Genomic DNA, 55631 nt, shown 5'->3' on the forward strand with positions numbered 1-55631 from the left:
CACGGCCGAGTCCTCCCAGCCCTCCCAGGTCTCCCGGCCGTCCGGCGGCCGTGCGGTGACCCCGAGACCGGCCTCGCGCGCCTTGAGCATCTTGCGTTCGCGCGCCGGGTCCTCGGAGAGCGCCACCGTCGGATCGTCCTCGCCGCGTCCGAGCGTCCGGATCAACTCGCGGGCCTGCTTGTCGACTTCGTCCTGGCTCTCCCCCGTGAACTGGACCAGGAGCCAGCTCTCACCCTCCGGAAGCTCCCGCAAGGAGTCGAGGTAGGCGCCCTCCTCGCGCATCAACTGGGCCATCCGCCCGTCGAGAGCCTCCAGTTGGGTCGGACTGCTGTGCTCCAGCAGCCGGGGCACGTCGTCGGCCGCCGTGCAGATGTCGTCGTAGCCGAGGACGACGAGGGCTTCGTACGGCGGGAGCGGCACCAGGTCGAGTTCGGCGCGCAGGACGGTGACGAGGGTGCCCTCGCTGCCGACGAGCGCCCGGGCCACGTCGAAGCCGTTCTCGGGCAGCAGCGAGTCCAGGTTGTATCCGGAGACGCGGCGCGGGATACGGGGGAACCCGCGCCGTACGTCCGCCATGGTGCGGTCGATGATCTGCCGGAGCCCCTGATGGATCTCGGCGCGCCGGCCGCCGGCGGCGACGATCTCGGCGTACTCCTCGTCGGAGGTGGGACCGACCCAGCAGCGGGTGCCGTCGTAGGTCAGGATCTCCAGGCGCCGGACGTTGTCCACGGTCTTGCCGTAGGCCTGGGCGGATCCGCCGCACGAGTTGTTGCCGATCATGCCGCCGAGCGAGCAGTGGCTGTGGGTGGACGGCTTGGGCCCGAACTGGAGTTGGTGATCGGCGAGTTGGCGGTTGAGTTCGTCCAGCACGATGCCCGGCTCCACCACGCATGTGCGCCGGCCGGCGTCGATCGACAGCACCTTGTCGCAGTACTTCGTCCAGTCGATGACCACGGCGGTGTTGGTGCACTGGCCGCCCAGGCTCGTCCCACCGCCTCGGGAGAGCACCGGGGCTCCGAATTCGGCGCACACCGCGACCGCGTCGGCGCCGGCCTCGATCGTGCGCGGTACGACGACCCCGATGGGGACCTGCCGGTAGTTCGAGCCGTCCGTCGCGTAGGCGCCCCGGCTGCCCGCGTCGAACCGCACCTCGCCGTCGACCCGCTCGCGGAGCGCCTTTTCCAGGGCACGCGTGTCCAGCCCGGTCTGCGCCTTTTCCAGGGCACGCGTGTCCGGCCCTGTCTTCGGTCCGCGTGCCTCGACCACCCTCGGCTCCCTTCTGCGAGCGCCCCGACGCGGTGTGCCGCTCGGATGCTTTTGGACGGGTTCCCGGTGATCGAGGGGGCTAACGTGCGGTCGGGCCGGATCGGATCGGCTTCACGATGTCGGTCATCGGGCGGTCTTCCTGGCCTTGGCGAACTCGGTGAGGAAGGCTTCGCAGAACGCCTTCAGGTCGTCGGGCCGGCGGCTGGTGACCAGCGTGTTGGGGCCGTGATCGCAGACCCTTACCTGTTCGTCGACCCAGGTCCCGCCCGCGTTGCGGATGTCCGTGCGCAGACTCGGCCACGAAGTCAGCGTGCGGCCCGACACCACGTCCGCCTCGACCAGCGTCCACGGGGCGTGACAGATCGCGGCGACGGGTCGGCCCAGGTCGAAGAAGTTCCGTACGAACGACACCGCGTCCTCGTCGGTGCGCAGCAGGTCGGGGTTGGCGACCCCGCCCGGGAGGACGAGACCGTCGAACGTCTCGGCCTGAGCCTCGCGCACCTCCAGCTGCACCGGAAACACGTCCGCCTTGTCCAGGTGGTTGAACGCCTGGATCTGTCCCGGTTGCGTCGACACGAGGACGGCTTCGTGGCCCTGGTCCGTGACCGCCTGCCACGGCTCGGTCAGCTCGATCTGCTCGACGCCTTCGGGCGCCATCAGGAATGCGATACGCATGGTCATCGGTCTCCTTGAAGGCTTGCGATGTGGTGTCGTCCTCGGCGCCTTGTCCGCGCTTCCTCGTCTCCGGGCCACCCGGCGGCAGCGCAACAGTTCCTCTGCGTACGGCAGCAGCACGCGCGTCCCGGTCCCGGCGATGCCGGCGAGATATCCGCGCGACAGTGGTCGTCGGCGCGGCCCGAGCCGCCAGGCGCTCGGGGCCGAACGGCCGCCGTTCCTGCGACACTGCGACACTCATGGTCACAGGCCGTAACCGTCAGCAACCGCGCCCACAGCCCGCGACGGGGTGCCCCGATCTTCAGGCCGTCGAGTACCCGGAGACAGGACACCCACACGGAGGTTTGTCCCATCGTTCCGCGGACACCCGCATTTCGCCCAGCGCACCTTTCCGGAGAAAGGGATGCCATGGCAATGCTCGCGGTGCTCATCCCGCCCCTGATGCTCGGCTTGGTGCTCGCACTGGGCAGATACGAGGAACTCCTGCTCGCGGAGCAGGACACCGACCTCCCCGCACCGATCGAGCCCGCCCCTGCCCGGAGCCCCGCCTCCGCGCCGGGAATCCCCGTTCCGTCGATCGCGCACCACTCTCGAGAGCTCCTCGACACCGGCCTGCCGCGGGTCTGACCGGTTTCCGTTCGTGCCCGTCACCGCGTCGAGGAACCGAAGGCTGAGCCGGCGCACGGTCGAGCTTGGCCGTTCACCCGGCAGTACGAGGCACCGGGCGCCGTGGAGCGGGATCGCGGAGACTGTTGGACGTTTCCGCAGCATCCGCCGCCTGAGCCGGGAGCCACTTACCGTGACCGATCTCGATCCGTTCACCGACTTGCTCGACTTTCCGATGTACGTCGTCACCGCGGAAGCTGGCGGTGAGCGGTCCGGCTGTCTGGTCGGATTCGGTTCGCAGTGCTCGATTCGGCCCGCCCGGTTCGTGGTCTGGCTCTCCAGGGTCAACCACACCTACCGGGTGGCCGAGCATGCCGAGCGGCTCACGGTCCATCTGCTCCGCCGCGACCAGGACCGGCTGGCCCGGCTCTTCGGCGGCGAGACCGGTGACCGGACCGACAAGTTCGCCGATATCCCGTGGCATCGGGGTCCGGGCGGGTCCGTGATCCTCGACGAGGCGCCCGCCTGGTTCGTCGGTCGCGTGGAGAGCCGGATCGACGGCGGCGACCACGTCGGTTTCCTCCTCGCTCCGGAGGCGGCGGAGAACCTCGAAGAGGCGGCGGGGAACCTCGAAGGCGAACCGCCCCCTCTGCTGTCACTGAACGACGCACTCGGCATCACCCCGGGCCACCCGGTGAACTGACCGTCAGGGACGCGCGACTCGCGCCGCAAGCCTGCGCCGCCCCTCCCCCCTCCCCCCCTCGCCGCTCCTCAACCGTTGAGAGCCTTGCGCAGCTTGCGCCGCGACGCCTTGGCCCACACCGTCGGCAGTTCCCGTTCGCCCCGGTCGGCCGCGGCCTGCTCCTGTCCGTACAACAGACCCCAGGTGAAACCGGGTTCACCGGCCGCGTGTGCCGCCACGGCCACTTTCCGCAGCGCGTCGCGGGCCACGACGCTGTCCTGGTGGTCGCCGAGCACCTGCTGGACGGCCTTGACGCGCTTGCCCAGACGCCTCACGGGTTTGCCCAGTGAGTCACGTGCCGGCTCCGTGGCGTACCGCGTCTTCTTGGCCGCCTTGCGGGCCTCGTGGAGTGCCTTGTCGCGTTCCGTTCCCGGCGGGAGTTCCAGCGCGTGCGCCATGCGGTCGGCCAGCTGGCCGTACTCCTTGAGGACGGCTTTGCCCATGACCTTCCCCGGCTTCCGAGCGGCCTTGCGGCGCAGCGGCGGCTGCTCCGTCAGCGTTGCCAGCCGGTTCAGAAGAGCCAGGTACCGGGGCGAGTCCAGGGCCTCCAGCGTGCGCATGCGGGCTTCGGAGGTGTTGCCGGCGTCCCACACCTGCAGGCGTGCGGAGACGGGCCCCAGGAGGAGTTCGCCGGGCAGCGCCTGGATCCTCGCGCGCAGTCGTTCCCGAAGGACCTCCTGGTCGCGTTCCGCGCCGAGTTCGTTGCCCAGCCACTTGAGTTCCTCGCGGACAGGGTCGGTGGCCTCGCGGTCCAGGACCGACCGGTAGGACCGCAGGACACTGCGCAGCCGACGGCAGTTGGTGCGTATCTGGTGCACGGCGTCGGGCAGGTCACGGCGGACCGCGGGATCCAGGTTCACCAGGGCCTGAATCCGCTCCTTCACATAGCGCAGGACCTCCTCGCCCGCGGATCCGGGCGCTACGGCGTCGGCGCGTGCGGCCGGCACACGGGACACTCCGACGTCCGTCTCCTCCAGCGCGTGGGCCAGCTTGGAGGGGCTGTGCGCGGGAGCGACGCCGTGCTCGCCCAGTGCCTTGTCCACGGCGTCCAGGAGTGCGAGGTCGGTGTCCGGCGCGAGTTCGACCTCCATCTCGGTCCATGCGGCCCGCCTGCCCGTGGCGAGCAGGGATTCGGCCTGGACCGCGTCGATGCTCAGTTCGGCGAGAGCTGTGCCGTCGGAGCCGACGAGCTCCCGTACACCGCGGGTGGAACGGATCCGGACGACCGGCCGCAGATCGGCGCCGCGGGTACGGGAGAGAGCCAGCTCCCGCAAGGTGTCCGGAACGGCTTCGGACAGCGGGGCCTGTACCTCTTCCCGGCTGTCCTTCGACAGCGGCAGCTTGAGGTGCCAGCCCTCGTCGGTCCCGCCCGTCCTTCGCCGGAGCGTGGCCGATGTGCCGGCCAGCCGCAGGTCGTCGGTGTCGTAGTACACGGCGTCCAGATCGGCGGTACCCCGGTCCACGACGGACTCGATTCCGTCCACGCCGGTGAGGTCGGGCAGCCATGCGGTGTCATCGGCCGACGGGGCTTCGTACTTTCGCTCTGTCTCTCGTTTCGACTCGGTCATGGTTTACGCGTACACGTCTGAGCCCCGAATAAACACCGACGGTCCGTGCTCGCGCCACGCAGGGTGCCCGGAGGGTGTGCGCAGGAGAGGGGGTGGGCCGGAACGGTCGCTCCGGCCCACCCGTACACACAGCCCGGCTCAGGTCTCACGCACGGTGGCTCTGGTAGTAGCCGCCGAGCTGCTCGTGGTAGCCCACGTCACCGGCGTGCTTGTCCTTGTCGAACTCGGGAGCGTTCTTGATCTCCTCCTTCGTCCGGCCGACGTAGATCCTCTCCCCCGCCGTGTCGATGCCGACGACGAGGCCGGCGGGGATCAGGACGTGCTTGCCGAAGATCCACACTCCCGTGTCGACCACGAGATGAGAGGCTCCGACATCGTCGGAGTGCTTGTCGACCTTCCCGATCGTGCCGTCGGTCGCCTCGACCTTGTAGCCGATCAGACTGCTGCCAGCGGTGTAATCGACCGCCGGCTGATAGCCCCACAGGTCCGCACTCATGAACACACCTCCGTGATCAAGGAATTCATGGCAGACAGAAAACCTCACGCCCCGGTCTCCTGCAGTGCTCGCTCGCACTTCGCGTGCGAATACCCCGACCCCCGCCCCGTCACCCCCGGCCGGAGTCCCCCGACCCCGACCGCGACCGCTCTCCGTTCCGGGCGACGCGCCGGCCTACGGCCAGGGGGAGCAGCCCCCACAGCCCGGCGCAGACGAGCAGGGTGGCAGCCGCGGCGACGATCCCCTCAGGCGTGCCGTGGACGACGTCGACCACCAGGAGGACGGCGGAGGTGAGAGCCAGGGCGAGCGTCACCAGCCCGATACCGGCGAGGCGGGAGGAGACGGAAACGATCTCCTTCTTGGCACCCCTGCGGAACAGGGCGCGGTGTACCGCCGCCGGCGCGGTGAAGAACGCCGCGGCGACCACGGCAAGCATCAGCGTCGTCACGTACGTGCCGCGCTGGAACGAGTCGAGCGTCGGGAAGCGGGCCTGGAAGGCGAGAGTCAGCAGAAACGCGAAAAGGATCTGTACGCCGGTCTGGATGACTCGCAGTTCCTGGAGCAGCTCGGCGAAATTACGATCCGCCCGCTCCAGCTCGGTCTCGTCCCGCGAGGAGTGACCATGGCCATCGTCGTCGTCAGACATAGGTGACGATTAACCCGCAAAAAGTGGGGCAAACATGTCGGCTCCGCCGTGGTCTGCCGTCTCGCCGGGTCCCATGAGTTCTGCCGTGCTCGGGTGAATTCTGCCGTGCTTCCGGGACGCCGCTGGTGATCTTCAGGTGTCCAGGGAGCGCTTTTCGAGGGGCCGGGTCGCGGGGCCCTGGACGATCTCCCCGGCGGGGTCGAAGCGGGAGCCGTGGCAGGGGCACTCCCAGGCGCGTTCCGCCCGGTTGAAGGCGACCAGGCACCCCAGATGCGTACAGCGTGCGTCGACGGCGTGCAGTTGGCCGTCCGTGTCGCGGTGAACCGCGCAGTGGCGGCCTCCGAGCCGGACGACCGCGCCGTCTCCGGGGGCGATGCTGTCCACGGAGCCACCCGCCACCGAAGGCAGCCGGTCACCGACGAAGTGGCGGGCGACCTGAGCCTGGTGCTTGAGGAAGGCCGACGCTTCACGTACTGCGGAACGCACCCGTCGGGGGTCGTACAGGTCGCTCCACGGGGGCCGCCGACCGGCGATCAGGTCCGCGAGGAGGCGGCCTGCCATGATGCCGCCGCTCATTCCCCAGCCGCCGAACCCGGTCGCCACGTACGTGTGACGGCTCCCGAGGTGCAGCGGTCCGACGAGCGGGACGGAGTCGGTCGGATCGTTGTCCTGAGTGGCCCAGCGGTTCGTGAAGGCCAGCTCGCCGAAGTGCCGGGTGGCCCAGTCGGCGAGACGTCCGAACCGCTCCTCCACGTCGCTGGTGCCCGGGGTGAAGTGCTCTCCCGTGACAATCAGCAACCGCTGTCCGTCCCGGTACGGAGCGGTACGCACGGAGCGGGTGCCCTGCTCGGGCGTGATGAACATGCCGTGCGGATCGAGTGCGGCCGGGATGGGCGCCGCCAGGACGAGCTCGCGACGCGGCGAGAGCCGGGTGAAGAGCAGCGCACGGTCGAAGACCGGGTAGTGCGTGGCGACCACGACGTCGGTCGCGGTGACGGTGGTTCCCGCCTCGGTCGTCAGCCGGCAGGGCTCGCCCTCCTTGAGGCCGACCACCCTGGTGTGCTCGTAGAGCGTCGCGCCCTGGCGGATCAGGTCGTCGGCCAGCGCCAGCAAGTACTTCCGCGGATGGAACTGGGCCTGCTCCGTCACACGGACCGCGCCCGCGACGGGGAACGGCAGGCCCGCCTCGGTCACGAACTCGGCGGGCAGTCCGGCCGCCCGCGCGGCCTCCGCCTCGGCTTTCAGCTCCCCGACACCCTTGGTGTCCTGGGCATAGGTGAAGGCCGCCGTGTCCTCCCAGTCGCAGTCGATGCCCAGTTCCTCGACGATCTCGGCGGCATGCCGGACGGCTTCCGTCTGGGAGCGCCCGTACAGCTTGGCCGCCTCGATATCCCGGGTCCGCCGGAGCCTGTCGTAGATGAGGGTGTGCAGAGCGGTCAGTTTGGCGGTGGTGTGGCCGGTGACTCCGGCGGCGATCCGACCGGCTTCCAGTACCGCCACGCTACGGCCGCTCCGGGCCACCTCCCAGGCGGTGCTGAGCCCCGCGATCCCCGCGCCGACCACGGCCACATCGACCGTGACGTCGGCGGTCGGAGGCGGGTGGGGGATCCCGGGGGGCGCCGTCTCGATCCAGTACGACCTCTGCTCGCCCGTCTGCTCGTTCATGCGCCCCGAGTTCCCGCGACGTGCCGACTGAAGCATGCCGCGGACCTCATGGCGTCACTCGCTGTGACCCGCCTCCGACCGGCGGGGCAGGCGCGGGCTGCCGCACGCGGATCCTCCGTACACCACCGCTGATCAGGGCAGGGGGGTGCCGCCGGTGGCGTTCATGATCTCCGCCGTGATGAAGCTCGCGTGCTGGGAGGCGAGGAAGACGTAGGCGGGCGCCATCTCGGCCGGCTGCGCGGGGCGCCCCATCGGCGACTGCTTGCCGAACTCGGTGGTGTCCGGCATGGTCGCGGGGATCAGCGGCGTCCAGACCGGGCCGGGGGCCACCGCGTTGACGCGGATCCCGTCGGAGGCGACCATCTGCGCCAGCCCCTGGGTGAAGGTCACGATGGCACCCTTCGTCATGGCGTAGTCGAGAAGGTGCGGACTGGGCTTGAATGCCTGCACGGACGTGGTGTTGATGACCGAGCCGCCCGCCGGGATGTGCGGCAGGGCCAGCTTGCAGAGCCAGAACATGCCGTAGAGGTTCGTGCGCACCACGCGGTCGAACTGCTCGGTGGAGATGGCGCCGATGCCGTCGGGCTGAGACATCTGGTACGCGGCATTGTTGACGAGAACGTCAATGCGCCCGAACTCCGCCACAGCGCGTTCGACGAGGCGGCGGCACTGCTCCTCGTCACGAATGTCGCAGGGCACCGCGACCGCCTTGCGTCCGGCTTCCTCCACGAGCCGGGTGGTCTCACGGGCCTCCTCGGCTTCCTCGGGCAGATAGGTGAACAGGACATCCGCGCCCTCGCGCGCATAGGCGAGTGCGACGGCCCGGCCGATGCCTGAATCGCCGCCGGTCAGCACCGTCTTCCGGTCCGTCAGCTGTCCGCTGCCCCGGTAGGAGTCCTCCCCGTGGTCCGGCGGTGGGTCCATGGGGCCGGTCCATCCCGGATGTGCCTGGTCCTGCTGGGCGAAGTCCGGCCGGGGGTGACGCTCGACGGGATTCTCGGGGCTGGTGTCCGTCATGGGTATCGCCTTTCTCGCTCTGCGGGAGACCGCCGCCCGGTCTGGATCTGGCCGGGCGTGGACGCGCCCTCCTGAAGACCGCCGATCCTGCGGCACTCCCCGACCTGTGCGCGGACGAGTGCGCCTCGACGTCCTTCGCAAGGAATGTGCGGTGATCGAGGCCGCCGCCGGTGCGGCGCCTTTGCAGCCGACGGGTCCACTGGTGCGTTACGGCTGCGGAGGTACGCGGGTTCCCACCGGAACAGAGTCCATGTGTGGCCCGGCGTCCGCGCTTCGGCCGGTGTCTGCCCGGCGTCCGCGCTTCGGTCGGCTTCACCCGGCATCCGCACCGCCGCGGTTTGCGAGCTCACGGCCGAGGTGTGGATCAGTGTCTTCAGGGCACTCGGGGCGCAACAGATCCGAGTGCCGAATGGGATCCGACTCGCACACGGGACGCCTGCGGCGTCAGGGCCTCAACGGGTACGGCGGCGCAGCAACCGCTCTGTCCCAGCGGCCCCTGGCGGCCCCTCCTTCATTGTCTCCGTTGTCTCCGTTGTCTCCGTTGTCTCCGCCTGATCACCCGACACTACGGACCGAGTGGTGAGGGCTCCCCGATGAGTGGGACAGGAGTGAGGCAGGGGGCAGGAGTGGACCGAGTCGTCCCACCGGTGCCCACACACGGAGGTGCGCATGGCCACCGAAACCCGCCTGTCTCCTGCCCCGGCCCGCCTGATCGCGCCGCCCGGGGTGTACCGGCCCCAGCACGACACCCGGCTCCTGGCGCAGGCACTGGAGCGCGAGGGCGTGGCTCCCCGCGCGGAGGTACTGGATCTGGGGACGGGGACCGGGGCGCTCGCCGTGGCGGCGGCGCGGCTGGGAGCGCGGGTGACGGCGGTGGACATCTCCTGGCGCGCGGTGCTGACCGCCCACGTGAACGCGCGGGTCGCCGGGCAGCAAGTCGCCGTACGGCACGGGGATCTGACGTCCGCCGTCCCGGGCCGCTCCTTCGACCTGGTCGTCAGCAATCCCCCGTACGTCCCCTCCCCTGTGGACCGCCTGCCCCGGCGGGGCCCGGCGCGCGCCTGGGACGCGGGACGCGACGGCCGGGCGTTGGTGGACCGGATCTGTGACGCCGCGCCCTCGGCACTGCGGCCCTCAGGGGTCCTGCTCATCGTGCACTCGGGCCTCTGCGACACAGAAGCCACCCTGGCGCGGCTCGAGAAGGCCGGGATGACGGCCTCGGTCACCGATCGCGCCGTGATCCCGTTCGGGCCGGTGCTGCGGTCCCGGCTGCCCTGGCTGCGCCGCCAAGGCTTGCTGGCCGACGAAGGGCTGGAAGAAGTGGTGGTCATCCGTGCCGAACACGCCTGAGCGGCCACGCCGCGTCAGGGTCGACCCCGACGGGCCGCTGCTCGTGGAGGGGCCGGTCGAGGTGGTCGCGGACGACGGCAGCATCACGGTCTCGCGACGGTTCACCGTCGCGCTCTGCACCTGCCGGCGCAGCCGCAGCTATCCCTGGTGCGACACCAGTCACCGACGACGCGAAAAGGCGGGCGGACAGAAGCCGGGCGGCGAGAAGCCCGGGGCTAGCCCGCCCGGGGACGAGACACCCACAGCAGGTGACACGCCTGGGGACGAGAAACCCGCAGGCGGTACGCCCCGGGACGAGACCCCTGCAGGTCGCAAGCCCGGGGACGAGACACCCGCAGGTCGCAAGCCCGGGCGCGGAGAGGGCCCCTCTCCGCGCAGTGCCGAAGACGCAGCGCCCGCACCCGCACCCGCACCGAAAGGAACCGAGTGATGTCCGCCAGGAACCGAGTGATCTCCGCCCACCAGGAGTCCCGGCTCCACCGCCCGCCGCTACCCGCGCCTCGCGGCTCGCTCTCCTCCGCCGTCATCACCGCACTGCACGACGGAGGCGCCCCGCCTCCGCAGGAGACAGCGGACGCCGACCCCTACGGGGACGATGTCCAGCTCGCCCTCTACGTTCTGTACGAGCTGCACTACCAGGGCTTCGACGGCGTGGACGACAGCCGCGAGTGGGACCCGGACCTCCTGGCCCTGCGCCGCACACTCGAACAGCGCTTCCTCAGCGCCCTGCGCGCCGACGTGCCCGGCCCGGTGCGCGTGGCGCAGGCCCTCGACGAGTTGCTGGTCGAGCCGGTCGGTGACGCCGGTACGAGCGTCAGCCACTACTTGCAGCGCGAGGGCGACCTGCGTCAGCTCAGGGAGTACGCGGCGCTGCGCTCGCTCTACCACCTCAAGGAGGCCGATCCGCACGCCTGGGTCATCCCCCGCCTGTACGGGCGGGCCAAGGCGGCGATGGTGGCCGTGGAGTTCGACGAGTTCGGCGCCGGGCGCGCGGACGACATCCATGCCCGGCTCTTCGCCGACCTGATGGCGGACCTCGACCTGGAGACCGCCTACGGTCACTACCTCGACGCCGCCCCCGCCGGGATGCTCGCCACCGTCAACCTGATGTCCCTGCTCGGGCTGCACCGGGCGCTGCGCGGCGCCCTCGTCGGGCACTTCGCCACCGTCGAGGTGACGTCCTCACCGGGCTCCCGCCGACTCGCCAGGGCAATGCGCCGCCTCGGCGCCGGACCCGCCGCCGAACGGTTCTACGACGAGCACGTCGAGGCGGATGCCGTCCACGAGCAGGTCGTACGACACGAAGTGATCGGCGGACTCCTTGAGGACGAGCCCCACTTGGAGCCCGACGTCGTCTTCGGCGTCCAGGCGACCATCCTGCTGGAGGACCGGCTCGGCACGGAACTCCTGCGAGCCTGGCGCGAAGGCCACAGCGCGCTCCGCGCCACCCCCGAGGCGCTTGAGCCGGGCACTCGGCGATGAGCGCGACTGTGAACACTGACTTCGGACTTCGGACTTCGGACTTCGGACTTCGGACTTCGTGTCGATGAGCGCCCACCGGCGGCGGGTTGAGCGCCCGCCGAAGAGCACCGCGTGAGCCCGTGGGCGAAGCAGGCGTCACCTGACGGCCGAGAAGCGTGGGCCCCCGTCCGCGCCCCGCGGCGCAGATGCGCGCGCGGGTCCGCGGCCGGGTCGTCGAGCCGTTTCTTTCGCCCTGCCGGGGCGCGGACGGCTTCCGGGATCACCGCCGGGGGTGCAGTTCGTCTTCGGCCGGCGGCTGTCCCGTGATGCTGGCGATCAGTTCGGCACACAGGTCGCGGAGTTTGACGTTGCGGTGCTGGGAGGCCGTGCGCAGGACCTGGAAGGCTTTTTCGGGAGTGCAGCGCTGCTGGCCCATGATGACGCCCATGGCCTGGTCGATCACCGCACGGGACTTCAGGGCCGTCTGGAGATCGGCGGCGAACTCCTGCGCATCCGCGATCCGATGGGCCAGCTCGATCGCGCCGGTCGCCTGGGCAGCCAACAGCCGCAGCGCCGTCACATCGGCGCCGGCGAAGGCGTGTGGCACAGGCGCGTACAGGTTCAGGGCTCCCGCGGTGTCGCTGTAGGGCGCGATCGGCAGGGACAGCGAGGAGCGGGCGCCGCAGGCCGCGGCGTAGGCGGGGTAGTTGCCCCAGCGACTCTCACTGAGTGTGTCGGGGACGTCGATCGTCAGGCCTGTGCGCATCGCCTCCAGGCATGGGCCGTCGTCCTGGCCGTACTGGGCCTCGTCGAGCTTGGTCGCGCTGGCGCCGGCGCTGGAAACCGTCACCGGACGGCCCTGCCGCTCCAGGGTCACCCCGCAGCCGTCCGCGGTGGGCGCCAGATCGAGGGCACGGTGGGCGAGGGCTTGGAGGAATCCGTTCAGGGTGTCGGTGTTCAGCAGAAGGGCGGTCACGTCCGGCGCAGCGGGAACTGGCCTGTCCGTCATGGTCATCTCGTTCGGGGTGGGGCGGGAACCGGGGCAGCACGGACGGCCTCACCGGGTATGCCGGAGAGGTGCCGTCGTCGGCTGCGCGCGTCAGTTACCCCGCACAGGGCCAAGGAGGAGGAGGTGTGCGTTACCGCAGCGCTCAGCGGCGGAGAAGGCGCCCGATGGTCCGGCGAACGGAGGCCGGCTTACCTGCGCCACCCCGGGGGACGGTCTCCGGGCGGTGCGCGGACGGACAACCACGAGCGAGGGCCGCGGCCGCACTCGGCGGTGGGGTGTGGAGATCCACCACCGCTACCGACGCACCGTCGGTCCGCACCAGCCGCTGCGGGACGCCTTCGACAGCGTCCTCGATGTCCGGATCGATGACCTCGTCCAGTTCGACGACCTGCCGACTGCCGGCGTGATGGCTCAGAAGCGACACGAAAACCCCCACAAAGGTGAAGAGAAATGTTGTGGGCCGCTTCCTGACCTCGTCATCATTATGCCCCGCCGTGCGGCAGGGCGGAAAACGTCCGATGTCCTGGTCGGAGTGCCGCTGAGAGACGGCGTTCGGCGGCACCTCTGACACTCGCGCAGGGCCGGTGTGCCGGGGGACACCCGGAAAGGACCGTGGAGGCGCCTTTCGGCCGTGAAATCCGGGTACTCCGTGAATCCGGGTACTCCGTGAATCGGCGTTCGAGTACGACTCGGAAGGCTCGTGGCGTCAGTACCCGGCGCCGGGGCCATCGCGTATCGGGTGGGAACGGATGGGCGGGTCCTGGCGCAAAATGGGCTGAGTCTTTGTCGCCGGAGGTGGGTGTGTGAAGTCCGGTCGCCCGGATCCGGGCGGAGAGAGGGACAGGGAGCCTGCGGGTGGCTCAGGCGCTTGGGACCATCGTCCCGTCATCAGGGCGCTGGCGAGCGCGCTGGAGGAGTCTGACGCCGCCTCTGCTCCCGCGCGGCTCTGCCAGATCTGCGTCGATCACCTGAGCTTCACGGGAGCATCGGTCTCTCTTGTCGGAAGTACGCCGGGGGAAGCGGCGCTGTGGTGGTCCAGCGACCGGATGGCCGCGCAACTGGCAGAGACTCAGTACAGCCTCGGTGACGGACCCTGTAATACGGCGCGGGCGTTGGTTGTTCCAGTACTGGCTGCGGACCTGACCGGTGGAGCCGACGCGCGGCGGTGGCCGGTGTTCGCCCAGCGGGCGGTGGAACTGGGGGTTCGCGCGGTGTTCTCGGTCCCCCTGGGCAGCGATGCGGTGGCGATCGGTTCGCTGGATCTGTACCGCCGCAGCCCTGGGCCACTGACACCGAGGGACACCGCGGGTGCTTTCACCGCGAGTGACGCCATCACTCTGGCGCTGATGCGTGCCCAGGCGCAGGCGGAGGACATGACCGCACAGAGCAGCGGCGAGCCCACCTCCTGGCTGGACGCCGCGGAGTCGGGTCACGAGGAGGTGCACTACGCCACAGGCATGCTGATGGTGCAGTTGGGTGTGGATCCGCAGCAGGCCCTGGCACGACTGCGTGCCTACGCTTACACACAGGGCGTGACGGCAACCGAGGCGGCCCGTGAAGTACTGGCCCGCAGGGTGGAATTCGATGAGTAGGCCGGGACCTGGCGAGACCGAGGACAGCGACATATCGGCCACCTCCACCCCCCGGACCTGCAACGGGACGACCGAGCGGCGCTGGAACGGCCCTTCTTCCACCTCGGGAACGATCAGCCTGTGAGGAGGTCCAGCCGACGCCGGGCCGGTCCGAGGGCTCGTCCGTGACTCATCACCCCGGCCCAGGGGTCGGCGTGCCCCTGCTCGACGGCGTCGGCGATCGTCCAGCGCCGGGCGTCAAGGCGCGGGTCGTCGAGCCGGCTCCAGGAGATGGGGACGGCGACGGGTGCGCCGGGCTTGGCACGGACGGTGAAGGGGGCGACGACGGTCTGCGCGTAGGCGTTCCGCTGTACGTCGAGGTAGAGCCGGTCACCGCGCTCCTTCTTGCGGGCTTCGGTGGTGAGCCGGTCAGGGTGCGCGTCGGTGAGGACACCGGCGACCTGCTTCGCGAAGTCGCGTACCTCGTCGAAGCTGTGGCGTCCGTCGAGGGGGACCACGACGTGCAGGCCGCGCGAGCCGGTGGTCATCAACCCGGACGGCAGCTTCAGCTTGTCGAGCAACTCGCCCAGGAGCCGGGCTGCTTCGCGTACGGCGGTGAAGTCGTCGCCCTCCGAAGGATCGAGGTCGAAGACCAGGCGGTCGGGCCGGTCGATCCGGCCGACCCGCGACAGCCAGCGGTGCAGGGTGAGACAGGCCTGGTCGGCGAGGTAGACGAGAGTCGCGGCGTCCCGGCACACGGGGTGCAGGACCGTTCCGCCCTCCTTGGGCACCTCGACCCGTTCGATCCAGTCCGGGTAGTGGTCCGGGGTGTTCTTCTGCATGAACTTCGGCCCGTCGATCCCGTCCGGATGCCGTTCCAGCATCAGCGGCCGCCCGCGCAGGTCCGGCAGCATGAAGGGGGCGACAGCCTGGTAGTACGCGACGAGGTCGCCCTTCGTGTACTCCTTGCCCTTCCCACTCGCGGGGAACAGCACCTTGTCCGGCCGATGGATGTCGAGGGTCCGGCGACCGACCCGCGTCGACTGGCTGCTGGACATCACGGGCCCCTTTCGTTCAGCTCACCGTCAATGGCCCGGCAGCGGCCGCGATCGACATGGCGTCCATGCCCGCGGCGTGCGCTGCGGCTTCAGCTGGGCGGATAGGGGTTGTCGGACAGCCGTGCCGCCAAGTGGACGGTGTTGACGGCGAGGGTGCGGGTCGTCGCGGCCACCGCCTCGGGCGTTTCCTTGAGTTCCTTGAAATCCGTGCCCTGCTGCGCCTCACCGACCCAGTAGGTGACCGCCCCGGGCGCAAGGGAGAAGCCCAGGTCGTTCAGGCCCCATCTGCATCCGTTCCCGAGGCATGCCGGGTACCCCGGCTCCAGGGCACAGACACCTGGGCAGGCGGGATGCCTGAGCGCCAGGGGCTCACTCGCCGCCGGTTCGTGGTGTGTTTCAGGCGTGCGTGCCGTTCGGCTTCAACTGCCGAACACGACCGTCGAGTTCGCGCTGATAGAAGTCGATGAAGCCGTCCGGGTCGGGGCCGGCGTTCTGCATGACCAGCCTGTCGAAGCCCGCGTCGACGAACGGCTGGGTCACCTCGACGTACCGGGCGGGGTCCGTGCCGCAGGCGAACTTTCCCAGGATGTCCTCCTCCCGCACCGTTGTGGTCGCGGCGTCGAAGTTGACCGGGTTGGGCAGCTCACTCATGACCTTCCAGCCGGTCAGGGCCCACCGGGACGTCTCCAGAGCGGCCTTCGCCCCGGTGTGCTCGTCCTGTGCCCACGCCATCGGGACCTCCGCGTAGCGCGGCCCGGCGCCGCCGGCGTCCCGGTAGTGCCGCACGATCTCCGGCTTGTCCTCCGTGGCGAACAGGCCGTCGCCCAGTTCGGCGGCGATGCGCGTCGAGACCTGGCCGCTGGCGGCCACCGCGATCAGCGGCAGGGTCTCGGGGAGGTCGAACACACGGGCGTCCTCCAGCCGCAGGTGCTTGCCCTCGTAGGACCGGTATCCCCCGCTCCAGAGCAGCCGGATGATCTCCAGGGCCTCCCTGAGCATCTCGTGCCGGGTGCTGACCGCGTCGGGGAAGCCCCGGCCGACGACGTGCTCGTTGAGCCGCTCTCCCGAGCCGACGCCCAGGACGAAACGGCCGTCCGACAGCAGGGCGAGGGTGGCGGCGGCCTGCGCGATGATCGCCGGGTGGTAGCGCACGGTGGGACACGTCACGCCCGTCGCGAGGCCGATGCGCGAGGTCCTGGCCGCGATGCTCGCCAGCACCGCCCAGGCGAAGGGCGAGTGGCCCTGGTTGTCGAGCCAGGGGTGGTAGTGGTCGCTGATCTCCACGAAGTCGAAGCCCGCCTGCTCCGCGAGAACCGCCTGCCGTACGAGTTCCGCCGGTCCGAACGCCTCGGCGGCCAGCTTGTAACCGATCTCCATCGTGCTCCTCGTTTCCTCGTTCCCGCGGCCGATTCGCCCGCACATGGTCACCCGCCGTCCACAGCGGGTGATTCGCCCACACATGGCCGCCCGTCGTTCACAACGGGCGATTCGTCCGCACATGGGTACCCGTCGGCCTCGGTGCGTAACGTGCGCCTGTCCACCGCTGGGAACAGCAGCGGTCGGCCGGCGCGCTGAGGCGGGGCCCTGGTCGCGGCCTTCCTCGCGCGGGGCGTGTCCGGCCACGTTTCGGGTAGACGGCCGCCCAGTATGAGACAGGGCATGCGCCTGTCGGTAGGAAGAGGGAGCCAACGTGAGCGGACAACGTGGGCCCATCACACGGGTAGTCGTCCCTCTGTGCGCGCTGATGCTGGGCCTCACCGCCTGCGGCGGTGTCAGTGGGCGCGAAGCGAGCGCGTCTGCCGCGGCCACCGACTTCGAGAAGGCCCTGGCGGGCGGCGACCGGCCGGCCCTGTGCGCGGCTCTGGCTCCGGAGACGCGTGGGGAGATCGAGGACTCGGAGGAGAAGGCGTGCGTCGACGCCATCGGCGCGCAGGACCTTCCGGCCGGGGGTCCGGTCCGCGGGGTGGACGTCTACGGGCGTCAGGCGCGGGCCGTGCTGGCGTCGGACACACTGTTCCTGTCCCAGTTCCCGGACGGCTGGAAGATCGTTGCCGCCGGATGCCGGCCCCGCTCCGGTCAGCCGTACCAATGCACGATCAAGGGGGGCTGACGTATGCGCGCCATGTTCACGCTCTGTCTGGCCGTCGTTCTGGGGGGCCTCGCCTACTTCATCGCGGTGGGACTGATGCAGCGATGACCGCCGCCAAGCCACCGGCCCGGCGCAACGAACCGGACCACGCCGAGAGCGCCCCCCGCGGGATGCACCGCGGGCGCCGTTTCCTGCGGGACAACGGGATAAGCCTGGGCTTCGGCATCGCGTTCCTGCTCGCACTCGCAGGGCAGGCGATCGCGGGCTGTGCGGAGTTCAACAACCAGCTCGCCACCGACGGCCTCGCGCAAGTCGGCTTCGCCGACTACCTGGCGTCGTCGGACTTCGCGGTGGACGTGACGGAGAACTGGCAGTCGGAGTACCTGCAGTTCTTCCTCTACATCTTCGCCACCGTCTGGCTCCTGCAACGCGGATCGCCGGAGTCGAAGGAGATGGACAAGGCCGGCCCCGAATCGGACAAGGACCAGCGGGTGGGGAAGCACGCGGGCCCCAACTCCCCGCGCTGGGCACGCGCGGGCGGAATGCGCCAGGCGGTGTTCTCCCGGTCACTCGGTCTGGTGATGGCCGCGCTCTTCCTCCTGTCGTGGCTGGCCCAGTCCATCGCGGGCGTCGCCGCCTTCAACGAGCAGCAACTGCGGCAGCTCCAGGCTCCCGTGGACTGGACGCAGTACATCGTGTCCGCGGACTTCTGGAGCCGCAGCCTGCAGAACTGGCAGTCCGAGCTCCTGGCCGTCGCCTCGATGGCCGTCCTCTCCGTCTACCTGCGCCAACGCGGTTCCCCCGAGTCCAAGCCCGTGGGAGCCCCGCACACCTCCACCGGTATCGAAGGATGAGCAGCACGGGCCGCCGCCTCACCCCTGGGCCTCGCCCGGCTTCTCGACCTACGTCAGTCACTCTCGACGTCACCAAAAAAGCAGGTCGGACGACGTCCGACCTGCCCTCTGGCTGAGCCCCCTGTCGGATTCGAACCGACGACCTACGCATTACAAGTGCGTTGCTCTGGCCAGCTGAGCTAAGGAGGCAGGGCGCGCCTGTGCCCGGCGGACGGGCAGGTGCGCCCGAGCAGTGTACCCACGTCACAGGTGGGGCCTGCCGGAAATTTCCTTGAACTTCATCGGCGCCCGAGTACTGACAGATCCAGTGAACGCGGGGTAGCGTCCTGAACCAGTTCACTCATGTGGACTACACCACTATGGAACGTTCGACGCGCTCGGCACATTCGATGCGTTCGACGCCGTCGGAGCGCGCCGTAGTGGCCCACCACCTTCCACAACGGATCGTCCGGCACGTTCCTGCCGGTAGAAGGGGGCCCTCACCATGGCCACTGTCTCGTTCAACAAAGCCACCCGCATCTACCCGGGTGGCGACAAGCCCGCCGTCGACCAGCTCGAACTCGATGTCGCGGACGGCGAGTTCCTCGTCCTCGTCGGTCCCTCGGGCTGCGGAAAGTCCACCTCCCTGCGCATGCTCGCGGGTCTCGAGGACGTCAACGGGGGATCGATCCACATCGGTGACCGCGATGTCACGCATCTGCCGCCGAAGGACCGGGACATCGCCATGGTGTTCCAGAACTACGCGCTCTACCCGCACATGACGGTCGCCGACAACATGGGCTTCGCGCTCAAGATCGCCGGCGTCAACAAGGCCGAGATCCGCCAGAAGGTCGAGGACGCGGCGAAGATCCTCGACCTCACGGACTACCTCGCGCGCAAGCCGAAGGCCCTCTCCGGCGGTCAGCGCCAGCGTGTCGCCATGGGTCGCGCCATCGTGCGTGAGCCCCAGGTGTTCCTCATGGACGAGCCGCTGTCGAACCTCGACGCCAAGCTCCGCGTCTCCACCCGTACGCAGATCGCGTCGCTGCAGCGCCGCCTCGGCATCACCACGGTGTACGTCACCCACGACCAGGTCGAGGCCATGACCATGGGCGACCGTGTGGCCGTACTGAAGGACGGTCTGCTCCAGCAGGTCGACTCGCCGCGCAACATGTACGACCGCCCGGCGAACCTGTTCGTGGCCGGGTTCATCGGCTCCCCGGCGATGAACCTCGTCGAGGTCCCGATCACCGACGGCGGCGTGAAGTTCGGCAACAGCGTGGTGCCGGTCAGCCGCGAGGCACTGACCACCGCGGCCGACCGCGGCGACCGCACCGTGACGGTCGGTGTCCGCCCCGAGCACTTCGACATCGTCGAGCACAACAGCGATGCCGCGAAGTCGCTGTCGAAGGACACCGAGGACGCCCCGGCCGGCCTGGCCGTCTCCGTGAACGTCGTCGAGGAGCTCGGCGCCGACGGCTACGTCTACGGCAGCGCGAAGGTCGACGACAACCTCACGGACCTGGTCGTCCGCGTCAGCGGCCGCGCGGTCCCGGAGAAGGGCTCCACGCTGCACGTCGTGCCGCGCCCGGGCGAGCTCCACGTGTTCTCGACCTCCACGGGCGAGCGCCTCTCCGACTGAGGCAAGCCGCAGCAGCTCAACCCCCCGTACGGGGTGAATTCACCCAAGTTGACGAAGAGGGCCCCGCAGCAGGCTGCGGGGCCCTCTTCCATGTCGGCAAATACCGCGGCAGACAGGTCATTTCGATACGTGTACGTCAACGCGCTACCGCGAATTCGCCGCTTCCCCGTCCCCCGAACCGGTGACTAAATGTCGCCAAATCATCACCCCGCGCTACCCTCACTCGCGTGAAGCACTCCACCACTAACCAACGGACCCGGCGTGGCCGCGGCCCCGCCCGTCGGGTCGGCCGCACCCTCGCCCTCGTTCTGCCTGTCGTCCTGGTGCTCTCCGGGACCCTCGCGGTCACCCGAGTCAACTGGTCGGGGACCACCTCGAACTCGGTGCTCACCGCGGCCGAGGCATCCTCCGCGGATGTCTCCACCCGCGCCGTGGCCCGCACCCCCCAGGACATCCTGCGCGACAAGCTCCTGCTGGAGCTGCAGGAGAAGAACCCGGGCGTCGCCCTCACCCACCTCCAGGAGGCGGTGAACGATCGTCCGTCGCTCGCGGAGCACTGTGTCTCCATCGCCCGCGCACTGGGCCGCGCCGCGGTTCGCGTGTACGGCCCGACGCGCGCCCAGTCGTTCGCACGGCCGGTCTGCGACACGTCCTTCGCCTCGGGGGTCGCGGCCACGCAATTCTGACCCGCGGAAGGACCCGAGGAAGGACCCGAGGACCCAGAGAACCCAGAGAACCCAGAGGACCCAGAGGAACGACCCCAGAACGACCCGAGAACGACCCGCGGACAACTGTCCAAGTACGGCTGGTTACGGAACGGTTGCTGACCAAAGCCGCGAGCGGGGCGCCACGTACAGTTCGGGCATGACCGATCCGAACGCCGCGTCGCGCCCCGTTCAAGCTGTTGTCCTGGCCGGCGGCCAGGGCTCCCGGCTGCGTCCCTACACCGACGACCGGCCCAAGCCGATGGTCGAGATCCCCGGCACCGGGACTCCGATCATCGGCCATCAGCTGACCTGGCTCGCCGAAGAGGGCGTGACGGACGTGGTCGTGAGCTGTGGCCACCTCGCGGATGTCCTGCAGAAGTGGCTGGACTCGGCCGACCTCCCGGTCAATGTGACGACCGTCGTCGAGTCGGAGCCCCTGGGCCGCGGTGGCGGCCTCAAGTACGCCGCCGCGCGCCTTCCCCACCCCGACCGGCCCTGGTTCGCGACGAACGGTGACATCTGGACCCGTTTCTCGCTGCGTGACATGGCGGACTTCCACACCGAGCGCGACGCGGTCGCGACCCTCGCGCTGGCCCGTCCGCGCATCCCCTGGGGCGCCGTCAAGACGGACGGCTTCGGACGCGTCACGGACTTCATCGAGTCCCCGCCGACCCAGTACGAGATCAACGCGGGCGTGTACGTCTTCTCCGCCGAGTTCGCCGATCTGCTCCCCGAGCGCGGCGACCACGAGCGCACCACGTTCCCGCATCTGGCCCGCGAGCGCCGCCTGGCCGGCTTCTCCCTCCCCCAGGGCGCGTACTGGCGCGCCATCGACACGGCGAAGGACCTCACGGAGGCGGCGAAGGAACTCGCGGCGCTGGGCCGCTGAACCAACCCCCTGGGTGTACGTCGATGGGGCCCCGCACATGACACGTGCGGGGCCCCATCGACGTACCGTCCGGCGGGAGCTACCCCAGGAGGCCGCCCACCAGGCCCGGCTGGCCGGTGGAGCCTCCGCTGTCGGAGCCGCCTCCCGTGGAGCCGGAGCCGCCCGTGGAGCCGCCGCTCGACGTGCCGCCACTGGACGTCGGGCCCGCGCTGGTGGTCGGGGCCTGGTCGGCCGGTGAGGACTGCTGGGGCGGGGCCTGGCCGCCGCCGCTGCCCTGGCTCTGGCTGGGACCGCTACTGACGGTGCCCGTGCCGGTGTCGCGGGCGGCATCCGGTGTGGTGGCCGCTGCCTCAGGCGGGGCCGAGGAGGCGCCCTGGGCGGGTGCCTCGGAGGCCGACGGGCTGGGCTTGTCGCTGCGCTTGCCGGGCGTCTCTGGAAGCGGGGAGCCGGGCAGTTCGTTGCGCGGGGCCTCACCCGGGCCCGGGACGACGATGCGGTCCGCGTCGCGGACGGCGCCGCCGAGGAGCGAGCCTACGAGCAGGGTGAGGCCGACGGCGATGGCCGCGATGAGCGCGCCCCTGCGCAGTACGCGTCGGCGCAACTCCCAGATCTCGGCGCGCGGCCCGAGCGTGCGCCAGGCCTCGCCGGCGAGGCGTCCGTCGACGGAGTAGACGGGAGCGCCCGCGATGATCAGCGGGGACCAGGCGGCGAGGTAGATGATGTCGGGCGCGTCGTAGGCGGGCACCGTCTTCCAGCTGACGGTGAGCAGCAGCGCGGCCGACAGGAGCGCGCCGACGGCGGCGGCGACCCGCTGCCACAGGCCGAGCACCGTGAGGACGCCCACGATGACCTGGAGGAAGGCGATGACGAGCCCGGCGCCGACAGGGTGCTGGAGCGCGAACTGGCGCAGTGGCTCGGCGACTTCCCAGGGGTGCAGGGTGTTGAGCCACTTGACCATGGAGCCGCGCTCGCCGCCGTCGAAGTAGACGGGGTCGCAGAGCTTGCCCATGCCGGCGTAGACGGAGATGAAGCCGAGGAAGACGCGCAGCGGGAGGAGGACGACGCCGAGGTTCATCCGGCGGCCCGGGTAGTACGCGTGCCGCACCGGATCGGCGCCGTGCCGCCTGGTGGGGGCGTCGCCGTCGTCGAAGCGGGCGTCGTCCCGGAGGCGGGAGTCGTCCTCGAACTCGTCGTCCGCATAGCCGGGTTCGTCGTACGCACTGCCGACGGTGCGCATGTTCGGCAGCAGGCGGGTGCCGCCGGTGTCGTGACTGCGCTGGCTGCCGACGATCGGCGTCTCGACGGTCATGTCGGCGTCGAAATCCGGGTGTTCGTCGATGCGCGGGATGACCTGGGTCGCTCCGGCGTCGGCCGACGGGTCGGGGCCGCCGCCGTGGCCCACGCTCGTGCTCCGTACGGCCTGAAGCAGGCGGTGGGCGCCGGTGTCGTCCGGCGCGGACTTCCCGCTCCAGACGACGGGCGCGCGGCGGCGGGCACCGGTGGCCGCGTTGGCGCCACCGGCCGCGCCCGCTCTGCCCGCCGCACCGACGACGGGGATGCGCGCGGTGTCGTCGGTGGAACTCAAGTGCCGCGCGATGCGCGGGGATTGAGTCCGCGGCGGGGCGCCTAGCTGCACGCGGAAGCTCGCATGATTGACGATGACCTGCGCCGGATCGCTCGGCACCTTCACCATGCTCAGCGCGGGAGCGTCGTCGAATCCCGACGAGAGGTCCCCCGTGGGTGTGCGGGGTGTTCTGGTGTCCACACTCATCTAACCGAGTGACGTGTGTTTAGGACACTGCTTTGACCGCGCCGATGTGTCCGGACCCCGTCAAGGCCATCCGGAGCATCGCGATTACCCCACGGGGGTGACTACCCGGACAGGTGTTCAGGCCCGACGCCGCGCCGCCTCATACAGCACAACTCCCGCCGCCACACCCGCGTTCAGCGACTCCGCGCCACCCGGCATCGGAATCCGCACCCGGTAGTCGCAGGTCTCGCCGACGAGCCGGGACAGTCCCTTGCCCTCGCTGCCGACGACGATGACGACGGGACCGCCCAGCGCCTCCAGCTCGCCGACCTCGGACTCACCGTCGGCGGCGAGACCGACGACGGCGATGCCCGCCTTCTTGTACGCCTCCAGGGCGCGCGTCAGGTTCGTGGCGCGGGCGACGGGTGTACGGGCCGCGGTGCCGGCGGACGTCTTCCAGGCGCCGGCGGTCATACCGGCCGCGCGCCGCTCGGGCACGACCACGCCGTGGCCGCCGAAGGCGGTGGCGGAGCGGACGATGGCGCCCAGGTTCCGAGGGTCCGTGACGCCGTCGAGGGCGACGATCAGGGGGTCCTGGCCGGCGTCGTAGGCGGCGGCGGCGAGGTCCTCGGGGTGCGCGTACTCGTACGGCGGGACCTGGAGGACGAGTCCCTGGTGGTTGAGCCCGTTGGTCATCCGGTCCAGCTCGGGACGCGGCGCCTCCATGAGGTGGATGCCGCCGCGTTCCGCGACCAGTTGGAGCGCCTCGCGCACCCGCTCGTCGTTGTCGATGAACTGCTGCACGTACAGCGTCACCGCGGGCACGCCCTCGCGCAGCGCCTCCACGACCGGGTTGCGCCCGACGACCATCTCGGACGTGCCCTTGCCACCGCGTCCCCTGGTGGGAGCGGGGCGGCGCACGCTCTGCCGCGCCTGGGCGTTGGCGACGCGGTTCTTCTTGTGGCCCTTGCGCGCCTCGGCGGGCGGCGTCGGACCCTTGCCTTCCAGACCCCGGCGTCGCTGGCCGCCACTGCCGACCTGCGCGCCCTTCTTGCCGGACATGCGGCGGTTGTTAGCGGCCATGACCTACCTGTCTCTGCTCATAGAAATGCGTGAAGCGTGCGTACGTACGTATATGCAGTGTGCCGCCCGGAGGCCCGGGCGGCACAATCGATCAAGGTCGAAGGGGACCGGCCGGAGCCGCTCAGCGCGGCCCGAGCGTCCAGCGCGGCCCCTGCGGACCGTCCTCGATGACGAGCCCCGTCTGGTTGAGCTGGTCGCGGATCGCGTCGGCGGTGGCCCAGTCCTTGCGGCCACGCGCCGCCTCGCGCTGCTGGAGCACGAGGCGTACGAGGGTGTCGACGACGCCGTGCAGGTCCTCGCCGCGCTCGCCGCCCTCGCCGGCCCAGTGCGGGTCGAGCGGGTCGAGCCCGAGGACGGCGAGCATGGCCCGGACCTCGGCGAGGCGCGCGACGGCGGCTTCCTTGTCGTCGGCGGCCAGCGCGCTGTTGCCCTGCCGGACCGTCGTGTGCACGATGGCGAGCGCCTGCGGCACGCCCAGGTCGTCGTCCATCGCCTCGGCGAAGGCGGGCGGGACCTCGGCGGCGGGCTCGACCGTGCCCCCCGCCTTCTCCATCACCCGCTGCACGAAGCCCTCGATGCGCGCGAACGCCGACTCGGCCTCACGCAGGGCCTCTTCGCTGTACTCGATCATCGACCGGTAGTGCGGGGTGCCGAGGTAGTAGCGCAGCACGATGGGCCGCCAGTGCTTCACCATCTCGCTCACGAGCACCGAGTTCCCGAGGGACTTCGACATCTTCTCGCCGCTCATGGTGACCCAGGCGTTGTGCACCCAGTACTTGGCGAACTCGTCTCCGAACGCCTTGGCCTGCGCGATCTCGTTCTCGTGGTGCGGGAAGATCAGGTCGAGTCCGCCGCCGTGGATGTCGAAGGCGGAGCCCAGGTACTTGTGCGCCATGGCGCTGCACTCCAGGTGCCAGCCTGGCCTGCCACGTCCCCAGGGCGTCTCCCATGTCGGCTCGCCTGGCTTGGCGGTCTTCCACATGGCGAAGTCACGGGGGTCCCGCTTGCCGGTCTCACCCACGCCGGACGGCTGTTGGAGGTTGTCCAGCTCCTGGTTGGACAGCTCCAGATACCGGTCGTACGAGCGCACGTCGAAGTAGACGTTCCCGTCCGCCTCGTACGCGTGACCGCGCTCGATGAGGCCGCGCATCATCTCGACCATCTCGGTGATGTGCCCGGTGGCGCGCGGCTCGTACGTGGGCGGCAGGCAGCCGAGCACGTCGTAGCCGTCGTTGAAGGCGCGCTCGTTCTCGTACCCGATCGACCACCAGGGGCGGCCCTGCTCGGCCGACTTCATAATGATCTTGTCGTCGATGTCCGTGACGTTCCGGATGAACGTCACGTCATAGCCGCGGTACTCGAACCAGCGGCGCATGATGTCGAAGTTGAGGCCCGAGCGGATGTGCCCGATGTGCGGTGCGGCCTGCACGGTGGCACCACAGAGGTAGATCGAGACACAGCCCGCGACGAGCGGATTGAAGTCACGGATCTGCCGGGCGCTGGTGTCGTACAGGCGAATCGTCACCACTCCAGGGTAGTGGGCGGTGGGTAGTGCCCTGCGACCCTTCCCGGCCATGGGGCACGTATTCGTGACATACGAGACCGGCGGCTGACTCGGCGCGGGAGCGCTCTCGCGCCCGCACTGCGAAAGAGCCCGCCCTCAGCTCCCCCGCACCACCAAGGCCGTAGCCACCGCCATCAGCCCCTCGCCCCGTCCCGGAAACCCGAGCCCGTCGGTGGTGGCTCCGGAGACCGACACCGGCGCCCCCACCGCGTCGGACAGGATCTTCTGCGCCTCGTCCCGTCGCTTGCCGATCTTCGGCCGGTCCCCGACCACCTGCACGGCGACGTTGCCGATGACGAACCCGGCCGCACGGACGATCCGGGCGGCCTCCGTAAGAAGCGTCACGCCCGAGGCCCCGGACCACTCCGGCCGCCCGGTGCCGAAGTGGGCACCGAGGTCTCCGAGCCCGGCGGCGGAGAACAGCGCGTTGCACGCGGCGTGCGCGACGACGTCCGCGTCGGAGTGCCCCGCGAGCCCGGGCCCCTCTCCCTCCCAGAGCAACCCGGCGCACCACAGCTCACGCCCGTCCTCGAACGCGTGGATGTCGGTACCGATACCGACCTGGGGCAACACGGGAACCCCGAAGCTCTCGGACCCCTCAGAACCCATCGTTCGCCCTCCGCCTCGCGAGAACCGCCTCCGCCAGCACCAGGTCCAGCGGTCGCGTCACCTTGAACGCCTCCTCGTGCCCGGGCACCACCACCACCCGCAGGCCGAGCTGCTCGACCATGCTCGCGTCGTCGGTCACGTCGTCGGTGACGGTGTCGTGGGCCCGTACGAGGGTGGCGCGGTCGAAGCCCTGCGGAGTCTGTACGGCCCGCAGCCGCGCCCGCTGGGGCGTGGCCACGACAGGCTCGGGCGCCCCCGGAACGGTCGCGGGCTCGACCTCCTTGACGGTGTCGGAGAGCGGCAGCGCCGGCACGACGGCGGGAGCGCCGTCCCGTACGGCTTCGATGACCGTGTCCACCGTGTCGACGGGCACGAGCGGGCGGGCCGCGTCGTGCACGAGAACGATGTCGATGCCGGGGGGCAGCGCGTCGAGGCCGTACTTCACGGACTCCTGGCGGCTCTCCCCGCCGGGAACGACGAGGAAGTCGGTCCGCTCGGGCAGCGCATGCGCGTCGAGCAGGGTCTTCACCTCGGCGGCGCCGTCCGGCGGGGCCACGACGACGACCAGCGAGACGGCGCGGGACGCGGCCATCGCACGGACCGCGTGGACGAGCATCGGTGTGCCGTTCAGCGCGCGGAGCGCCTTGGGGGCGCCCGGACCGAGGCGCACGCCCCGGCCGGCGGCTGGAATCACGGCGGCGGTACGTGCTCCCGGGGGCGAGAGACGCGAATCGTCAGACATCGGTTCCTGTCAGGTTTGTGTGCTCGGCCGAGGTGGGTATGGCCTGGGCGTACCCGCTGCTCGAGCGAAGCCTTGACCGGACCCCTTCCGTGACATCCGGTCGAGTCAGTAGCCCGGACCCGGAGCACGCAAGTAGGCAGGCACCAAGCAGGTGAGCGAGGCCATCGCAATTCTGGCACCGGGAAGTTCCGGTTCCCGAACTGGGTGTGGGTACGGAACACGACCACGAGTGGGTGCGGGCACGAACATGCCGCAGCGCCCGGCGACAGCTAATGCGTCATCGGGCACCGCGGCATTTCATTGCACGCATCTCAATTGCACTGCGCAGGCTTATGCGTACGTCAAGACGACTGCCGTCTCGGCGATTGCGTACGTCGGGGCGATTACCGTCGTCACAACGATTACCGTCTCGGCGACCGGCGTCAGGACGCGAGAACCTCGTCGAGCAGGGCCTCGGCCTTGTCCTCGTTCGTGTTCTCCGCGAGGGCGAGCTCGCTCACCAGGATCTGCCGGGCCTTGGCGAGCATGCGCTTCTCACCGGCGGAGAGTCCACGCTCGCGCTCACGACGCCACAGGTCACGTACGACTTCCGCGACCTTGATGACATCGCCGGAGGCGAGCTTCTCCAGATTTGCCTTGTAACGACGTGACCAGTTCGTGGGCTCCTCGGCGTACGGCGCGCGCAGCACCTCGAAGACCCGGTCCAGTCCGTCCTGACCGACCACATCACGCACGCCGACGAACTCCGCATTGTCCGCTGGCACACGCACCGTCAGGTCGCCCTGGGCGACCTTCAGCACCAAGTAGGTCTTGTCCACGCCTTTGATCTGGCGAGTTTCGATGGCCTCGATCAGCGCGGCCCCGTGATGGGGATAGACCACGGTGTCGCCAACCTTGAACGTCATGTGACAGGTACCCCTTCCGTGGCTATCCAGGGTAACACGGAAACGGCGTCTTCTGAATGGCGTTTTCGCAGGTCAGGGCATATCTCGGGGCTTGACAACCGCAACAGGAACGTGCTGCGAGGGGCGAGCGCAAGAGGGTATTCGCAGGTGGGAGCGGCTGTCCAGGGGGAGTGAAACCCGCACGTTACACACACCCGAAGTACCTGACCAGGGTCTGAACGTCCCGTTTTGTCCGGCCCCAAGAGCTCGACTTCCGCTACTCCGTTCGGTGACCGGAGTCGGGTGCCGGGCGAATCCGGAATTGATCACGGCTGCAGATGAAGCTGTCGACGAACCTGCCGATGAAGCTGCCCATGAAGCTGTCGATGAAGCTGTCCATGAACATCAGATGATCCAGTCCGTGAACCGTCGATGATCTACTGATGATCAATTTTCTGGACCGCCGGACATTCCCCGTGTGAAATCCGCAAGCGCCAGTCGGTGGCAGTTATGTGAATGGCGGACGAGTACGCCCTCAAATGAGCAGGAGCGACAGAGAAGGGGTGTGACGGGCGGGGCGCGCGCCCAGTGCAGGGGAGCCCGTCGTCGCGTAGGGGCGGGTCGGGTGCGGCGGCGCAGGAACGGCTCGGTAACCTAAGGCCGCTGACAGACCCTTAGGACGGCTTTACAACTGAGCCGCCTTGTTTCTTCCCACGTTCAAGGAGTTGCCGCAGCCGTGAGCAGCAGCCTTCGACGCGGCGCTCTCGCCGCCGCCGCCCTAGCGTTCTCGATCGCCTCACTCGCCGCGTGCGCCGCAGGCAACAACGCACAGACCCTGGAAGTGAAGCCGGACAACGCCGCGACCGCCGTCGGCAACATCAAGATCCAGAACGCCGTCGTCATCACCCAGCCCGACCTGGAGGCGGCAGGCCCGGCCGCGATCTCGGCGACCGTGTTCAACAACGGTGACGCCGCGCAGACGCTGGACTCGATCACCGTCGCCGACAGTGGCAAGACCGCCGAGCTCAAGCCCGCCAAGGGCACCGGCAAAGTGACGATCCCGGCGGGCGGCTACGTCATCCTCGGCGGCAAGGGCAACGCCGCCGCGGTGCTGACCAGCGGCAACGACGCCATCACGGACGGCAACGCCCAGAAGATCACCTTCAGCTTCAGCCAGACGGGTGATGTGAGCCTGCGCGCGTTCGTCATGCCGGCCGACAGCTACTTCGCCGGGTGGGGGCCGAGCCAGGTCCCCGCGACGCCGGACGCCACGGCGACCGCGAGCACCGAGCCGTCCAGCTCCACGTCCGCCTCGGTCTCGGAGTCACCCTCCGACACCGCGACGGCCACCCCCACCGACTCGGCCTCGGCGAGCGTGACGGCCTCGCCCACGGAGTAGCCCGGCGCCTGCCGATCCGCCTGCCGATCCACTCACGCACGAAGGGCGGGACCCCGAGGGGTGCCGCCCTTCGTCGTGCGCAAGCAGTCGACGCGAGAGAGCCGGCGCGGGAGCGCCGGCGTTCGCTGTACGGGAGCCGACGTACGAGTCCCTGTACGAGGTCGGTTTACGGCTCGAACTTGTATCCCAGGCCGCGCACCGTCACGAGGTAGCGGGGCGCCCCCGGGTCCGGCTCGATCTTCGCGCGCAGGCGCTTGACGTGGACGTCGAGCGTCTTGGTGTCACCGACGTAGTCGGCACCCCACACGCGGTCGATGAGCTGCATACGGGTCAGGACGCGGCCCGCGTTGCGCAGGAGCATCTCCAGGAGGTCGAACTCCTTCAGCGGGAGGTCGACCTTGGAACCCGAGACGGTGACCACGTGGCGGTCGACGTCCATCCGGACGGGTCCGGCCTCCAGAGCGGCCGGAGTGACCTCCTCCGGCTCCCCGCGACGGCGGAGCACGGCACGGATACGGGCGACCAGCTCGCGGGAGGAGAAGGGCTTGGTGACGTAGTCGTCAGCCCCTATCTCCAGCCCGACGACCTTGTCGATCTCGCTGTCCTTGGCGGTGACCATGATCACCGGAACGTTGGAGCGGCCGCGCAGTTGACGGCAGACCTCGGTGCCGGGCAGGCCCGGCAGCATCAGGTCGAGCAGGACGAGGTCGGCGCCGTTGCGCTCGAACTCGTCGAGTCCGTCGGGCCCGGTGGTCGCGATGGCGACCTCGAAGCCCTCCTTGCGGAGCATGTACGACAGGGCGTCGGAGAAGGACTCCTCGTCCTCGACGACGAGCACACGGGTCACGGAAGGACCTCCGGGGCAGGGAGCGGGTCATACGGGGATGTGACGGTGGTCGTCCCGTCGGTGGACTGCTCGTCCTCTTCGTCGAGGCCGGGCATGTGGTGTGTGGTCACACGGTCGCGGGCCGCACCCGCCTCCGGCAGCCGCAGGGTGAACGTGGAGCCCTGTCCTTCGGAACTCCACACCGTGACCTCCCCGCCGTGCGAGGCGGCCACGTGTTTGACGATCGCGAGCCCCAGCCCCGTACCACCGGTGGCACGGGAACGGGCGGGGTCGACGCGGTAGAAGCGCTCGAAGACGCGCTCCTTGTCCTTCTCCGAGATGCCGATGCCCTGGTCGGTCACGGCGATCTCGATGAGGTCTCCGCCGGGCGCGGTCACCCGACGCGCGGCTATGCCCACCCGGGTACGGGCGGGCGAGTAGTTGACGGCGTTCTCCACGAGGTTGCCCAGCGCGGCGGCCAGCTGACCCCTGTTGCCCCAGATTCTCAGATCGGCGGTGCCGCCCGCGGCCATGGTGATCTGCTTCGTGCCGGCCTGGTGGCGGCAGCGGTCGATCGCCTCGGCGACGAGATCGTCGGCCCGTACCGGCTCGGCGTCCTCAAGGGGGTCGTCGTTCTGGACCCGGGAGAGGTCGATGAGCTCCTGCACGAGATTGGTGAGCCGGGTGGCCTCTATCTGCATCCGCCCGGCGAAGCGTTCCACCGCCTCCGGGTCGTCGGAAGCGCCCATGACAGCTTCGGAGAGCAGGCTGAGGGCGCCGACGGGGGTCTTGAGCTCGTGGCTGACATTCGCGACGAAGTCGCGTCGCACGGCTTCGATGCGCCTTGCCTCGGTGAGGTCCTCGACCAGGAGGAGTACGAGCCGGGAGCCGAGCGGCGCCACCCGGGCGGAGACGGCGAGGGCTTCCCCGCGTCCTGTCCCGCGCCTCGGCAGGTCCAGCTCCACCTGTCGTATCTCCCCGTCACGACGGGTGTCGCGCGCCATCTGGAGCATCGGTTCGACGGCGAGTTTGCCGCCGCGCACCAGCCCGAGGGCGTACGCGGCCGAGCTGGCCTTGACCACGGTGTCCGCCTCGTCGAGTACGACGGCGGAGGAGCGGAGCACGGACAGCACCGTGTCCACGCCGGGCGGAAGGACCGGATCCGTATGCAGCGAGGTGCGCGTAGGGCGCTTCAGGTCGCGCTCGCTCCAGCGGAACGCCAGCATGGCGATGACACCGGTGAGCACTCCGGCGATCGCTGCCGCTGCGGCGACCGCCGCGTTCACGTCCATGCCTCCAGGTTAGGCATGTCGTCGGCCCAGGCCACAGCCATCCGAGTGCGACCTCGAACACTCGTCGCCCAGAGTTCACCCAGGAGCCAGTGGTGGTTCATTTGAGGGGCCGGAAACGGACGCGTACAGGCCGGACCGTGGGAACGTGGGGTTCCCGGGGCCTGTTCGGTGGCTGATTCCGATGGTCGAAATCCAGCCCCCGCACCACCGAAGCTGACGTGAGAGAGGGACAACCTGATGCGGGACGCGTACCACGAGGAACTGGACTCGATCGGCGAGGGCCTGGTCGAGATGGCCCGGCTCGTCGGGTCGGCGATCGGACGCGCCACGACGGCCATCCTCGACTCCGACCTGAACCTGGCCGAGAGCGTGATCGCCGCCGACGAGAAGGTCGACGATCTCCAGCACGAGCTGGAGGCGCGGGCGATCGCCCTGCTGGCCCGCCAGCAGCCGGTGGCGACGGATCTGCGGATCGTGGTCACCTCGCTCCGTATGTCGGCGGACCTGGAGCGCTCCGGCGACCTGGCCCAGCATGTCGCGAAGCTGGCCCGGCTGCGCTTCCCCGAGCGGGCGATCCCGCACGACCTGCACGCCACGATCCTGGAGATGGGCCAGCTCGCCCAGCGCCTGATGGCCAAGGCGGCCGAGGTCATCATCACCAAGGACGTCGACCTCGCGCTCCAGCTGGAGTCGGACGACGACGAGATGGACCTGCTGCACCGCACGCTCTTCCAGCACCTGCTGGACGACAAGTGGAAGCACGGCATAGAGACCGCCGTGGACGTCACCCTCCTGGGCCGCTACTACGAGCGCTTCGCCGATCACGCGGTGTCCGTCGCCAAGCGCGTCGTGTTCCTCGTGACGGGCGAGCACGCGGACGAGATCCAGCCTGACATTCAGCCGGTCACGGGGGTTGAGGGGGCCTGATCCGGCCGCGGTGCCTGGCTCGTCCCGCACTCCGGGGGCGCGCGGAAGCCTCGGTGCGCCGAGCATGCGCCGTTGATGTGCCTGCCGGAGTGGGCATGAAATGGGCGACAGGAGCTGTGCGGTGCAGCGTGCCTCGCACACCTCGTGCCTGAAGGAGGGACCCATGGCCGAATCCCCCAGCACGCCCGACCCCACCCAGGACAGCGGCACCCAGCAGCCCGCCGAGATCAAGAACCTTCCACTGTTCGGCGCCTGCGGCTGCGGCTCGGGGTGCGGATGCGGATGCCAGTCCGGCAATCCCTGCCAGTGCGGCTGATCGCATAGACACGTACATATATGTACTTACAGGCGCATACGTACGTACGTCGAAGGGGCCCCGTCATGACGGGGCCCCTTCTGCGTGTCCTCGCCCAGGGGTGACGCGGGGAACCCCGGCGGGTGGCAGTCCGTTGCGAACTAAAGGAACGGTAAAGCGAGTTCGCAGCTCGCGGAGTCCCACCCCCACTCTTCACGGAGGCCTGGAACCATGACCCAGAACCACCCTCCCCAGTTGTCCCGGCGTGCCGTCCTCGGCGGTGCCACCGTCGCCGCACTCGCGGTGGCGGCCGGTACCGGCGCCGGCACGGCGAGCGCCGCCGCTGACACCCCGAAGGCCTCGTGGCCGACCGAGTTCCCGCTCCCCGACGGCTTCCTCCCCGAGGGGATCACCATCGGCAGAAAGCCGTACGCGTACATGGGCTCGCGCGCGAACGGCGCCATCCTCCGCACCGACCTGCGCACCGGCGAGGGCGAGGTCATATTCGCGGGCGCCACCGGCCTGGTGTCCGTCGGCCTGAAGCTGGACGACGACGGCCTGCTCTACGTCGCCGGCAGCACGGGCATCGCACGGATCCACGACTCCCGCACCGGCGACCTGGTGGCCACGCACCAACTGACCGAGGCGAGCGGCCACTTCATCAACGACGTCACCCTGCTCGGCGACCGCGCCTGGTTCACCGACTCGCGCGACGCGGTGCTCCACGGCGTACCGCGCGGCGGCGGTGGAGCGGTCCGCACCCTGCCCCTCACCGGCGACTGGGTCCAGGTCCCGGACCTGATCAACGCCAACGGCATCGTGGGCACCCCGGACGGCCGCGCCCTGATCGTCGTCAAGAGCAACCCGGGCGAGCTCTACAACGTGAACCTCAAGACCGGGTACGCCACCAGGATCACGCTGACGGGCGCGGAGAACGTCCTCAACGGCGACGGCCTCGTCCGCATCGGCCGCACCCTGTACGTCGTACAGAACCGCCTCAACCTCGTCACCGTGTTCGACCTCGACGCCAAGGCCACCACCGCCACCCTGCGCCGCACGATCACCGACCCGCGCTTCGACATACCCACCACGGCCGCCCGTTTCGGCAACCGCCTCTACCTCGTCAACGCCCGTTTCACGAGCCCGCAGTTGCCGGACACGACGTTCAACGGCGTGGCTGTTCCTCTCTGATCCCCGCTGATCCCCGCTGATCCTTCCTGAGTCCTCTCCGGGAGTGGGACGGGTGCGGCCCGGCGGTGCCGGGCCGCGGCTGCCTTCTCTGTTGCCCCCGCTGCTTCTGAGGCGCCTGGGCCTGCTGTTACTCTCATGCGTCTGTGCACGGGGGGCAGCCGGGGGGCTGAGCATTTTCGCAGCACCGTCGACGCGCGCCTGAGCGGCCGCCGCCATCCCGTCACGCCTTTTTCTGTTCGGCATCCCAGGAGGCGACGATGGCCCGTCGTACCACCGCCCGTGGCGTCGTCGCCGCGTTGGCCGCACTCGCCGTGACCGTCGGTCCCGGTCCGCTCGCCGGCATGGCCGACGCGGACGACGGTGTCGGGGCCGGCAACGCCGTCAGCGGCACCAACGGTGTCAGCGGCTCCAACGGTGTCAGCGGCTCCGCCCTCGCGGCCGAGAAGGTCTTCCAGGTGGACCGCTACATACCGCGGAAGGACCGGATCCTCACCGCAGGGCCCAGCGGCTATCTGCATGCGCAGGAGGGGCGTTCCGGCTACCTGTGGACGTCGTACGACACCGGTACGACGACCGAGTTCGGCGACCTGGGACGGCTCGAACTCCCCGCGTACTCGGGATCGTCGTCCGATGTCGTGGCCGATGTCGTCTCGCCCACCCAGAAGGTCGTCCTCAGGGACCTGGCCGCCGGTACCGCCACCGACGTCGCCATCACCCACGGCACGTACGCGGCCACCTTCGGCACCCATGTGCTGACACAGGCCCGTGACGCCGCCGGCAACCGGGTGCTGTGGCTCTACGGCGACGGCACCCCCGCCGACGGCACCCTCGTCGACGGATGGCCGACCGGGATCAGCAACCTCTTCACCGTCCTGGGCGGCGACAGCGGCACCGCCGTCATCGGCTACACGTCGGCGAGTGGCGAGCCGCACCTGGCGCTGGTGGATCTGGCCGGCGCGAGAGTCACCGGCGACCTGGCCGTGTCCGCCGCTCCGACGGCCGTCGCGCTGAGCGCGGACCGGCTGGTCTGGTACCGCTCCGACAACCCGGTGGCCCACGTCCTGGACCGCGCCGACCTCTCCGCCCCCGAGACGCAGTTGGCGGTGCTCGACCCACGGGGCACCCCGTCCGTGGGCATCGCCGGACGCTGGCTGGTGGTGGCCCGTACCGTGCCGTCGACCACGAGCAGCCCGGCCGACAAGGCCGGCATGCCGCTGATGGCCGTCCCGCTCACGGGCGGGGCCCCGCTCACCCTGCTCCCGCGCGCGAACAGTTCTCTCGTCACGGCACCGGACGGCAGTCTGCTGGCCGTCGGCGGTGCCGACTCCGGACACTGGGCGGTACGCCGGGTCACCGACTCGGGGGCGGGCACCCCGACTCTGACGGAAGTGACCGCCGTACCTGCCGCGGCCGCGACGATCAGCCGACTGTCCCTGCAGAACGGCACCCTGGCCACCGACGAGCCCAACAGCAGCTTCCTGGGCGCCTACTACACCCGGCGGATCGCCGCCGACGGAACACCGGGCGCGCCGACCTGGCTGGACTGGGACGGCTTCAATACGGGCCCGTACGTCACCGGAGACGGCCGCGTGGTGACGTTCACCGCCGACTCCGACCCCGTCGGCTCGTCCGTCCAGTCCCTCGGCAAGGATGACCAGGCGGGCTTCTTCTACCTGCCCTCGGCCGCCGGAACCGTCCTCGACATCACGGGCCGCTACGCGATCGTCAACGGTTCCTCCCCCACCAAGCAGTACGTCGGCGACCTCGGCGTCTACACCGACCTGCAGCCCATCCTCACCCGCTCCGTCACCGCCGCCTCCGTCTGGGGGACCAGCCTGTGGACGCCGGGTTCCGGTACCGGTGTCGTCACCGCCAAGGACCTGAAGACCGGCAAGACCACCGAAACCGTCAGCACCGGCGCCCCGTGTGTTCCCAAGGAGCTCCAGGCGGTGGGCCGTTGGATCTACTGGTCCTGCGGCACGGCCGCGACGGCGGGCGTCTGGGACCGTACGGCGAAGAAGAACATCCCCGTCCCGTCCGGCGAGGCCCTGCTCGGTGACGGCTACCTCGTCCGGCACGACACCGCGGCCGGAGCGCTCCTCCTCACCACCTTCGCCGACGGCACCGCGGCCACCCGCAAGATCGGCGACCTCGCGGCGGGTACCTCCAGTCTGCGCGGGGTGACCTGGACCGTGGACAAGTTCGGCGGGCCGGCGGCCTACGTCGACGCGGACAAGCGGATTCACCTGGTGCCCAGCGGGGCGGCCACCCAGCGGCTCGCGGTCATCGAGTCCGAGGTGAGGGACAACGCCTGGGGGAGCGACTCGGCCGACAGCCCGTGGTGGCAGTGGCGCGGACTGCTCTCCAAGCCCGCCGCCTCCTGGACGGCCACGCTGACCAGCAAGGTCACCGGCGCGGTGGTCCGCACGCTCTCCGGCGGAGAGGTGAGCGGCAACCTGGCCACGGACTGGGACATGCGCGACGCCAAGGGCGCGTTCGTTCCCAACGGCACGTACACCTTCAGGCTGACGGCCCCGCCCGCCGACGGTTCGGGACCGGCGCTGACGGTGACGCAGACGGTGAAGGTGTCCAACGGAGCCGCCGTACGCCACGACTTCACCGGCAGCGTCACCTGGGCACCCGACGGGACCGGCGACGCCCTGACCCTCAGCTCGTCCGGCGTCATCAGCTACCGGCCGGGCAACGGGACCGGCGCCTTGGGTGCCGGCATGTCGGCCTCGGGCTGGCCCTCCTCCGTGACGCTGGTCCCGTTCGGCGACCTCAACGGCGACCGCCGCAACGACGTCCTCGTCCGGTTCAGCAGCGGCGAGCTGCGGGTGTACCGGACCATGCGCGGGGAGGCCTTCCTCACGAGCACCCCGCACACCTCGCTCGGCAAGGGCTGGAACCAGTACGACGTGCTGACCTCGCCCGGGGACGTCAGCGGCGACGGCCGCCCGGACCTCATCGCCCGCAACTCCTCCACGGGAGCCGTCTACCTCTACAAGGGGACGAGTTCCGGGAAGCTCTCGGCGCGCGTGAAGCTCTACGACAACTGGAAGACGTACAAGAAGATCGTGGGCGTCGGCGACCTCAACGGCGACGGCATCGGCGACCTTCTCGCCCAGGACAAGTCCAACAACCTGTACCAGTACTTCGGCACGGGCAAGGGCACCTTCAAGGCGCGCGTGAAGCTGTACTCGGCCTGGGGCGGTTCCTACAACACCATCGTCGGCGTCGGCGACATCACCGGTGACGGCAAGGCGGACATCATCTCCCGCGACACCTCCGGCAACGTGTGGCGCAACAGCGGCACCGGAAAGGGGTCGTTCGGCCCCCGCGCGAAGATCGCCTCGGGATGGCAGGCGTACAAGGGCGTGTTCTGACGGCCCGGCGCAACGCCTGCGTGCCCGCGCGCCCGCGCGCCCGCGTCGAGGGTCCGCAGGATCGTCTTGCGGATCCGTCACCGGGTCCGCAGGATCATCCTGCGGACCCGTCGCCACTCCGGCCGGCGGCCACTCCAGCCGGCGGAACCGAACCTGCGACCTCCGCGCCCCGAAGCACCTTGGAACCGCGTCCGACCTCGGGCTGCCGTATCTGTCACCTGCCGTCCGGGCAGGCGTCTGTTGCGAATGAGTCCGCTGCCGCCTGGATCCCGGCGACGTACTCACGCCACCACGCTTCGCCTCCCACCTCGTCATGATCCGGACCGGCGCGCCCGTCGACGAGTTCGCGGACCACGTCGGCATGGCCGGCGTGCTGGGCCGTCTCGGACACCATCCGAACGAGCAGAAAGCCCAAGGTCGTGTCGCGCTTTCCCGCCGGCCAGTGAGCCACCCACCCGGGGGTCTCCAGGTCCAGGTCCGCGATGGTCCGATCGGCGTGCGCACAGGCACGTCCGTAGAGCCCGATCAGGTACTCGCTCGACTCATCGGGTGCCGCCCACATGTCGGCGCCTTCCCAGACCGAACCGTCCTCGAACCACGACATGGTCTCGGGCGCCGGCCGCTTGAACGACTCGCCGAGATACCCGTACTCCAAGCCGGCGAGGTGTTTGACGAGGCCCAGCAAGTTGGTGCCGGTCGGCGTCATGGGCCGACGCAGGTCGTACTCGCTCAAGCCCTCGAGCTTGGTCAGCAGCCCTGCCCTGTGAGCCCGCAGCTTGCGATGCAATTCCTCTTTGAGGTCGAACACCCTCGCCCCTCTCACCAGCAGAAGACAGCACGCCGACCGGAGCGCCGACGTCGATCTCGGACAGTCTCGCGGCCTGCCTCAGCCCCTGTACACCTTGCCCGCAGGCGCCCGCAGATCCGCCGAGCGCTGAGGTCCCAGAGAGGGCCCCAGCACAGAAACGAGCCCCCTACCCTACGGAAAACCCGCAGGTAGGGGGCTTGTTCGTGTCTGCTTACTTCTTCTTGCCCTGGTTCTTGACCGCCTCGATCGCGGCCGCCGCGGCGTCCGGGTCGAGGTAGGTGCCGCCGGGCTTGAGAGGCTTGAAGGCGGCGTCCAACTCGTAGGAGAGCGGAATGCCCGTCGGGATGTTCAGGCCCGCGATGTCGGCGTCGGAGATGCCGTCGAGGTGCTTGACGAGGGCGCGCAGGGAGTTGCCGTGGGCCGCGACCAGGACCGTACGGCCGGTGAGGAGGTCGGGGACGATGCCGTCGTACCAGTACGGGAGCATGCGGAGGACGACGTCCTTCAGGCACTCCGTGCGGGGGCGGATCTCCGGCGGGATCGACGCGTAGCGCGGGTCGTCCGACTGGGAGAACTCCGTGCCGTCCTCAAGGGCGGGCGGCGGCGTGTCGTACGAACGGCGCCAGAGCATGAACTGCTCCTCGCCGAATTCGGCGAGGGTCTGGGCCTTGTCCTTGCCCTGGAGGGCGCCGTAGTGCCGCTCGTTCAGGCGCCAGGAGCGGTGGACCGGGATCCAGTGGCGGTCCGCGGACTCCAGCGCGAGCTGGGCGGTGCGGATCGCGCGCTTCTGGAGCGAGGTGTGGACCACGTCGGGCAGCAGGCCGGCGTCCTTGAGCAGCTCACCGCCGCGTACTGCCTCCTTCTCGCCCTTCTCGTTAAGGTTGACGTCCACCCAGCCGGTGAACAGGTTCTTCGCGTTCCATTCGCTCTCGCCGTGGCGGAGGAGGATCAGCTTGTACGGTGCGTCGGCCATGCGTACGAGCCTAATGGAAGGCTTGTTAACCTCGCGCGGCTGCCCGGAAGCCGGACAGTTGACGGCATCTGTTAATTGAGTGGCCAGGCGGGGACGGCCGTTTGTAAGTTGCGCTCAATACCCGAGCCGCTTACTCCGTGGGGCCCCGATGCCAATCGCCGTCATGAGGCGCGCCGTCCGTGAGAGCGTCTCCGGACTCCCCCGCGAGTTCTGGTGGCTCTGGACCAGCACTCTCGTCAACCGGCTCGGCGCTTTCGTCGCCACCTTCATGGCCCTGTACCTGACCATCGACCGCGGCTACTCCGCCTCGTACGCCGGACTCGTCGCCGCACTGCACGGCCTCGGCAGTGTCGCCTCCTCGCTCGGCGCGGGCGTGATGACCGACCGGCTCGGGCGACGGCCCACCCTGCTGATCGCGCAGGTGTCCACGGCGGGCTCCGTCGCGCTGCTCGGGTTCATGCACGACCCGGTCGCCATCGCGGGCGTCGCCTTCCTGGTGGGGGCCACGTCGAACGCCTCGCGGCCCGCCGTGCAGGCGATGATCGCCGACATCGTGCGCCCCGAGGACCGCGTACGGGCCTTCTCGGTCAACTACTGGGCCATCAACCTCGGCTTCGCCGTCTCCTCCGTGGGCGCCGGTTTCATCGCCGAGTTCAGCTACCTCGCGGGCTTCCTCATCGAGGCCGGAATGACCCTCGCCTGCGCGCTCGTCGTTTTCGCGAGGATCCCGGAGTCCCGGCCGGTCCAGGTCTCCAAGGAGTCCGCGGACGCCGATGGCGTCGGGCTCGGGACCGTGCTGCGCGACCGGCGTTTCATGAGCGTCGTCGGCCTGTCCTTCCTCGTCGCCGTCGTCTTCCAGCAGGCATCCGTCGGTCTCCCGGTCGCGATGGGCGAGGCCGGCTTCACCCCGGCCGACTACGGCACGGCGATCGCCGTCAACGGCGTACTCATCGTCGTTCTGCAGATCCCGGTCACCCGTCTCATCGAGCACCGTGATCCGAAGCGGCTGCTCGTCGTCTCCTCGCTCCTCGCGGGGTACGGCTTCGGGCTCACCGCCTTCGCCGGGTCGGTCGGCGTCTTCGTGCTCACCGTGTGCGTGTGGACCCTGGCGGAGATCGTCAACGCGCCCACCCAGACGGGGCTGGTCGTCCGGCTCTCCCCCGTGCACGGCCGCGGCCGCTATCAGGGCATGTACACCCTGTCCTGGGCCCTCGCCTCGCTCGTCGCACCGCTGGTGTCCGGCCTCGTCATCGACCGCTTCGGCGCGGAGTGGCTGTGGGGGCTGTGCGCGGTGGTCGGGACGGTGGCGGGGGTGGGGTACGGGGTGCTGATGCGACAGCTGCCGGCGGAGGACTCATGGACCACCGCGACTCCGGCGCCCGTCACCGCGACGGCGGAGGGCGCCGGCACGGCTTGAGCCACCCATCCGCCCCCTGAGCCCCCACCCCCAGCCGCATGAGTACGCGTGCTCATGTCCCCCCGGCCCCCCGCCGCCACGCTTGGCGCATGATGAATCGGGGAACGCTTCTGACGGCCGCCGGTGTCCTGATCGCGGCCGTACCGGTCGCCGCATGGGGGCTGATGGGCCAGCAGAACTCCACGGAGCTGCCGACGTCGCAACTCGACTACGCCTTCGAGCCGTTGGGAATCCCGGACGGGACGGCCACCGTGCTCGGCGCAACGGCCCTGGTGCTGGCCGGAGCCTGCGCGGCGCTGCTCGTACGTGCCTCGCGGAGCGGCGGCGGTCTGGACAAGCGCTGGTGGGGCGTACTGGCACCGCTGGTCATGGCGGGGCTGCTGGCCGGGACAGGCTGGCGCATCCTGACGGCGGGTGTGATCGGCGCCAACATCGGTGCCGGGCTGGTCGTCTTCTTCATGGTCCCGGCGGTGGCGGGGCTGGTGATGTGGGCGCTGGGCCGCGGGGTGTGGCTCGCGACCCGGCGCCCCACGGGGGGCCAGTGGTCGGGTTTCGCCCCGCGCGGCGCATGACTTCCGCGATGCTGAACCAGACGCGACACCACTCGAGTCCCAGGCGTACGTGCCTCAACTCCCTTGCTGGGCCGACCACTTACCGACGCACCTCAACTCCCTTCCCGGGCCGACCACTTACCGACGCACCTCAACTCCCTTCCCCGGCCGACCACTTACCGACGCGGGCCACAGCCCGCACTCGTATGACCGCATCGCCCGCATGACCGCTCCGCCTGATGACCGCACGGCCCGCCGACCACGCAGATCCGAAAGGAAACAGCCATGGCCACACCTCTGACCGCCGCTGAGACCCTCTCCGCGTTGAAAGCCGAAGGTCTCGCCTTCCACGAGCACTCCGGCTGGAAGACCCACAGCCGCGACTCGGCGACGGGGAAGAAGTTCGGGCCCGTGATCGGCGTGCTCATCCACCACACCGCGGGGCACAACGACAAGGAACTCTGCTACAAGGGCAGGTCCGACCTCCCGGGCCCGCTCTGCCACGCCTGGCTCGGCAAGACCGACGGCCTGTGGCTGATCGGCCACGGCCGCACCAACCACGCCGGCTCCGTCGACCTGGACGTCCTCAACGCCCTGCGCGCCGAGAAGTCCCCGCTCCCGAAGGACAACCAGGCCAACGCCGACGGCAACGATGTCCTGTACGGCCTGGAGATCGAGAACCTCGGCAACGGCAAGGATCCCTACCCGGACGCGCAGTACCGCAAGGCCGTGCTGTGGGCCGCGGCCCTGTGCCGGGCCCACGGCTGGACCGAGAAGTCGGTCGCCGGGCACAAGGAGGTCCAGCCCGGCAAGATCGACCCCAGCTTCGACATGGACGACTTCCGGGCCGACGTGAAGAAGCAGCTCGCGCAGACGCCCGTCAAGAACACCCCGGCCAAGCCGGGCACCCCCAAACCCACCAAGCCCAGCACCGGCGGCGCGTCCAAGCCTCGCGTCGATCTGTCCCGTCTCATCGACGCCTCGAAGAAGGACCCGGCCGCCAAGCAGGGCCACGTCAGCTACATGGCCGGCACGAACCTCACCGAGGCCGCCCTGGTCAAACTCGGCTACCTCGCCAAGTCCTACGCGGGCGACGGCTCCTTCGGCTCGAAGACCATCGCCGCGTACGCCAAGTGGCAGCGCCACCTCGGCTACACCGGCGACGACGCCAACGGCATCCCCGGCAAGATCTCCCTCAGCAAACTCGGCTCCCAGACAGGGCTGTTCACCGTCGTCGCATGAGGCGGGACGAGTAAGTCCCACGCCCCGCTGTCGCCGTTGCGTGGTGAATTCACGCACATGCACCCGGGTTCGTCACGGCGAACCCGGTCCCGACCGCCTTGACCCAGGGCTTGGCCCAGGCCTTGACCCAGGGCTCGCCTCAGGCCTTGGCCCAGGCCTCGACCCGGGCCCCACCCCAAGCCCCGACCCGGGCCCCGACCGCCGCCCCCTCCACGCCTAGACCGTCACCCGAGCACTCGTCAGCGCGCCCCCGAAGAGGCCGTCGGTGTAGCGGACGGCCACCCCCGCGGCCTTGCCGCACAGGTTCACCGAGCCGGTGACCACGGGGCCGGCGGTCGAGCCGCGGGCGATCCACAGGCAGCCGTCGGTGTCCTCGCCGGGGATGCCGACGACTGTCTCGGCCCGGCCGTCCTTGTTGAGGTCGGCGAGATGGACCGCGGCGCCGAACTCGTCGCTCGCCTCGGCGGTACCCGGCACGCCCGTCGTGTTCTGGCTGTACCCAGCGACCTTTTTCGTGGTCAGACCGGTGGCGGAGCCGCGCAGTACGACAGCCGTACCGGCCATCTCGCGGGTACCGACCGCCTCCCCGGGAGCGCCGACGGCGACATCGGCGTATCCGTCGGCATTGACGTCTCCGACGCTCAGGGCCTTGCCGAACTGGTCGGCGTTCTCGCCGCCGCCCGGGACGCCCGCGGTGTCCTGGTGGAAGACCTTGGGACGCTGCTCGGCGCCGATGCCCCGTGCGCTGCCGTAGAGGACCTGGATCTCGCCGCCGCGGTGCGCACCGTCCGTCGTACCGCTGAGATAGTCGTCGTCAGCGATCCCGGTGACCAGGTCGCCGTAGCCGTCGCCGTTGATGTCGCCGATCTGCCCGGTGTGGCCGTCGGCGTAGGGAAGGTCGGTGGGCCAGGTGGCCAGGGGGTCGTCGGCGCCCGGGGCCCCGTGGTCCACGTACACCGAGCCGCGGATGTCGTCGTCCGAGGGGCCGGGCAGCCAGAACCGTTCCGCCTTGCGGTCACCGTTGACGTCGCCCATCACGACGCCCCGGGAGTTCATACGCCATTCCCGGTACTGGGACGCGGCCTTGCCGGTCCGCGTGAACGGGCCCGTGTACGACGAGGCGTCGCAGCGGGAACCGATGCCGACCTCCGCCGCGCCGTCACCTGTCATGTCGCCCACGGCCAGGGCCATGCCGAAGCTGCAGAACGTACGGCCTTCGCCGAAGCCGGCGGGCGGGGCGATGTTCGCGCCGCCCTTCAGGCCGCCCTTTCCGCCCCACACGACCGTCACGGAACCCCGGTGGTCGTGGGTGCCGACATCCTCGCCCTCGGTGCCGACCAGCAGGTCCGCGTACCCGTCCCGGTCCAGGTCGGCACTGGCCACGGCTCCCCCGAAACCGTCCCATTCCTCGGGGGCGCCGGGTATCCCACTGCTCGCCTGAGTGATCACGGTGCGCCTGGCGGTGCTCACCGACGACTTGGAGCCGTACAGGACGACGACCGCGCCGGCTTCCTCCACGGTGCCGTTGGCGGCTCCGGGCGCGCCGACGGCCAGGTCACGGTAGCCGTCGCCGTTGAAGTCGTCCTGGACGGCAGCCGTGTTGGCACCGCGGTAGGGCGCGGCGGCGGCCGACGACGTGGGGGTGAGCGGAACGGCGACGACCGCGGTGAGCACGGCGGCCACCGTGACTGCTCTGCGCAACGGAACTCCTCGGGGGAACGGGGTGACAGCGATCAATGACGACTGAGACGGGCGCGTATGGGGCATACGGGCGCACACGGGTAAACACGGATGCATGCGCGCATGCCAATACGCCCCCCTCGCCACACTGGACACACAACCTGCTCACAAGGTTGTACGCGCAGCCGTCCCCAGGACGCCCAGAGCCCGGAAGACAAGACCAGGACGCCCAGAGCCCCGGAGGCCGGGACACCCGGAGGCCGGGACACTCGGAGCCCCGAAGCCCCGGAGGCCGGGACTCCCAGAACCCGGGAGGCCACTTCGAGGAGATCGCCCGCCTCACGGATGCATCCGCGCCCCCTTCAGCACCTTGTCCACCGCGTTCCGCGGCCCGTACACCGCGAGCCCCACCAGGTCCAGCTCGCCGGTCGGCACGGCCCGCACCGCCGCGCGGTTGTCCCGGTCGTTGCCCGTGGCGAACAGGTCCGAGGTGAAGACGGCTCGCGGCAGCACCCGCGCGAGGGCCCGGCCGTGCGCGGCGGTCAGGGTCTCCTTCGAGCCCTCGAAGATCAGTACGGGCTGGCGGAACATCGGCAGGTACGGGACGTCGTCCGCGTCGGCGTACGGCTCGCCGATCACTTCGGGAACCGTCGCTCCCAGGCCGCTGACCAGAAAAGCGGTCACATTGAGTCGTTGCCAGAGCTCCAGGTCGTCCCGCAGCAGGACGGCGATCTTGGTGTCGAAGCGGATGGGTTCAAGACGTACAAGGGTCGAGACGCTCATGCGTCGAGACTGCCGACCGCCGTACGACCTCGTCTTGTACGTTCTTTGCATGGTCCCGCAGCACCGCGCCCCATGCTCCCCGCGTCCCCAGCGGGAGATCTCCGCGTGGCGCCCGCGCGTGCCGGGCGTCGTGGAGGTGTTCCACGCCCACTACACCGAGTACGCGTACCCGATGCACGTACACGAGGCGTGGACGCTGCTGATCGTCGACGACGGGGCCGTACGGTACGACCTCGCCCGGCACGAGCACGGCACCCCCCGCGACACGGTGTCGCTGCTCCCGCCGTACGTCCCGCACAACGGTTCCCCGGTCACCGAGCACGGCTTCCGCAAGCGCGTCCTGTATCTCGACCTGAGCCGGCTCGACGAGAGCCTCATCGGGCCCGCGGTGGACGCGCCGGATCTGGTGGATCCGGTGCTGCGACGGCGGGTCGGGCAGTTGCACGCCGCCCTCGCGCACCCCGGGGACGAGCTGGAGGCCGAGAGCAGGCTGACGCTGGTGGGGGAACGGCTGCGCGGGCAGCTGCGGCCCCGGCTGCCCGGGGAGCCCGCCCGCCCCGACCCCGCCCTCGCCCGCCGACTGCGTGAACTCCTCGACGCACGGCTCGTCGAAGGCGTCGCCCTGGCAGAGGCCGCCCGGCTCCTCCAGGCCCACCCCGCCCATCTGGTACGGGCGTTCAGCGCGGCCTACGGGATCGCCCCGCACCAGTACCTGATGTCCCGCCGCGTCGAACGCGCCCGCCGCCTGCTGCTCGACGGACGGCCGCCGGGCGAGGTGGCGCCGGCGACCGGCTTCTTCGACCAGTCCCATCTCAACCGCCACTTCAGGAAGCTGGTGGGGGTACCCCCGGGGCGGTACGCGCGAGCGGGGCTCGGGGCCGCGGGTACCCCCGGGGCGGTACGCGCGAGCGGACTCCGGGCCGCCTAGGACCTGTCCGGCCGGACAGGTCTAGAGGTCCCGCTGAGCCTCGTACAGGTTCGTTGGGCGTACGACGTCCGTCGTGCCGTACAGCTCCAAGCGCGTGTGGAGGTCTCCGGTGAAGTCGGGTACGTCGATCTGGCCGAACTCCGTCACTTCGTTGATGCCGACCGTGGCGCTGTAGGGCGCGAGGCCGTCGATCTTCATCAGGCCGGCGCGGGAGTTGGTGACGCGGATGTTCCAGTGGGTGAAGCGCGCGCCGAAGAGAGGGCCCGCCGAGTAGTCCCCGCCGTGCTGGCCGACGTTGTCGACCGTGATGTCGGTGCGGACGTTGGCGAAGGGCAGGCCGCGGTGGGAGTCGAAGGTGCCCATCTTCATGTCGCCGCGGGACCAGACGTTGTAGGAGGAGAGGCCTTCCACGTTGATGCCGTGGAGCTGGGTTCCGGCGGGCGCCGGGACCGTGCGCTGCTCGACCGTGAAGTCCTCGATGAGGTTGTCGTGCGAGCCCTCGCGGCAGAAGTACGGGTGGTGCGCGCCGCGGCCCGCCACGCGTGTGCGGCGCAGGGTGCAGGCGGAGGCGGCGACCAGGCCGAAGCCGTTGTCCACATGGCGTACGACCACGTCGTCGGCCCAGCAGTCGTACGCGCACTGGAAGGTGACGCCGTTGTAGCCCTTGTCGAGGAGGTGGGGGTTCTGCGGGGTTTCCACCGCCTCCAGGGTGAGTCCTTCGACGCCGGAGCCGGTCAGCGGTTCGACGAGCGTGGTCAGCCGCGGATCCCATTCGGGACGTAGGTCCAGCGGAAGCGGCCTCTCCAGGGTGACCTTTTCGCGCTGCACGCGCGCGATGCGTACGGGCCACTCGTAGGGCACGTAACTCGTCAGCTTCGTCTTGTCGTCCCAGACGTACGCCTCGGTGCCCGGACCGCCGCCCGACATGTGCTCCAGGAGGGTGTGGTCGGCGTCGTCGGCGAGGCGGAGGAGGACGAGTTGGCCGGGCTTCAGCTGCCCGGCGTCCGTGACGCGCACCGTCCGGGAGCCCTGGCGCGCCGGTGCGAGCGTCGTGAGCGTCCGCCACTCGTCGCGCTTGTTGCCGGTCCAGCCCTCGAAGGGCCATGCCTTCGCCTTGATGGCGGTCGTCAGCGTCGCGAAGCGGTCCGTCGGGCAGAGCCAGACCAGGCCGCCCGCCCAGGACCAGGACGACTTGTCGCCGCCGTAGCGGGAGCCGTAGACGCCGATCAGCTCGGTGAGGTTCCTGGTCGCGTACAGCTTCGTCACGTCGCTGCCGGCGCCGCGCAGGACGACGTTCGAGTACCCGATACGGATCAGGTCGTCGATGCGGAAGGTGCCGGGCGGGATGAGAACCGTGCCACCGCCGGCCCTGCCGGCAGCAGCGATGGCACGGTTGATCGCGGGGGCGGAGTCGGTGACGCCGTCGTCCGCCACGGCTCCGTAGTCGCGTATGTCGGCCACCACGCGGCGGCGGGGGAAGCGTGCCGTCCCGGCGCGGTAGCCGGCCCTGCCGATGTAGGGGATCTGCGGGTGGGTGAAGGGGGTGTCGGTGAACTCGCGCCAGAGGGCGGGGACTTGGACTTGGCCCTGGTCGGCCGACTCCGCGGCTGCCGTCGCCGGGGTGCCCGCCCGCGTGGCTGCCGTAATCGGGTCGCCCGGTCGCGTGGCTGCCGTCGCCGGCCCACCGGTCACGGCCAGCGCCGCCACCGCTGTGGCGCTGCCGAGCAGGCCGCGTCTGCTGATGCCCACGTATCCGTCGCTCATACCCCGCCTGCCTTCCGCCGACTGCCCCGGCTTCCGCCAGCTTCCGCTGTCTGCCGCCGCCGACTTCCGCTGATACTCACGGTTTTTCATGTACATGAACTGAGTTCATATGTGCGTCGGCGGTGAGCATGCCATGGCGATCGCCGGCACGGAAGGGGTCGTGCGGCAGCTAATTGATGAGCGAGGTAGGTCAGTTGGCGGGGCGCTGGGTCAGGTGGCTGAACGCGTCCAGGTTGCGGGTCGATTCACCGCGGGACACCCGCCAGGCGTACTCCTTGCGGATCGCGGAGGCGAAACCGAGCTCGAGGAGGGTGTTGAAAGCGCCGTCGGCGGCCTCGAGGACCGAGCCGAGCAGACGGTCGATCTCGTCCGGCGTGACCGCGGCCAGCGGCAGTTTCCCGGCCACGTAGATGTCGCCCAGGGAGTCGACGGCGTAACTCACCCCGTACAGCTTGAGATTGCGCTCCAGGAGCCAGCGGTGCACACCGCCTTCGTTCTCGTCGGGGTGGCGGATCACGAAGGCGTTGAGGGACAGCGAGTGCCTGCCGGCGATCAGCGAGACGGTCGTCGACAGCTTCCGGGTGCCGGGGAGCTTCACCACGTAGTTGCCGGGCTCAGGGCTTTCCCAGTCGAGTTCGGCGTCCTTCAGGACCCCCTCGATGACCTGCGCCGCCTGCCGTACGTCAGCCATGGTGGGAGCGTACGCGACGCCGGTGTTCCTGGACCGCGGCCGTGTACACGTCCGCCGTGGCCGCGGCGGAGGCGTCCCAGCCGAAGCCCCGCGCATGCCGGGCGGCGGCGGCGCCCAGCCGGGCGGACAGTTCCCGGTCGTCCGCGAAATCGCGCAGCACGCGCGCGTAGGCGGCGGGATCGTGGCCCTGCACCAGGAAGCCGGTCTCCTGGTCGCGCACGGCGACGGGCAGCCCGCCGACCGCGGCCGCGAGCACCGGCGTACCGGCCGCCTGCGCCTCGATGGCCACCAGTCCGAACGACTCGCTGTACGAGGGCATGACCAGCACCGACGCGGCCCGGAACCAGTCCGCGAGCTGCTCCTGCCCGACGGGCGGCCGGAAACAGACGACGTCGGCGACGCCGAGCCGCGCGGCGAGCTTCTGCAGCCCCTCGGGCTTGGCGAGGCCGCTGCCGCTGGGGCCGCCCACTACGGGGACGACGATTTTCGAGCGCAGGTCGGGGCGCTCGTCCAGCAGGACGGCGACCGCGCGCAGCAGCACGTCGGGGGCCTTCAGGGGCTGTATGCGGCCCGCGAAGAGGGGGATCAGGGCGTCCTGCGGGAGTCCGAGGCGGGCGCGGGCTGCGGCACGGCCGTCGGCGGGGCGGAAGCGGTCGAGGTTGACGCCCGGGTGGACGACGGCGACCTTGCCGCGCTCGGCCTCGTAGTGCCGTACGAGTTCGTCGGCCTCTTCGGCGGTGTTGGCGATGAGCCGGTCGGCGGCGCGCACGATCTGGGTCTCGCCGATGACCCGGGCGGCGGGCTCGGGGGTGTCGTCCTCGGCGAGCGCCGCGTTCTTGACCTTGGCCATGGTGTGCATCGCGTGCACCAGGGGGACACCCCAGCGCTCGGCGGCGAGCCAGCCGACCTGGCCGGAGAGCCAGTAGTGGGAGTGCACGAGGTCGTAGTAGCCGGGCCGGTGGCCCGCCCAGGCCTGCATGACGCCGTGCGTGAAGGCGCACAGCTGGGCCGGGAGGTCTTCCTTGGCGAGGCCTTCGTAGGGGCCCGCGTCGACATGGCGCACGAGCACGCCGGGGGCGAGCTCCACGGTCGGCGGAAGGGCCGCCGTGGTCGCGCGCGTGAAGATCTCGACCTCGATGTTGATCGCGGCGAGGCGCTGGGCGAGCTCCACGATGTATACGTTCATGCCGCCCGCGTCGCCCGTGCCGGGCTGGTGCAGGGGGGATGTGTGCACGGAGAGCATCGCGACGCGGCGGGGCTTGCGGTGCAGCCTGAGCCGCCCGGAAGCCGCCGGGGAGCGAAGCCCGAGCCTGGTGATGTACTGGCTCACGGGGCGTTCCTCCTTGCTGCGGGCATGCCTGCGGAGGATGTGCGACACCCTCCAGAGAGCGAGAACGCCGGAGCCGCCTGCTCCATTTCCGCTTTGCCGAATCATTACCGGTGATCGCTCAACCGTTCGAGGGCCGGATGCGTGCCTGAGGCGCGGCGGAAGGTTATCCACAGGCCCGCACCGCCTCCCACGTACCCGCATACCCTCGTACGCATGACAGCCCGCGCAGCGTCCCGCCCCGTGGGAACGGTGACGCGCGGGACCACGAACCCCAACCGCCTGCGCCGCATGGACCGCTGGATCGCGGCGACGCACGGAGCGGAACTGCGCCGCGCCACCGACCCCGTCGCGGTCGACCTCGGCTACGGCGCGGCGCCCTGGACCGCGGTCGAACTGCTCCAGCGCCTGCGCACGGCGGCCCCACGCACGCATGTGGTGGGCGTAGAGATCGAACCGGCCAGAGTCGAGGCCGCGCGCCCGTACGAGCGCGAGGGTCTCGTCTTCCGGCACGGCGGCTTCGAGGTCCCGGTGCAGGGCCACCCCCTGCTCATCCGCGCGGCGAACGTACTGCGCCAGTACGACGAGGAGCAGGTCACCGCCGTCTGGGAGCGCCTGTGCGCCCGCCTCGCACCGGCGGACCCGTCGACGGGGTCGCGGGGCGGCCTGCTGGTCGAGGGCACCTGCGACGAGATCGGCCGCCGGCACGTCTGGGTGGCCCTCGGTCCGGAGGGGCCCCGCACTGTCACCTTCGCGACCCGCCTGGGTTCCCTGGACCGCCCGTCCGACCTCGCCGAGCGCCTCCCGAAAGCCCTCATCCACCGCAACATCCCGGGTGAGCCCGTACACGCCTTCCTGCGCGACTTCGACCGCGCCTGGGCCGCCGCCGCGCCCTACGCCTCGTACGGCGCCCGGCAGCGCTGGATCCGGACGGTCCGCGATCTGACAGCCGACTGGCCGGTGACGGACGACATATCCCGCCACCGGCAGGGCGAAATGACGCTGCGCTGGGAGGCGTTGGCTCCGCGGGAGAAGTGAGTCTGGGGGGCTGGGAGGCGTTGGCTCCACGGGGAAGTGAGGTTGTGCCGGGCGGCGTTGGGGCTGGGCCGGGCGGCGTTGGGGCTGTGCCGGGCGGCGTTGGGGCTGTGCCGGGCGGCGTTGGGGCTGTGCCGGGCGGCGTTGGGGCTGTGCCGGGCGGCGTTGGCTCCACGGGGGACCTTGACCCGCGGGGAACGTCGGGCGGGAGTCGTTCGTCACACATGCGGGGAGATCGTCCTGCGGGGGTGGAGAGGGGGAAAGGAGTTCTTGCCTCCTCTGTCGTGTTGCGCGCCGACATGGCACGATCCCCCAGGCGTCCAGAAATCACTGACGGTCAATCAGTTCGGGGGCGGAGAAATGGGATCCGGCAAGCGGAGCCTGACCACGACGGCGATGGCCCTGGCCTGCGCATGCGCCTGTGCCTGCGCGGTGCTGGCGGCACCCGGCCTGGCGTACGCGAACCCGGCCCCGACACCCACGCCCACCTCCGCCCCGACCACGGATCCGGATCTGACGCTGCCCCCCGGCGCGACGCCGCCATCCGTGAGCAACGAAGAGCTTGAAGCCGTACGCACGAAGCTGAACGCCCTTTACCACTCGGCGGCGGTGGCCACCGACGCGTACAACGCGGCGGAGGAGCAGACCCTGCAGCAGTCCGCCGAGATCGTCGGCCTCGCCCGCGAAATCGTCAGGGGCCAGCAGAAACTGGACGACTTGAGAGACCTCGCGGGCGCCGCCGCCCGCGAGCAGTACCGGAGCGGCGGGTTGCCGCCCGAGGCCCGGCTGTGGCTGAGCGATGACCCGCAGGAGTTCCTGGACGGCGCGGGCCGCGTACGCCAGGGCGAGCACGCGGTCGAGGGACTGCTCGCCGAGTTGACGCGCACCCAGCAGGACTTGGAGCAGTACGCGAAGGACGCCTCCACGCAGTGGACGAAGCTGGAGTCCAACCGCAAGGCGAAGGCGGAGGCCAAGAAGAAGGTCACGCAGCAGATCGCCGCCGCGGAGAAGCTGGAGTCCCAGCTCGAGAAGGACGAGAAGGAGCGGCTGGCGAAGCTGGAGGAGGAGGCCGCGTACCAGGCACAGACGGCCTGGCTGAACTCCGGCCTCGTCCCGGCGAGCGACGGCACGGCGTCCGAGCAGGGCGAGGAGGCAGTGGCGTACGCGACCGCACAGACGGGCAAGCCGTACGAGTGGGGCGCCGAGGGCCCCAAGTCGTACGACTGCTCAGGACTGACGTCGCAGGCCTGGGCGTCCGCCGGGGACGGGATTCCGCGTACCTCACAGGAGCAGTGGAAGCAGCTCACCCACGTCGACGTCAAGGACATGCGCCCCGGTGACCTGATCATCTACTTCGCCGACGCCAGCCATGTCGCGATGTACATAGGCGACGGCGCCATGGTGCACGCACCCCGGCCCGGGCGGACTGTGACGGTCGCGGGGGCGGGTTCGATGCCGATTCTGGGGGTCGTACGGCCGGACGCGTGAGGCGTACGGGGCGGTGCGGGGCGGGAGCGTCCCGGCGGCCCGTCGCAACCGGACGGGCGGTACATGACCGGCGGGCCGAGTGGGCCTGCCCTCACGTGATCGGGCGTCGCGGCTCCCGGCGACACAGGTCGAGGCGACTTGCCCGAATTGCCCTGCCCGGCGTGACCTGCCCCACGTGACACAGCGCACGGTTGCCCTCACCTAGCAACCGTGAGGACGTGACCTTCGTCATCCCTCGCGGAGCCCCGTCGTGTCCAAGTGCGTTACAGGATGCGGCATATGACGGTGGCTGTTTGCCGGACCCCGCGCGGCACACCATTCCGTTTCGGCACCCGCTGACGCTATGGTCCCGGTCGGTGGTGCGAGCACTTCGCCGCGCCACGCCCTCGGGGGGAGGGAAGGAACCCAGACGATGCCCGTACCCGTACCGCGGCAGAGAGCCATTCCGGCCGCGGAGAGTGGTCCGGCTCCGGACGCGTTCTCACCCGGCGGCCCACCCGGAATCGAACCCGGCGGCCCGGCCGGGTCGGGACCGGCGACCGGCGCCACGGCCCCTGCCGACAGCGCCACCACGGCCCACCTGACCCTGCTGGTCATCGAGAACGACCCGGCAGGCTCACTCAGCGTGCCCGAAATGCTCGACGCCACGGGCAAGCCGATCCGGATCCGCAGCGCCCGCAACCTCACCGAGGCCGAGCGGCTGCTCACCGACGACGTCCACTGCATCCTCCTCGACCTCGCGCTGCCGCCCGCGGGCCGGGCAGCCGAGCCCGACGACGAGCTGGCGACGCTCAAGCACGTCCTGCGGCTCGCGCCCCGGCACGCCGTCCTCGCGCTCACCGCGTCCGGTGACGCCGAGCGCGGGGCGGAGGCGGTGCGCGTCGGCGCCCAGGACTACCTGTTCCGCGACGAGCTGGACGCCCGCCTGCTGAGCCGCGCGATCCGGTACGCGGTGGAGCGCAAGCGCTCCGACAAGGCCGAGCGACGCCTCACCGAGTCCCGGCTGCGTGCGCAGGAGAACGCCCGTCTGGAGCGAGGGCTGCTGCCCACACCACTCCTGGAAGGCTCCCCGCTCCGCTTCGCCGCGCGCTACCGCCCCGGCCGCTCCCGGGCCCTGCTCGGCGGCGACTTCTACGACACCGTCCGTACGCCCGACGGCACCGTGCACGCGATGATCGGCGACGTCTGCGGGCACGGACCGGACGAGGCGGCGCTCGGCGTGGAGCTGCGCATCGCCTGGCGCGCGCTCACGCTCGCCGGACTGTGCGGTGACCAGCTGCTCTCCACTCTCCAGCAGGTCCTGGAGCACGAGCGCGACAGCGAAGAGATCTTCGCGACGCTCTGCACGGTGGACATCTCGCCGGACGGCCACCGCGCCGGGCTCTGCCTGGCCGGCCACCCGTCCCCGCTGATCGCCCGCCCGGGCCGGCCCGCCCAACTGCTGCCGTACGAGAACAGCGGCCCGGCGCTCGGCCTGCTGCCCGGCGCACGCTGGCCGCGCCAGCAGGTGGAGCTCGGCGGCGCCTGGAGCCTGATGCTCTACACCGACGGCCTGATCGAGGGCCACATAGGCGCGGGCAAGGAGCGGCTCGGCCAGGACGGCATGGTGGACATGGTCCGCCGCCAGCTCGCCCAAGGACTCCAGGGCGAGGAACTCCTGCGCGCGGCGGTGAACGAGGTGCGCGAACTCAACGGCGGGGAGCTGACGGACGACGTGGCGGTGCTGCTGCTGGACCGCACGCCGTAGCCGCCATGGCCGTCCCGTCGTAGCCGCCGTGGCGCCATCCCGTCGTAGCCGCCGTGGCCGGCGTCCCGTCGTAGCCACCGTGGCCGGCGTACAGGGGGCTGGTCCTGTAGTAGGCGTCAGGGGTGCAGCAGGTGGTTGGTGGTGCCTACCGGCCGCCGTTGTAGGGACCGTACGGGCCGTCGCTGCTGCTTCCGCCGCGGCGGCCACCGCCACCACCGGAGACCTGGCGAATCGCGGGCCGTACGTCCACGAAGAAGACGATCGTGGCGACCAGGCCCGCGATCTGCAGGAAAATGATCGGTACCAGCAGGTTCACGGCCACCGTGACGCCCAGGATGATCAGCCAGAACATCTTGTTCTGCTTGTCGGCCGCGCGGTACGCGTCGTCGCGGGCCAGTCCGGCCATCACGAGTGCCACCACGGCGAGCACCAGGATGGCAAGGAAGATCACCGACATGAAGCCGCTGAATGCCGTCAACAGCACAATGCCCACCGCCCGATTCGAGTCGTCTCTACGCCACCGTACCCGCAGAACGGGCCGGGAACTCTGAGAGTGCCCGGCCCGTTGTCGTCGGCTTGATACGGCCGCTTGCTGCCGCTGCCCACTGCCGCCTGCTCGGCGGGGTTCCGCTTACTTCGCGCGGGCTCCGCTTACTTCGCGGGCGGGGTGGTCTTCTTCGCAGTGGTCGTCTTCTTGGCGGCGGGGGCCTTCTTCGCCGCGGTCTTCTTGGCCGGGACGGGCTCGGTCACGACAGCGGCAGGCTTCGGCGCGGCCGGAACCGGCTTCGGCGCGACCTTGACCTCGCCCGGCTCGGCGTTCGGCTCGACGGCGATGGCCAGCTCCTCGATCTCCTCGGCGGCCTCGCCACGCCAGGTCTTCACGACCTGCTCGCCCTGCTCGGCGACCTTCTCGTACGTCTCCCGGGCCTTCACTGCGTACTCGGCGGCGACGCCGATGCTGCGCAGGGCGAGGTCCTGAGCGGACTCACCGATCTTCTTCAGGTCGGTGTCGAGGGTGCTGACGAAGTCCGTCACCTTGGCCTGGATCGTCTCCTGCGCCTCCTTGGCGCGGGAGGCGGCCTTCTCCTGGGCGGCGTTCGGGTCGAAGCTACGGACCGTCTCGATCCGCGCCGGGGCCTCCGTACGGATCTGCTCCACGATGCCGGGGACCTTCTTGGCCTGCTGAACAGCCAGGTCGGCGGTGCCGGCGAGGAAGTAGAGCGGGGTCGGGTCCGTGGCGGCCTTGCGGATGTCGTCGGTGATGGCCATGCGATGGTCCTCCCGGATTCGCGTTCAGCTGAGGGTTTGGTTGGTCCGCAGCGAGACCGGCCTGCCGGCGGTCCTGTGTGCGGTGTTCGTATCGCTGATCATGTTGCTGATCATGTTGCTCATCGTGTTGCTGTTGTGCTGCTGGTCGTGCTCGTCAACTGGCGGTCTGCTGCGGATCGGCATCACTGCCGTCAGTCGTACGGGAGCCACGGACGCCGGTGTCCGCTGCGCGCCGCGGATGCTCGGCATCCGATATATCCAGATCACTGTCCAGATCACTGTCCTGCTCGATGTGCACGTCGATGTGCTCCACGTCAGCGTGCCGCACATCGGTGCCAACACCTTGATCGCTCTCGTCCACCTGGGTGATCTCGAACCCGTTCTCCCTGCGGAAGGACTCGTAGATCTGGAGCAGCACCTGCTTCTGCCGCTCGTTCAGCGTGGGATCGGCGAGGAGGACTGCACGCGTCTCCACCTCGTCCCGGTCCCGCTCGGCGTCGAGGATGCCGGCCCGCACATACAGCGTCTCGGCGGAGATCCGCAGCGCCTTGGCGACCTGCTGCAACACCTCCGCGCTCGGCTTGCGCAGCCCGCGCTCGATCTGGCTCAGATACGGATTGGACACCCCGGCGGCATCGGCGAGCTGCCGCAACGACAACTGCGCGTTGCGCCGCTGCTCACGCAGATACT

At 70.1% G+C, this 55631-nt stretch carries 53 protein-coding genes, 1 tRNA gene and 1 pseudogene (2 of these 55 only partly in view); 23 read left to right on the plus strand and 32 right to left on the minus strand.

Annotated features, from left to right (window positions below):
* Both ACFYPC_RS30670 and ACFYPC_RS30675 read right to left on the minus strand, forming a co-directional pair.
* Positions 1-1221, minus strand: partial view of an FAD-binding and (Fe-S)-binding domain-containing protein gene (locus ACFYPC_RS30670; protein ID WP_391889452.1) — the beginning only. 1848 nt of this gene lie to the left of the window's left edge; only the first 1221 of its 3069 coding nucleotides appear in the window; its start codon is at positions 1219-1221; the stop codon falls past the left edge of the window.
* A 168-nt stretch (positions 1222-1389) separates the two neighbouring features.
* The gene (locus tag ACFYPC_RS30675) at positions 1390-1941 is read right to left on the minus strand and encodes a type 1 glutamine amidotransferase domain-containing protein (RefSeq protein ID WP_391889216.1); all 552 of its coding nucleotides are present in this window, start codon (positions 1939-1941) and stop codon (positions 1390-1392) included.
* Positions 1942-2349: 408 nt separating this feature from the next.
* On the opposite strand from ACFYPC_RS30675, the gene ACFYPC_RS30680 reads away from it, so the two are divergent.
* Both ACFYPC_RS30680 and ACFYPC_RS30685 read left to right on the plus strand, forming a co-directional pair.
* Complete coding sequence (locus tag ACFYPC_RS30680) at positions 2350-2568, plus strand: hypothetical protein (RefSeq protein WP_391889218.1); 219 nt, start codon at positions 2350-2352, stop codon at positions 2566-2568.
* Between the two features lie 172 nt (positions 2569-2740).
* Positions 2741-3250: a flavin reductase family protein gene (locus ACFYPC_RS30685; protein ID WP_391889220.1), complete on the plus strand. Its 510-nt coding sequence runs from the start codon at positions 2741-2743 to the stop codon at positions 3248-3250.
* Between the two features lie 68 nt (positions 3251-3318).
* On the opposite strand, the gene ACFYPC_RS30690 is transcribed toward ACFYPC_RS30685, so the two are convergent.
* The 5 genes from ACFYPC_RS30690 to ACFYPC_RS30710 all read right to left on the minus strand — a co-directional run bounded on the left by ACFYPC_RS30690 (position 3319) and on the right by ACFYPC_RS30710 (position 8681).
* Positions 3319-4857 carry a CHAD domain-containing protein gene (locus tag ACFYPC_RS30690; RefSeq protein WP_391889222.1) on the minus strand — a complete coding sequence of 513 codons (1539 nt, stop codon included), beginning with the start codon at positions 4855-4857 and terminating at the stop codon, positions 3319-3321.
* A 145-nt stretch (positions 4858-5002) separates the two neighbouring features.
* Positions 5003-5353, minus strand: coding sequence for a PRC-barrel domain-containing protein (locus tag ACFYPC_RS30695; protein WP_391889225.1), 351 nt, complete (start codon positions 5351-5353; stop codon positions 5003-5005).
* 109 nt (positions 5354-5462) lie between these two features.
* A complete protein-coding gene (locus tag ACFYPC_RS30700) occupies positions 5463-5999 on the minus strand; it encodes a DUF6328 family protein (protein ID WP_391889227.1) in 537 nt (178 codons plus the stop codon).
* Positions 6000-6131: 132 nt separating this feature from the next.
* A complete protein-coding gene (locus ACFYPC_RS30705) occupies positions 6132-7664 on the minus strand; it encodes an FAD-dependent oxidoreductase (RefSeq protein ID WP_391889229.1) in 1533 nt (510 codons plus the stop codon).
* A gap of 132 nt (positions 7665-7796) precedes the next feature.
* On the minus strand, positions 7797-8681 hold the full coding sequence (locus ACFYPC_RS30710; RefSeq protein ID WP_391889230.1) for an SDR family oxidoreductase: 885 nt from the start codon (positions 8679-8681) through the stop codon (positions 7797-7799).
* 669 nt (positions 8682-9350) lie between these two features.
* On the opposite strand from ACFYPC_RS30710, the gene ACFYPC_RS30715 reads away from it, so the two are divergent.
* The 3 genes from ACFYPC_RS30715 (at position 9351) to ACFYPC_RS30725 (ending at position 11513) form a co-directional block, all read left to right on the plus strand.
* A complete protein-coding gene (locus tag ACFYPC_RS30715; protein WP_391889232.1) occupies positions 9351-10031 on the plus strand; it encodes a HemK2/MTQ2 family protein methyltransferase in 681 nt (226 codons plus the stop codon).
* Between the two features lie 61 nt (positions 10032-10092).
* Complete coding sequence (locus ACFYPC_RS30720; RefSeq protein ID WP_391889455.1) at positions 10093-10461, plus strand: CDGSH iron-sulfur domain-containing protein; 369 nt, start codon at positions 10093-10095, stop codon at positions 10459-10461.
* Entirely contained in the window at positions 10461-11513 is a 1053-nt protein-coding gene (locus tag ACFYPC_RS30725) for an iron-containing redox enzyme family protein (RefSeq protein WP_391889234.1), read from the plus strand. Before ACFYPC_RS30720 ends, ACFYPC_RS30725 begins: the two co-directional genes overlap by 1 nt.
* A 259-nt stretch (positions 11514-11772) precedes the next feature.
* Here the strand turns inward: ACFYPC_RS30725 and ACFYPC_RS30730 are convergent, their stop codons facing one another.
* Together ACFYPC_RS30730 and ACFYPC_RS30735 are read right to left on the minus strand one after the other, a co-directional pair.
* Positions 11773-12507 carry an ANTAR domain-containing protein gene (locus ACFYPC_RS30730; protein WP_391889236.1) on the minus strand — a complete coding sequence of 245 codons (735 nt, stop codon included), beginning with the start codon at positions 12505-12507 and terminating at the stop codon, positions 11773-11775.
* A 136-nt stretch (positions 12508-12643) separates the two neighbouring features.
* On the minus strand, positions 12644-12925 hold the full coding sequence (locus ACFYPC_RS30735) for a hypothetical protein (RefSeq protein WP_391889238.1): 282 nt from the start codon (positions 12923-12925) through the stop codon (positions 12644-12646).
* A gap of 688 nt (positions 12926-13613) precedes the next feature.
* Here ACFYPC_RS30735 and ACFYPC_RS30740 point away from each other — a divergent pair.
* On the plus strand, positions 13614-14093 hold the full coding sequence (locus tag ACFYPC_RS30740; protein WP_391889240.1) for an ANTAR domain-containing protein: 480 nt from the start codon (positions 13614-13616) through the stop codon (positions 14091-14093).
* Between the two features lie 113 nt (positions 14094-14206).
* Here ACFYPC_RS30740 and ligD read toward each other — a convergent pair whose 3' ends face one another.
* From ligD to ACFYPC_RS30755, 3 genes and pseudogenes are all read right to left on the minus strand, one after another.
* On the minus strand, positions 14207-15130 hold the full coding sequence (gene ligD / locus ACFYPC_RS30745; RefSeq protein ID WP_391889242.1) for a non-homologous end-joining DNA ligase: 924 nt from the start codon (positions 15128-15130) through the stop codon (positions 14207-14209).
* 89 nt (positions 15131-15219) lie between these two features.
* Positions 15220-15411 (minus strand): annotated as a pseudogene (locus tag ACFYPC_RS30750) (NADPH-dependent oxidoreductase); the annotation flags it as partial.
* 115 nt (positions 15412-15526) lie between these two features.
* On the minus strand, positions 15527-16507 hold the full coding sequence (locus tag ACFYPC_RS30755; protein WP_391889244.1) for a TIGR03557 family F420-dependent LLM class oxidoreductase: 981 nt from the start codon (positions 16505-16507) through the stop codon (positions 15527-15529).
* Positions 16508-16820: 313 nt separating this feature from the next.
* Between ACFYPC_RS30755 and ACFYPC_RS30760 the strand changes: the two genes are divergently transcribed.
* Positions 16821-17240, plus strand: coding sequence for a hypothetical protein (locus ACFYPC_RS30760; protein WP_391889246.1), 420 nt, complete (start codon positions 16821-16823; stop codon positions 17238-17240).
* A gap of 149 nt (positions 17241-17389) precedes the next feature.
* Positions 17390-18073 (plus strand): DUF6766 family protein, encoded by a 684-nt coding sequence (locus tag ACFYPC_RS30765; protein ID WP_391889457.1) that lies wholly within the window; start codon positions 17390-17392, stop codon positions 18071-18073.
* Positions 18074-18188: 115 nt separating this feature from the next.
* Here the strand turns inward: ACFYPC_RS30765 and ACFYPC_RS30770 are convergent.
* Positions 18189-18262 (minus strand) — tRNA-Thr (locus ACFYPC_RS30770).
* A gap of 295 nt (positions 18263-18557) precedes the next feature.
* Here ACFYPC_RS30770 and ACFYPC_RS30775 point away from each other — a divergent pair.
* From ACFYPC_RS30775 to ACFYPC_RS30785, 3 genes are all read left to right on the plus strand, one after another.
* On the plus strand, positions 18558-19694 hold the full coding sequence (locus ACFYPC_RS30775) for an ABC transporter ATP-binding protein (protein ID WP_391889248.1): 1137 nt from the start codon (positions 18558-18560) through the stop codon (positions 19692-19694).
* A 227-nt stretch (positions 19695-19921) separates the two neighbouring features.
* Complete coding sequence (locus ACFYPC_RS30780) at positions 19922-20380, plus strand: hypothetical protein (protein ID WP_391889249.1); 459 nt, start codon at positions 19922-19924, stop codon at positions 20378-20380.
* 178 nt (positions 20381-20558) lie between these two features.
* Positions 20559-21290: a nucleotidyltransferase family protein gene (locus tag ACFYPC_RS30785; RefSeq protein WP_365445893.1), complete on the plus strand. Its 732-nt coding sequence runs from the start codon at positions 20559-20561 to the stop codon at positions 21288-21290.
* A gap of 79 nt (positions 21291-21369) precedes the next feature.
* Here ACFYPC_RS30785 and ACFYPC_RS30790 read toward each other — a convergent pair whose 3' ends face one another.
* The 7 genes from ACFYPC_RS30790 to ACFYPC_RS30820 all read right to left on the minus strand — a co-directional run bounded on the left by ACFYPC_RS30790 (position 21370) and on the right by ACFYPC_RS30820 (position 28322).
* Positions 21370-23061: a DoxX family protein gene (locus ACFYPC_RS30790; RefSeq protein ID WP_391889251.1), complete on the minus strand. Its 1692-nt coding sequence runs from the start codon at positions 23059-23061 to the stop codon at positions 21370-21372.
* 117 nt (positions 23062-23178) lie between these two features.
* The gene (gene rlmB, locus ACFYPC_RS30795) at positions 23179-24123 is read right to left on the minus strand and encodes a 23S rRNA (guanosine(2251)-2'-O)-methyltransferase RlmB (protein ID WP_391889253.1); all 945 of its coding nucleotides are present in this window, start codon (positions 24121-24123) and stop codon (positions 23179-23181) included.
* A 121-nt stretch (positions 24124-24244) separates the two neighbouring features.
* A complete protein-coding gene (gene cysS / locus ACFYPC_RS30800; protein ID WP_391889255.1) occupies positions 24245-25648 on the minus strand; it encodes a cysteine--tRNA ligase in 1404 nt (467 codons plus the stop codon).
* Between the two features lie 135 nt (positions 25649-25783).
* Complete coding sequence (gene ispF / locus ACFYPC_RS30805; RefSeq protein WP_391889257.1) at positions 25784-26296, minus strand: 2-C-methyl-D-erythritol 2,4-cyclodiphosphate synthase; 513 nt, start codon at positions 26294-26296, stop codon at positions 25784-25786.
* Complete coding sequence (gene ispD / locus ACFYPC_RS30810; RefSeq protein WP_391889258.1) at positions 26286-27038, minus strand: 2-C-methyl-D-erythritol 4-phosphate cytidylyltransferase; 753 nt, start codon at positions 27036-27038, stop codon at positions 26286-26288. The genes ispF and ispD overlap by 11 nt, the downstream gene beginning before the upstream one ends.
* 422 nt (positions 27039-27460) lie before the next feature.
* Positions 27461-27943, minus strand: coding sequence for a CarD family transcriptional regulator (locus ACFYPC_RS30815; protein ID WP_003953493.1), 483 nt, complete (start codon positions 27941-27943; stop codon positions 27461-27463).
* A 256-nt stretch (positions 27944-28199) separates the two neighbouring features.
* The gene (locus ACFYPC_RS30820) at positions 28200-28322 is read right to left on the minus strand and encodes a hypothetical protein (protein WP_391889260.1); all 123 of its coding nucleotides are present in this window, start codon (positions 28320-28322) and stop codon (positions 28200-28202) included.
* A gap of 336 nt (positions 28323-28658) precedes the next feature.
* On the opposite strand from ACFYPC_RS30820, the gene ACFYPC_RS30825 reads away from it, so the two are divergent.
* The gene (locus tag ACFYPC_RS30825) at positions 28659-29321 is read left to right on the plus strand and encodes a DUF461 domain-containing protein (RefSeq protein ID WP_391889263.1); all 663 of its coding nucleotides are present in this window, start codon (positions 28659-28661) and stop codon (positions 29319-29321) included.
* Between the two features lie 166 nt (positions 29322-29487).
* Here ACFYPC_RS30825 and ACFYPC_RS30830 read toward each other — a convergent pair whose 3' ends face one another.
* A complete protein-coding gene (locus tag ACFYPC_RS30830; RefSeq protein ID WP_009340348.1) occupies positions 29488-30168 on the minus strand; it encodes a response regulator transcription factor in 681 nt (226 codons plus the stop codon).
* On the minus strand, positions 30165-31439 hold the full coding sequence (locus ACFYPC_RS30835) for a sensor histidine kinase (RefSeq protein ID WP_391889265.1): 1275 nt from the start codon (positions 31437-31439) through the stop codon (positions 30165-30167). Before ACFYPC_RS30835 ends, ACFYPC_RS30830 begins: the two co-directional genes overlap by 4 nt.
* A 237-nt stretch (positions 31440-31676) precedes the next feature.
* Between ACFYPC_RS30835 and phoU the strand changes: the two genes are divergently transcribed.
* The 4 genes from phoU (at position 31677) to ACFYPC_RS30855 (ending at position 37238) form a co-directional block, all read left to right on the plus strand.
* On the plus strand, positions 31677-32366 hold the full coding sequence (gene phoU, locus ACFYPC_RS30840) for a phosphate signaling complex protein PhoU (RefSeq protein ID WP_391889266.1): 690 nt from the start codon (positions 31677-31679) through the stop codon (positions 32364-32366).
* Positions 32367-32529: 163 nt separating this feature from the next.
* A complete protein-coding gene (locus ACFYPC_RS30845) occupies positions 32530-32682 on the plus strand; it encodes a hypothetical protein (protein WP_391889268.1) in 153 nt (50 codons plus the stop codon).
* A 210-nt stretch (positions 32683-32892) separates the two neighbouring features.
* Positions 32893-33852, plus strand: coding sequence for an SMP-30/gluconolactonase/LRE family protein (locus ACFYPC_RS30850; protein ID WP_391889270.1), 960 nt, complete (start codon positions 32893-32895; stop codon positions 33850-33852).
* A gap of 257 nt (positions 33853-34109) precedes the next feature.
* Positions 34110-37238 carry an FG-GAP-like repeat-containing protein gene (locus ACFYPC_RS30855; protein WP_391889271.1) on the plus strand — a complete coding sequence of 1043 codons (3129 nt, stop codon included), beginning with the start codon at positions 34110-34112 and terminating at the stop codon, positions 37236-37238.
* Between the two features lie 214 nt (positions 37239-37452).
* Here the strand turns inward: ACFYPC_RS30855 and ACFYPC_RS30860 are convergent, their stop codons facing one another.
* Positions 37453-38046, minus strand: a complete 594-nt coding sequence (locus tag ACFYPC_RS30860; protein WP_391889273.1) for a DinB family protein — start codon at positions 38044-38046, stop codon at positions 37453-37455.
* 211 nt (positions 38047-38257) lie between these two features.
* Entirely contained in the window at positions 38258-39019 is a 762-nt protein-coding gene (locus tag ACFYPC_RS30865; protein WP_391889275.1) for a phosphoglyceromutase, read from the minus strand.
* A 148-nt stretch (positions 39020-39167) separates the two neighbouring features.
* Here ACFYPC_RS30865 and ACFYPC_RS30870 point away from each other — a divergent pair, with 148 nt between their 5' ends.
* From ACFYPC_RS30870 to ACFYPC_RS30880, 3 genes are all read left to right on the plus strand, one after another.
* Positions 39168-40436, plus strand: coding sequence for an MDR family MFS transporter (locus ACFYPC_RS30870; RefSeq protein WP_391889277.1), 1269 nt, complete (start codon positions 39168-39170; stop codon positions 40434-40436).
* An 89-nt stretch (positions 40437-40525) separates the two neighbouring features.
* Positions 40526-41008, plus strand: a complete 483-nt coding sequence (locus tag ACFYPC_RS30875) for a hypothetical protein (protein ID WP_391889279.1) — start codon at positions 40526-40528, stop codon at positions 41006-41008.
* Positions 41009-41272: 264 nt separating this feature from the next.
* The gene (locus ACFYPC_RS30880) at positions 41273-42229 is read left to right on the plus strand and encodes an N-acetylmuramoyl-L-alanine amidase (RefSeq protein WP_391889281.1); all 957 of its coding nucleotides are present in this window, start codon (positions 41273-41275) and stop codon (positions 42227-42229) included.
* 216 nt (positions 42230-42445) lie between these two features.
* Here ACFYPC_RS30880 and ACFYPC_RS30885 read toward each other — a convergent pair whose 3' ends face one another.
* The gene (locus ACFYPC_RS30885) at positions 42446-43930 is read right to left on the minus strand and encodes a hypothetical protein (RefSeq protein ID WP_391889283.1); all 1485 of its coding nucleotides are present in this window, start codon (positions 43928-43930) and stop codon (positions 42446-42448) included.
* Between the two features lie 318 nt (positions 43931-44248).
* Positions 44249-44692 carry a DUF2000 family protein gene (locus tag ACFYPC_RS30890; RefSeq protein WP_391889286.1) on the minus strand — a complete coding sequence of 148 codons (444 nt, stop codon included), beginning with the start codon at positions 44690-44692 and terminating at the stop codon, positions 44249-44251.
* A gap of 49 nt (positions 44693-44741) precedes the next feature.
* On the opposite strand from ACFYPC_RS30890, the gene ACFYPC_RS30895 reads away from it, so the two are divergent.
* Positions 44742-45620 (plus strand): AraC family transcriptional regulator, encoded by an 879-nt coding sequence (locus ACFYPC_RS30895; RefSeq protein WP_391889288.1) that lies wholly within the window; start codon positions 44742-44744, stop codon positions 45618-45620.
* A 21-nt stretch (positions 45621-45641) separates the two neighbouring features.
* On the opposite strand, the gene ACFYPC_RS30900 is transcribed toward ACFYPC_RS30895, so the two are convergent.
* The 3 genes from ACFYPC_RS30900 to mshA all read right to left on the minus strand — a co-directional run bounded on the left by ACFYPC_RS30900 (position 45642) and on the right by mshA (position 49405).
* Positions 45642-47384, minus strand: a complete 1743-nt coding sequence (locus tag ACFYPC_RS30900) for a glycosyl hydrolase family 28-related protein (protein WP_391889290.1) — start codon at positions 47382-47384, stop codon at positions 45642-45644.
* 190 nt (positions 47385-47574) lie between these two features.
* On the minus strand, positions 47575-48075 hold the full coding sequence (locus ACFYPC_RS30905) for a YbjN domain-containing protein (protein WP_391889292.1): 501 nt from the start codon (positions 48073-48075) through the stop codon (positions 47575-47577).
* Complete coding sequence (mshA, locus tag ACFYPC_RS30910; protein ID WP_391889294.1) at positions 48068-49405, minus strand: D-inositol-3-phosphate glycosyltransferase; 1338 nt, start codon at positions 49403-49405, stop codon at positions 48068-48070. The genes ACFYPC_RS30905 and mshA overlap by 8 nt, the downstream gene beginning before the upstream one ends.
* 213 nt (positions 49406-49618) lie before the next feature.
* Here mshA and ACFYPC_RS30915 point away from each other — a divergent pair, with 213 nt between their 5' ends.
* The 3 genes from ACFYPC_RS30915 (at position 49619) to ACFYPC_RS30925 (ending at position 53672) form a co-directional block, all read left to right on the plus strand.
* A complete protein-coding gene (locus ACFYPC_RS30915; protein WP_391889295.1) occupies positions 49619-50440 on the plus strand; it encodes a class I SAM-dependent methyltransferase in 822 nt (273 codons plus the stop codon).
* Positions 50441-50797: 357 nt separating this feature from the next.
* Entirely contained in the window at positions 50798-51925 is a 1128-nt protein-coding gene (locus tag ACFYPC_RS30920) for an NlpC/P60 family protein (protein ID WP_391889298.1), read from the plus strand.
* Positions 51926-52337: 412 nt separating this feature from the next.
* A complete protein-coding gene (locus ACFYPC_RS30925; protein ID WP_391889300.1) occupies positions 52338-53672 on the plus strand; it encodes a PP2C family protein-serine/threonine phosphatase in 1335 nt (444 codons plus the stop codon).
* A gap of 145 nt (positions 53673-53817) precedes the next feature.
* Here the strand turns inward: ACFYPC_RS30925 and ACFYPC_RS30930 are convergent, their stop codons facing one another.
* The 3 genes from ACFYPC_RS30930 to ACFYPC_RS30940 all read right to left on the minus strand — a co-directional run.
* On the minus strand, positions 53818-54129 hold the full coding sequence (locus ACFYPC_RS30930; protein ID WP_391889460.1) for a DUF2516 family protein: 312 nt from the start codon (positions 54127-54129) through the stop codon (positions 53818-53820).
* Between the two features lie 194 nt (positions 54130-54323).
* On the minus strand, positions 54324-54941 hold the full coding sequence (locus ACFYPC_RS30935; RefSeq protein WP_391889303.1) for a hypothetical protein: 618 nt from the start codon (positions 54939-54941) through the stop codon (positions 54324-54326).
* A gap of 154 nt (positions 54942-55095) precedes the next feature.
* Positions 55096-55631, minus strand: partial view of a helix-turn-helix domain-containing protein gene (locus ACFYPC_RS30940; RefSeq protein ID WP_391889305.1) — the 3' portion only. It continues 31 nt past the right edge of the window; only the last 536 of its 567 coding nucleotides appear in the window; its start codon lies off the right edge, out of view — the gene reads right to left on this strand; it ends in the stop codon at positions 55096-55098.

This window comes from Streptomyces sp. NPDC005808 (assembly GCF_042871385.1).
Lineage (GTDB): Bacteria > Actinomycetota > Actinomycetes > Streptomycetales > Streptomycetaceae > Streptomyces.

Excerpts from the sequence above, each read along its gene's own strand:
- ACFYPC_RS30675 (WP_391889216.1), bottom strand. The coding sequence starts at position 1,941 with ATGCGTATCGCATTCCTGATGGCGCCCGAAGGCGTCGAGCAGATCGAG.
- ACFYPC_RS30680 (WP_391889218.1), top strand. The coding sequence starts at position 2,350 with ATGGCAATGCTCGCGGTGCTCATCCCGCCCCTGATGCTCGGCTTGGTG.
- ACFYPC_RS30690 (WP_391889222.1), bottom strand. The coding sequence starts at position 4,857 with ATGACCGAGTCGAAACGAGAGACAGAGCGAAAGTACGAAGCCCCGTCG.
- ACFYPC_RS30695 (WP_391889225.1), bottom strand. The coding sequence starts at position 5,353 with ATGAGTGCGGACCTGTGGGGCTATCAGCCGGCGGTCGATTACACCGCT.
- ACFYPC_RS30700 (WP_391889227.1), bottom strand. The coding sequence starts at position 5,999 with ATGTCTGACGACGACGATGGCCATGGTCACTCCTCGCGGGACGAGACC.
- ACFYPC_RS30705 (WP_391889229.1), bottom strand. The coding sequence starts at position 7,664 with ATGAACGAGCAGACGGGCGAGCAGAGGTCGTACTGGATCGAGACGGCG.
- ACFYPC_RS30710 (WP_391889230.1), bottom strand. The coding sequence starts at position 8,681 with ATGACGGACACCAGCCCCGAGAATCCCGTCGAGCGTCACCCCCGGCCG.
- ACFYPC_RS30715 (WP_391889232.1), top strand. The coding sequence starts at position 9,351 with ATGGCCACCGAAACCCGCCTGTCTCCTGCCCCGGCCCGCCTGATCGCG.
- ACFYPC_RS30725 (WP_391889234.1), top strand. The coding sequence starts at position 10,461 with ATGTCCGCCAGGAACCGAGTGATCTCCGCCCACCAGGAGTCCCGGCTC.
- ACFYPC_RS30730 (WP_391889236.1), bottom strand. The coding sequence starts at position 12,507 with ATGACCATGACGGACAGGCCAGTTCCCGCTGCGCCGGACGTGACCGCC.
- ligD (WP_391889242.1), bottom strand. The coding sequence starts at position 15,130 with ATGTCCAGCAGCCAGTCGACGCGGGTCGGTCGCCGGACCCTCGACATC.
- ACFYPC_RS30755 (WP_391889244.1), bottom strand. The coding sequence starts at position 16,507 with ATGGAGATCGGTTACAAGCTGGCCGCCGAGGCGTTCGGACCGGCGGAA.
- ACFYPC_RS30765 (WP_391889457.1), top strand. The coding sequence starts at position 17,390 with ATGCACCGCGGGCGCCGTTTCCTGCGGGACAACGGGATAAGCCTGGGC.
- ACFYPC_RS30775 (WP_391889248.1), top strand. The coding sequence starts at position 18,558 with ATGGCCACTGTCTCGTTCAACAAAGCCACCCGCATCTACCCGGGTGGC.
- ACFYPC_RS30785 (WP_365445893.1), top strand. The coding sequence starts at position 20,559 with ATGACCGATCCGAACGCCGCGTCGCGCCCCGTTCAAGCTGTTGTCCTG.
- ACFYPC_RS30790 (WP_391889251.1), bottom strand. The coding sequence starts at position 23,061 with ATGAGTGTGGACACCAGAACACCCCGCACACCCACGGGGGACCTCTCG.
- rlmB (WP_391889253.1), bottom strand. The coding sequence starts at position 24,123 with ATGGCCGCTAACAACCGCCGCATGTCCGGCAAGAAGGGCGCGCAGGTC.
- ispF (WP_391889257.1), bottom strand. The coding sequence starts at position 26,296 with ATGGGTTCTGAGGGGTCCGAGAGCTTCGGGGTTCCCGTGTTGCCCCAG.
- ispD (WP_391889258.1), bottom strand. The coding sequence starts at position 27,038 with ATGTCTGACGATTCGCGTCTCTCGCCCCCGGGAGCACGTACCGCCGCC.
- ACFYPC_RS30815 (WP_003953493.1), bottom strand. The coding sequence starts at position 27,943 with ATGACGTTCAAGGTTGGCGACACCGTGGTCTATCCCCATCACGGGGCC.
- ACFYPC_RS30820 (WP_391889260.1), bottom strand. The coding sequence starts at position 28,322 with ATGGACAGCTTCATCGACAGCTTCATGGGCAGCTTCATCGGCAGGTTC.
- ACFYPC_RS30835 (WP_391889265.1), bottom strand. The coding sequence starts at position 31,439 with ATGGACGTGAACGCGGCGGTCGCCGCAGCGGCAGCGATCGCCGGAGTG.
- phoU (WP_391889266.1), top strand. The coding sequence starts at position 31,677 with ATGCGGGACGCGTACCACGAGGAACTGGACTCGATCGGCGAGGGCCTG.
- ACFYPC_RS30845 (WP_391889268.1), top strand. The coding sequence starts at position 32,530 with ATGGCCGAATCCCCCAGCACGCCCGACCCCACCCAGGACAGCGGCACC.
- ACFYPC_RS30850 (WP_391889270.1), top strand. The coding sequence starts at position 32,893 with ATGACCCAGAACCACCCTCCCCAGTTGTCCCGGCGTGCCGTCCTCGGC.
- ACFYPC_RS30855 (WP_391889271.1), top strand. The coding sequence starts at position 34,110 with ATGGCCCGTCGTACCACCGCCCGTGGCGTCGTCGCCGCGTTGGCCGCA.
- ACFYPC_RS30865 (WP_391889275.1), bottom strand. The coding sequence starts at position 39,019 with ATGGCCGACGCACCGTACAAGCTGATCCTCCTCCGCCACGGCGAGAGC.
- ACFYPC_RS30870 (WP_391889277.1), top strand. The coding sequence starts at position 39,168 with ATGCCAATCGCCGTCATGAGGCGCGCCGTCCGTGAGAGCGTCTCCGGA.
- ACFYPC_RS30875 (WP_391889279.1), top strand. The coding sequence starts at position 40,526 with ATGATGAATCGGGGAACGCTTCTGACGGCCGCCGGTGTCCTGATCGCG.
- ACFYPC_RS30880 (WP_391889281.1), top strand. The coding sequence starts at position 41,273 with ATGGCCACACCTCTGACCGCCGCTGAGACCCTCTCCGCGTTGAAAGCC.
- ACFYPC_RS30890 (WP_391889286.1), bottom strand. The coding sequence starts at position 44,692 with ATGAGCGTCTCGACCCTTGTACGTCTTGAACCCATCCGCTTCGACACC.
- ACFYPC_RS30895 (WP_391889288.1), top strand. The coding sequence starts at position 44,742 with ATGGTCCCGCAGCACCGCGCCCCATGCTCCCCGCGTCCCCAGCGGGAG.
- ACFYPC_RS30900 (WP_391889290.1), bottom strand. The coding sequence starts at position 47,384 with ATGAGCGACGGATACGTGGGCATCAGCAGACGCGGCCTGCTCGGCAGC.
- ACFYPC_RS30905 (WP_391889292.1), bottom strand. The coding sequence starts at position 48,075 with ATGGCTGACGTACGGCAGGCGGCGCAGGTCATCGAGGGGGTCCTGAAG.
- ACFYPC_RS30915 (WP_391889295.1), top strand. The coding sequence starts at position 49,619 with ATGACAGCCCGCGCAGCGTCCCGCCCCGTGGGAACGGTGACGCGCGGG.
- ACFYPC_RS30920 (WP_391889298.1), top strand. The coding sequence starts at position 50,798 with ATGGGATCCGGCAAGCGGAGCCTGACCACGACGGCGATGGCCCTGGCC.
- ACFYPC_RS30925 (WP_391889300.1), top strand. The coding sequence starts at position 52,338 with ATGCCCGTACCCGTACCGCGGCAGAGAGCCATTCCGGCCGCGGAGAGT.
- ACFYPC_RS30930 (WP_391889460.1), bottom strand. The coding sequence starts at position 54,129 with ATGTCGGTGATCTTCCTTGCCATCCTGGTGCTCGCCGTGGTGGCACTC.
- ACFYPC_RS30935 (WP_391889303.1), bottom strand. The coding sequence starts at position 54,941 with ATGGCCATCACCGACGACATCCGCAAGGCCGCCACGGACCCGACCCCG.